Annotated in this window: 53 protein-coding genes, 7 tRNA genes and 6 pseudogenes (1 of these 66 running past the window's edge); 36 read left to right on the top strand and 30 right to left on the bottom strand. The window is 34.6% G+C overall.

Annotation, left to right across the window (positions count from 1 at the left end; genetic code table 11):
- Together ACLHDF_RS28055 and ACLHDF_RS28050 are read right to left on the bottom strand one after the other, a co-directional pair.
- A protein-coding gene (locus tag ACLHDF_RS28055; RefSeq protein ID WP_413921716.1) for a GntR family transcriptional regulator crosses the window boundary here: on the bottom strand, positions 1-492 show its 5' portion. Its footprint begins 237 nt before the window's first position; only the first 492 of its 729 coding nucleotides appear in the window; the start codon lies at positions 490-492; its stop codon lies off the left edge, out of view.
- Positions 493-661: 169 nt separating this feature from the next.
- Positions 662-2,248 carry a bifunctional metallophosphatase/5'-nucleotidase gene (locus ACLHDF_RS28050; RefSeq protein ID WP_413921715.1) on the bottom strand — a complete coding sequence of 529 codons (1,587 nt, stop codon included), beginning with the start codon at positions 2,246-2,248 and terminating at the stop codon, positions 662-664.
- A 309-nt stretch (positions 2,249-2,557) separates the two neighbouring features.
- Between ACLHDF_RS28050 and ACLHDF_RS28045 the strand changes: the two are divergent.
- The 4 genes and pseudogenes from ACLHDF_RS28045 to ACLHDF_RS28030 all read left to right on the top strand — a co-directional run bounded on the left by ACLHDF_RS28045 (position 2,558) and on the right by ACLHDF_RS28030 (position 5,944).
- Positions 2,558-3,822, top strand: a pseudogene (locus tag ACLHDF_RS28045) (DNA polymerase thumb domain-containing protein).
- Positions 3,823-3,836: 14 nt separating this feature from the next.
- On the top strand, positions 3,837-3,959 hold the full coding sequence (locus ACLHDF_RS28040) for a hypothetical protein (protein ID WP_413921714.1): 123 nt from the start codon (positions 3,837-3,839) through the stop codon (positions 3,957-3,959).
- Positions 3,960-4,169: a YolD-like family protein gene (locus ACLHDF_RS28035; RefSeq protein WP_413921713.1), complete on the top strand. Its 210-nt coding sequence runs from the start codon at positions 3,960-3,962 to the stop codon at positions 4,167-4,169. It begins immediately after the preceding gene.
- Between the two features lie 713 nt (positions 4,170-4,882).
- Positions 4,883-5,944 (top strand): bifunctional transcriptional activator/DNA repair enzyme AdaA, encoded by a 1,062-nt coding sequence (locus ACLHDF_RS28030; RefSeq protein ID WP_413921712.1) that lies wholly within the window; start codon positions 4,883-4,885, stop codon positions 5,942-5,944.
- 320 nt (positions 5,945-6,264) lie between these two features.
- On the opposite strand, the gene ACLHDF_RS28025 is transcribed toward ACLHDF_RS28030, so the two are convergent.
- Together ACLHDF_RS28025 and ACLHDF_RS28020 are read right to left on the bottom strand one after the other, a co-directional pair.
- On the bottom strand, positions 6,265-6,435 hold the full coding sequence (locus ACLHDF_RS28025) for a hypothetical protein (protein ID WP_413921711.1): 171 nt from the start codon (positions 6,433-6,435) through the stop codon (positions 6,265-6,267).
- A gap of 152 nt (positions 6,436-6,587) precedes the next feature.
- Entirely contained in the window at positions 6,588-6,809 is a 222-nt protein-coding gene (locus tag ACLHDF_RS28020) for a hypothetical protein (protein WP_251394324.1), read from the bottom strand.
- A 612-nt stretch (positions 6,810-7,421) separates the two neighbouring features.
- On the opposite strand from ACLHDF_RS28020, the gene ACLHDF_RS28015 reads away from it, so the two are divergent.
- From ACLHDF_RS28015 to ACLHDF_RS27950, 14 genes and pseudogenes are all read left to right on the top strand, one after another.
- Positions 7,422-7,604 carry a hypothetical protein gene (locus ACLHDF_RS28015; protein ID WP_129710658.1) on the top strand — a complete coding sequence of 61 codons (183 nt, stop codon included), beginning with the start codon at positions 7,422-7,424 and terminating at the stop codon, positions 7,602-7,604.
- A gap of 340 nt (positions 7,605-7,944) precedes the next feature.
- Positions 7,945-8,029: transfer RNA gene (locus tag ACLHDF_RS28010), tRNA-Leu, on the top strand.
- Positions 8,030-8,045: 16 nt separating this feature from the next.
- Positions 8,046-8,120, top strand: a tRNA-Gly gene (locus ACLHDF_RS28005).
- Positions 8,121-8,128: 8 nt separating this feature from the next.
- A tRNA-Cys gene (locus ACLHDF_RS28000) sits at positions 8,129-8,202 on the top strand.
- Between the two features lie 23 nt (positions 8,203-8,225).
- Positions 8,226-8,302, top strand: a tRNA-Ile gene (locus tag ACLHDF_RS27995).
- A 15-nt stretch (positions 8,303-8,317) separates the two neighbouring features.
- Positions 8,318-8,410: transfer RNA gene (locus ACLHDF_RS27990), tRNA-Ser, on the top strand.
- A gap of 18 nt (positions 8,411-8,428) precedes the next feature.
- Positions 8,429-8,505, top strand: a tRNA-Met gene (locus tag ACLHDF_RS27985).
- Positions 8,506-8,512: 7 nt separating this feature from the next.
- Positions 8,513-8,584, top strand: a tRNA-Gln gene (locus ACLHDF_RS27980).
- A 530-nt stretch (positions 8,585-9,114) separates the two neighbouring features.
- Positions 9,115-9,414: a hypothetical protein gene (locus ACLHDF_RS27975; RefSeq protein WP_413921710.1), complete on the top strand. Its 300-nt coding sequence runs from the start codon at positions 9,115-9,117 to the stop codon at positions 9,412-9,414.
- Positions 9,415-9,426: 12 nt separating this feature from the next.
- A complete protein-coding gene (locus ACLHDF_RS27970; protein WP_413921709.1) occupies positions 9,427-9,801 on the top strand; it encodes a hypothetical protein in 375 nt (124 codons plus the stop codon).
- Between the two features lie 12 nt (positions 9,802-9,813).
- Positions 9,814-10,818: pseudogene (locus tag ACLHDF_RS27965) on the top strand (FtsK/SpoIIIE domain-containing protein); the annotation flags it as partial.
- 36 nt (positions 10,819-10,854) lie between these two features.
- Positions 10,855-11,127 (top strand): hypothetical protein, encoded by a 273-nt coding sequence (locus ACLHDF_RS27960; protein ID WP_413921708.1) that lies wholly within the window; start codon positions 10,855-10,857, stop codon positions 11,125-11,127.
- Between the two features lie 240 nt (positions 11,128-11,367).
- Positions 11,368-11,688 carry a hypothetical protein gene (locus tag ACLHDF_RS27955; protein WP_413921707.1) on the top strand — a complete coding sequence of 107 codons (321 nt, stop codon included), beginning with the start codon at positions 11,368-11,370 and terminating at the stop codon, positions 11,686-11,688.
- Between the two features lie 80 nt (positions 11,689-11,768).
- Positions 11,769-11,957: a hypothetical protein gene (locus ACLHDF_RS27950; protein WP_413921706.1), complete on the top strand. Its 189-nt coding sequence runs from the start codon at positions 11,769-11,771 to the stop codon at positions 11,955-11,957.
- 79 nt (positions 11,958-12,036) lie between these two features.
- On the opposite strand, the gene ACLHDF_RS27945 is transcribed toward ACLHDF_RS27950, so the two are convergent.
- The 7 genes from ACLHDF_RS27945 to ACLHDF_RS27915 all read right to left on the bottom strand — a co-directional run bounded on the left by ACLHDF_RS27945 (position 12,037) and on the right by ACLHDF_RS27915 (position 18,850).
- Positions 12,037-12,261, bottom strand: coding sequence for a helix-turn-helix domain-containing protein (locus tag ACLHDF_RS27945; protein ID WP_095380539.1), 225 nt, complete (start codon positions 12,259-12,261; stop codon positions 12,037-12,039).
- An 818-nt stretch (positions 12,262-13,079) separates the two neighbouring features.
- Positions 13,080-13,385: a hypothetical protein gene (locus tag ACLHDF_RS27940; protein ID WP_413921705.1), complete on the bottom strand. Its 306-nt coding sequence runs from the start codon at positions 13,383-13,385 to the stop codon at positions 13,080-13,082.
- 26 nt (positions 13,386-13,411) lie between these two features.
- On the bottom strand, positions 13,412-13,693 hold the full coding sequence (locus ACLHDF_RS27935; protein WP_413921704.1) for a hypothetical protein: 282 nt from the start codon (positions 13,691-13,693) through the stop codon (positions 13,412-13,414).
- A 158-nt stretch (positions 13,694-13,851) separates the two neighbouring features.
- Positions 13,852-14,706 carry a hypothetical protein gene (locus tag ACLHDF_RS27930; protein ID WP_413921703.1) on the bottom strand — a complete coding sequence of 285 codons (855 nt, stop codon included), beginning with the start codon at positions 14,704-14,706 and terminating at the stop codon, positions 13,852-13,854.
- Positions 14,707-16,666: 1,960 nt separating this feature from the next.
- Complete coding sequence (locus ACLHDF_RS27925; RefSeq protein ID WP_413921702.1) at positions 16,667-16,891, bottom strand: hypothetical protein; 225 nt, start codon at positions 16,889-16,891, stop codon at positions 16,667-16,669.
- Positions 16,888-17,190 (bottom strand): hypothetical protein, encoded by a 303-nt coding sequence (locus ACLHDF_RS27920; protein WP_413921701.1) that lies wholly within the window; start codon positions 17,188-17,190, stop codon positions 16,888-16,890. The genes ACLHDF_RS27925 and ACLHDF_RS27920 overlap by 4 nt, the downstream gene beginning before the upstream one ends.
- Positions 17,191-17,563: 373 nt before the next feature.
- The gene (locus ACLHDF_RS27915; protein WP_413921700.1) at positions 17,564-18,850 is read right to left on the bottom strand and encodes a replication protein; all 1,287 of its coding nucleotides are present in this window, start codon (positions 18,848-18,850) and stop codon (positions 17,564-17,566) included.
- Positions 18,851-21,110: 2,260 nt separating this feature from the next.
- Between ACLHDF_RS27915 and ACLHDF_RS27910 the strand changes: the two genes are divergently transcribed.
- The 6 genes from ACLHDF_RS27910 to ACLHDF_RS27885 all read left to right on the top strand — a co-directional run bounded on the left by ACLHDF_RS27910 (position 21,111) and on the right by ACLHDF_RS27885 (position 28,639).
- Complete coding sequence (locus ACLHDF_RS27910) at positions 21,111-22,325, top strand: MFS transporter (protein ID WP_413921740.1); 1,215 nt, start codon at positions 21,111-21,113, stop codon at positions 22,323-22,325.
- Between the two features lie 600 nt (positions 22,326-22,925).
- On the top strand, positions 22,926-24,110 hold the full coding sequence (locus ACLHDF_RS27905; RefSeq protein WP_413921699.1) for a hypothetical protein: 1,185 nt from the start codon (positions 22,926-22,928) through the stop codon (positions 24,108-24,110).
- Between the two features lie 17 nt (positions 24,111-24,127).
- Entirely contained in the window at positions 24,128-24,505 is a 378-nt protein-coding gene (locus tag ACLHDF_RS27900; protein ID WP_413921698.1) for a hypothetical protein, read from the top strand.
- Between the two features lie 926 nt (positions 24,506-25,431).
- Positions 25,432-25,872 carry a YaiI/YqxD family protein gene (locus tag ACLHDF_RS27895; protein WP_413921697.1) on the top strand — a complete coding sequence of 147 codons (441 nt, stop codon included), beginning with the start codon at positions 25,432-25,434 and terminating at the stop codon, positions 25,870-25,872.
- Between the two features lie 885 nt (positions 25,873-26,757).
- Positions 26,758-27,024: a hypothetical protein gene (locus ACLHDF_RS27890; RefSeq protein ID WP_413921696.1), complete on the top strand. Its 267-nt coding sequence runs from the start codon at positions 26,758-26,760 to the stop codon at positions 27,022-27,024.
- Positions 27,025-27,409: 385 nt separating this feature from the next.
- On the top strand, positions 27,410-28,639 hold the full coding sequence (locus ACLHDF_RS27885; protein WP_413921695.1) for an NAD(P)/FAD-dependent oxidoreductase: 1,230 nt from the start codon (positions 27,410-27,412) through the stop codon (positions 28,637-28,639).
- 155 nt (positions 28,640-28,794) lie between these two features.
- Here ACLHDF_RS27885 and ACLHDF_RS27880 read toward each other — a convergent pair whose 3' ends face one another.
- The 5 genes and pseudogenes from ACLHDF_RS27880 to ACLHDF_RS27860 all read right to left on the bottom strand — a co-directional run bounded on the left by ACLHDF_RS27880 (position 28,795) and on the right by ACLHDF_RS27860 (position 32,048).
- Positions 28,795-29,610 (bottom strand): class I SAM-dependent methyltransferase, encoded by an 816-nt coding sequence (locus tag ACLHDF_RS27880; RefSeq protein WP_413921694.1) that lies wholly within the window; start codon positions 29,608-29,610, stop codon positions 28,795-28,797.
- A 194-nt stretch (positions 29,611-29,804) separates the two neighbouring features.
- Positions 29,805-30,341 carry a sugar O-acetyltransferase gene (locus ACLHDF_RS27875; protein ID WP_413921693.1) on the bottom strand — a complete coding sequence of 179 codons (537 nt, stop codon included), beginning with the start codon at positions 30,339-30,341 and terminating at the stop codon, positions 29,805-29,807.
- A 216-nt stretch (positions 30,342-30,557) separates the two neighbouring features.
- Positions 30,558-31,289 (bottom strand): annotated as a pseudogene (locus ACLHDF_RS27870) (SDR family NAD(P)-dependent oxidoreductase).
- A 37-nt stretch (positions 31,290-31,326) separates the two neighbouring features.
- On the bottom strand, positions 31,327-31,635 hold the full coding sequence (locus ACLHDF_RS27865) for a carboxymuconolactone decarboxylase family protein (protein ID WP_413921692.1): 309 nt from the start codon (positions 31,633-31,635) through the stop codon (positions 31,327-31,329).
- Positions 31,636-31,637: 2 nt separating this feature from the next.
- Positions 31,638-32,048 (bottom strand): tautomerase family protein, encoded by a 411-nt coding sequence (locus tag ACLHDF_RS27860; protein WP_413921739.1) that lies wholly within the window; start codon positions 32,046-32,048, stop codon positions 31,638-31,640.
- Positions 32,049-32,157: 109 nt separating this feature from the next.
- Between ACLHDF_RS27860 and ACLHDF_RS27855 the strand changes: the two are divergent.
- Positions 32,158-33,033: pseudogene (locus ACLHDF_RS27855) on the top strand (LysR substrate-binding domain-containing protein).
- Between the two features lie 876 nt (positions 33,034-33,909).
- Here the strand turns inward: ACLHDF_RS27855 and ACLHDF_RS27850 are convergent.
- Together ACLHDF_RS27850 and ACLHDF_RS27845 are read right to left on the bottom strand one after the other, a co-directional pair.
- Complete coding sequence (locus tag ACLHDF_RS27850; RefSeq protein ID WP_413921691.1) at positions 33,910-34,689, bottom strand: SDR family oxidoreductase; 780 nt, start codon at positions 34,687-34,689, stop codon at positions 33,910-33,912.
- Between the two features lie 179 nt (positions 34,690-34,868).
- Positions 34,869-35,438: a GNAT family N-acetyltransferase gene (locus ACLHDF_RS27845; protein WP_413921690.1), complete on the bottom strand. Its 570-nt coding sequence runs from the start codon at positions 35,436-35,438 to the stop codon at positions 34,869-34,871.
- 152 nt (positions 35,439-35,590) lie between these two features.
- Between ACLHDF_RS27845 and ACLHDF_RS27840 the strand changes: the two genes are divergently transcribed.
- Positions 35,591-35,863, top strand: a complete 273-nt coding sequence (locus ACLHDF_RS27840) for an HIT family protein (protein WP_413921689.1) — start codon at positions 35,591-35,593, stop codon at positions 35,861-35,863.
- 119 nt (positions 35,864-35,982) lie between these two features.
- Here the strand turns inward: ACLHDF_RS27840 and ACLHDF_RS27835 are convergent, their stop codons facing one another.
- The 4 genes from ACLHDF_RS27835 to ACLHDF_RS27820 all read right to left on the bottom strand — a co-directional run bounded on the left by ACLHDF_RS27835 (position 35,983) and on the right by ACLHDF_RS27820 (position 40,972).
- Positions 35,983-37,101, bottom strand: coding sequence for a Ger(x)C family spore germination protein (locus ACLHDF_RS27835; RefSeq protein WP_413921688.1), 1,119 nt, complete (start codon positions 37,099-37,101; stop codon positions 35,983-35,985).
- Positions 37,102-37,104: 3 nt separating this feature from the next.
- Positions 37,105-38,562: a spore germination protein gene (locus ACLHDF_RS27830; RefSeq protein WP_413921687.1), complete on the bottom strand. Its 1,458-nt coding sequence runs from the start codon at positions 38,560-38,562 to the stop codon at positions 37,105-37,107.
- Positions 38,543-39,634, bottom strand: coding sequence for a GerAB/ArcD/ProY family transporter (locus ACLHDF_RS27825; protein WP_413921686.1), 1,092 nt, complete (start codon positions 39,632-39,634; stop codon positions 38,543-38,545). Before ACLHDF_RS27825 ends, ACLHDF_RS27830 begins: the two co-directional genes overlap by 20 nt.
- A 576-nt stretch (positions 39,635-40,210) precedes the next feature.
- Positions 40,211-40,972 (bottom strand): IclR family transcriptional regulator, encoded by a 762-nt coding sequence (locus ACLHDF_RS27820; protein ID WP_413921685.1) that lies wholly within the window; start codon positions 40,970-40,972, stop codon positions 40,211-40,213.
- A gap of 212 nt (positions 40,973-41,184) precedes the next feature.
- Here ACLHDF_RS27820 and ACLHDF_RS27815 point away from each other — a divergent pair, with 212 nt between their 5' ends.
- The 9 genes from ACLHDF_RS27815 to ACLHDF_RS27775 all read left to right on the top strand — a co-directional run bounded on the left by ACLHDF_RS27815 (position 41,185) and on the right by ACLHDF_RS27775 (position 50,843).
- A complete protein-coding gene (locus ACLHDF_RS27815; protein WP_413921684.1) occupies positions 41,185-41,439 on the top strand; it encodes a YciI family protein in 255 nt (84 codons plus the stop codon).
- Between the two features lie 53 nt (positions 41,440-41,492).
- Positions 41,493-42,437 (top strand): fumarylacetoacetate hydrolase family protein, encoded by a 945-nt coding sequence (locus tag ACLHDF_RS27810; RefSeq protein WP_413921683.1) that lies wholly within the window; start codon positions 41,493-41,495, stop codon positions 42,435-42,437.
- A 2-nt stretch (positions 42,438-42,439) separates the two neighbouring features.
- The gene (locus ACLHDF_RS27805; RefSeq protein WP_413921682.1) at positions 42,440-42,943 is read left to right on the top strand and encodes a DinB family protein; all 504 of its coding nucleotides are present in this window, start codon (positions 42,440-42,442) and stop codon (positions 42,941-42,943) included.
- A gap of 29 nt (positions 42,944-42,972) precedes the next feature.
- Entirely contained in the window at positions 42,973-44,085 is a 1,113-nt protein-coding gene (locus ACLHDF_RS27800; RefSeq protein ID WP_413921681.1) for a cupin domain-containing protein, read from the top strand.
- 140 nt (positions 44,086-44,225) lie between these two features.
- On the top strand, positions 44,226-45,437 hold the full coding sequence (locus ACLHDF_RS27795) for an FAD-dependent monooxygenase (RefSeq protein WP_413921680.1): 1,212 nt from the start codon (positions 44,226-44,228) through the stop codon (positions 45,435-45,437).
- Positions 45,438-45,613: 176 nt separating this feature from the next.
- Positions 45,614-46,966 (top strand): MFS transporter, encoded by a 1,353-nt coding sequence (locus tag ACLHDF_RS27790; RefSeq protein WP_413921679.1) that lies wholly within the window; start codon positions 45,614-45,616, stop codon positions 46,964-46,966.
- Between the two features lie 996 nt (positions 46,967-47,962).
- Positions 47,963-48,472 (top strand): DinB family protein, encoded by a 510-nt coding sequence (locus ACLHDF_RS27785; protein ID WP_413921678.1) that lies wholly within the window; start codon positions 47,963-47,965, stop codon positions 48,470-48,472.
- A 643-nt stretch (positions 48,473-49,115) separates the two neighbouring features.
- Positions 49,116-50,266 (top strand): IS3 family transposase gene (locus ACLHDF_RS27780; RefSeq protein WP_413921677.1). Its coding sequence is split into 2 segments (ribosomal slippage): positions 49,116-49,356 and positions 49,356-50,266, totalling 1,152 coding nucleotides; the frame shifts between segments, so codons are not numbered across the junction.
- Between the two features lie 154 nt (positions 50,267-50,420).
- The gene (locus tag ACLHDF_RS27775; protein WP_413921676.1) at positions 50,421-50,843 is read left to right on the top strand and encodes a hypothetical protein; all 423 of its coding nucleotides are present in this window, start codon (positions 50,421-50,423) and stop codon (positions 50,841-50,843) included.
- Positions 50,844-50,966: 123 nt separating this feature from the next.
- Here the strand turns inward: ACLHDF_RS27775 and ACLHDF_RS27770 are convergent, their stop codons facing one another.
- The 5 genes from ACLHDF_RS27770 to ACLHDF_RS27750 all read right to left on the bottom strand — a co-directional run bounded on the left by ACLHDF_RS27770 (position 50,967) and on the right by ACLHDF_RS27750 (position 54,952).
- Positions 50,967-51,194, bottom strand: a complete 228-nt coding sequence (locus ACLHDF_RS27770) for a hypothetical protein (protein ID WP_413921675.1) — start codon at positions 51,192-51,194, stop codon at positions 50,967-50,969.
- A gap of 205 nt (positions 51,195-51,399) precedes the next feature.
- Positions 51,400-52,116, bottom strand: coding sequence for an AraC family transcriptional regulator (locus ACLHDF_RS27765; RefSeq protein WP_413921674.1), 717 nt, complete (start codon positions 52,114-52,116; stop codon positions 51,400-51,402).
- A 202-nt stretch (positions 52,117-52,318) separates the two neighbouring features.
- Positions 52,319-52,612, bottom strand: a complete 294-nt coding sequence (locus tag ACLHDF_RS27760; RefSeq protein WP_215055051.1) for a hypothetical protein — start codon at positions 52,610-52,612, stop codon at positions 52,319-52,321.
- 862 nt (positions 52,613-53,474) lie between these two features.
- Complete coding sequence (locus tag ACLHDF_RS27755) at positions 53,475-54,281, bottom strand: carbon-nitrogen family hydrolase (RefSeq protein WP_413921673.1); 807 nt, start codon at positions 54,279-54,281, stop codon at positions 53,475-53,477.
- 11 nt (positions 54,282-54,292) lie between these two features.
- A complete protein-coding gene (locus ACLHDF_RS27750; RefSeq protein WP_413921672.1) occupies positions 54,293-54,952 on the bottom strand; it encodes an MBL fold metallo-hydrolase in 660 nt (219 codons plus the stop codon).
- A 102-nt stretch (positions 54,953-55,054) separates the two neighbouring features.
- On the opposite strand from ACLHDF_RS27750, the gene ACLHDF_RS27745 reads away from it, so the two are divergent.
- A complete protein-coding gene (locus tag ACLHDF_RS27745) occupies positions 55,055-55,432 on the top strand; it encodes a winged helix-turn-helix transcriptional regulator (RefSeq protein WP_413921671.1) in 378 nt (125 codons plus the stop codon).
- 670 nt (positions 55,433-56,102) lie between these two features.
- On the opposite strand, the pseudogene ACLHDF_RS27740 reads toward ACLHDF_RS27745, so the two are convergent.
- The 3 genes and pseudogenes from ACLHDF_RS27740 to ACLHDF_RS27730 form a co-directional block, all read right to left on the bottom strand.
- A pseudogene (locus tag ACLHDF_RS27740) lies at positions 56,103-56,320 on the bottom strand (helix-turn-helix domain-containing protein).
- Positions 56,321-56,384: 64 nt separating this feature from the next.
- Positions 56,385-56,777 (bottom strand): DUF2975 domain-containing protein, encoded by a 393-nt coding sequence (locus ACLHDF_RS27735; protein ID WP_413921670.1) that lies wholly within the window; start codon positions 56,775-56,777, stop codon positions 56,385-56,387.
- Between the two features lie 23 nt (positions 56,778-56,800).
- Positions 56,801-57,172: pseudogene (locus ACLHDF_RS27730) on the bottom strand (DUF2975 domain-containing protein); the annotation flags it as partial.
- Between the last annotated feature and the right edge of the window lie 499 nt (positions 57,173-57,671).

Below are 57,671 nucleotides of genomic sequence, written 5' to 3'. Positions count from 1 at the left end.
TGACTCTCTATCTAATTTACATTCGTTAGGTAACAAATTTTGGGGGATTTTATCTATACAATATACCAAAGGGTCTCCATTTGACGTTCTTATTCTCTTGACTAATAACATTTTCTCATTATCTTTAAGATTTAACTTTTGTTTTTCATGTTTATTTGGCATTATATAGTCTGAAAATATTAACTTTGTGCCAGGTGTATAGCCTTTTCTTTGAATCAGATCTGTCACACTAAACAGTTCTTCTATCCCATTTGAATATAGAGGCTTTTGATTTATAAAAGTACCTATACCGTGTTTTTTAGTAACTATATTTTCTTGTTCTAGTGCTCTTAAAGCTTCCCTTACTGTAGAGCGACTTACCTTAAAATTTTTAGCTAGCTCAGTTTCTGAAGGTAATTTCTCACCGGGAGTCAAGCTGCCTTTTTCTATTTCTTTCTTAAGTTTATCCATAATAATCAAATATCTTGATTTTTGATAACTTTCTATATACATTAAACGCTGCCTCCATAAAAAAACATTTCCTACATTATGTTATCAAATTCTAAGTAACGTTGCTATAACTATTCCAGGGGAAGATTGGAAACATTAGAAAAAGCCAAGGCTTTCTTAAAAAGCGCTTGGCTGATTGTTTATCTAATTCAGGCTCATACTGATGAACTCATCAATTCACTTTTTGAATTCGTCCTTCAATGTGAGTATTCATTGGTTTATTGGCTTTTTTTACATAGTTTACAAGAGCATCTAGATCGTTAACCCCTGGTTCTTTATTTTTCATTTCTAAAAATTTAGTAAAACCGTCTCCACCTTCGGAAAGAAATGAATTTGTTGTAACTGTGTACACCTGGGTATCAACTATTGGTTCACCGCTTGCAAGTGTCATGTTTTGAACCTTCTGCCCGTTTACGTTGTTTTGATCCCATGTATACTTCATACCGGAAATTTGAAGCATATACGTTTGTCCTTGTTGCCATTGTTGGTTAAGAACATCCCTAATATCTTTTCCTGTCATTCTCATATTTACAAGTTGGTTACCAAATGGTTGAATACTGTATAGTTCACCCCAGGTAATTTCACCGCTGTTTAAGTCGTTTCGAATTCCCCCTGAATTTGTTAAAGCGATTTGTGTATTCATTTCTGTACGCTGAGCATCTGCAATTAAGTTGCCAAGAGAAGATTCTCCTGATTCATTTTGTGTACGAGTCATTTCATTTGCTGCTTGGCCGACTATTTCATTTATAAGTGGAGCTACTTTCTTTTCATTTTGTTCTATTAATTTTTTTATCTGTGGATCTGGCTTAATTCCATGATGATACGTTTTGACGACTTCTGCTTTCTTTTCTGCAATATCTTTTGTTTTACGGTCAATTTTAATATCCACATCTGCAAATGCTTTACCATATGAATAAGCTTCGACAAGAAGTTTACCGTCAACAACGCCATTCATATACTCATGATTATGAGCACCAAACATTACATCTACCTCATCATCTACATTTTCTGCAATTTGAGCAAGTTTTCCCTCTGTTACACCATCTTTATTTGTTGTACCATCCACGTGATTAAGAACAACAATAGCTTTTACGCCTTTTTTCTTTAATTCTTTTACATATTTGTTAATTGAAGCTGCTTCATCTAAGAAACGAACAGATGAAACTCCTGAGGGCAAAACAGCTCTTGGAGTTTCTGTTGTTACTACTCCAATAAATCCGATTGGCACTCCTTTGACCTTTTTAATGACATAAGGAGGCAAGATAGGCTGATTGTTTTCTTTATTAACAACGTTAGCACAAATGTAGGGGAAGTTTGCGCCCTCAAAATCTCCTGTTTTAGGGTGATATCCACCGTAAATCATTCGTTTTAATTCATCTACACCTTCGTCAAATTCATGATTTCCTAATGTACCTACGTCAAATCCAAGCTTATTAAACATTGTAATTACTGGTTCGTCCTGTAAAAGAGCAGATATAGGAGGACTACCTCCGACTGAGTCACCGACATTAACAATAAGAGTATTGGAATTTTGCTTTTCGCGTTGATGTAAATAGGCAGCTAAGTAATCAGCTCTTCCAACTTCTTTTCCATCCATCACAGATGTTGTTGTTAATTGACCATGGAAATCATTAATACCTAGCAGTTGTACATCAAGATAGTGATTACCTGGATTATACTTATTAGCAGGTGCAGCAGTGACAGTTGAAACCGTTAATGTACTTATAAGGACAAATAGTGGAATTACCTTTTTCAACATTTCTTTTGTTCTCCTCCTCAATTAGTGATTGAATATTCAGACATAAAACGGCGTACTAAAATAGATATAATGACTTTATATCGTAGATGGTAAATTTTTAGAATAAATTATGTAATCGCTTCCTATTTTAGACGTCTGACGTCTGATATCTAAAATATTAATCTAAAAAGAATGAAAAGTCTACAATAAAATGAATCTATTTTTTTAGTCAATTGTGATTTAATTTAGCGAAGATGCAATATAAGTGAGAGCAATAATCAGAAAAAGGAATGATAATCCATTGAATAAAGAACAAACGTTCTTTATTCAATGGATTATGGGCAGCTACCAAACAGAGTCATTATTTGCATCGACATGAAGAGTTTTTTTGCTTCGGTTTCATCTGTCATACGGGGGTTAGATCCGTTGAAAACAAAGCTTGCGGTCGTAGGAGATATCAAACGGTCGGGGTCAGCTGTGTTAGCTGCCACACCCTTATTAAAGAAAGAAGGGATTAAAACAGGAAGTCGTCTTTTCGACATTCCTAAAAGGAAAGATATCCATGTCGTGAATCCATCCATGGAGAGATATATCAAGGCTTCGAACTATATTTCTAGTTTGGTATTACAGTACGTGGCTCCTGAGGATTTTCATACGTATAGCATTGATGAGTTGTTTATTGATGCGACAGCTTCTTTGCATTTATTCGCTAAAACACCAGAAGAATTAGCTCATAAAATCATCAACGAGATTTATTGCAAGACACGGCTGACAGCTACCGCAGGCATCGGTCCGAATCTCTTACTGGCGAAGGTGAGCTTAGATCATGAGACCAAGAATAGCCAAACAGGGGTTGCGTATTGGCGATATGAGGATATTCTCTTTAAGTTGTGGGCCATTCATCCAATGAAAGATTTCTGGGGATCTCGTCTGCTACGGAAAGACGCTTACATCGGTTAGACATTCACACCATCAAAGAACTTGCTCTTTCTTCAAAGGAGATGTTACAAAAAGAATTTGGCATCATGGGACAGGAACTTCACCAACATGCGAATGGGATTGATTTTAGTCGTATTTCCGATGTGTACATCCCTAGTTCCCGTTCCTTTGGGAAAAGTCAGGTTCTCCTTCGGGATTATACAAGCCGAAAAGAAGTGGAGTTATTGCTGTTGGAACTCTTGGACGATGTGTGCTTTCGCTTACAGGTGCATCAAGTGGTGGCGCAAACTGTTCATTTATCCATTGGCTACAGCAAACAAACAGGTGAAGGCTTCATAAGACAAAAGAAAATGGGGAGGGCTTCGAACTTAAGCCAAAATATTTTTCCTTATTGTTTAACTATTTTACACACCTATGATAGTGGAATGCCGATTCGATCCATTGGGATTTCATTATCAAATACCAGCATTCAAGAAGAGGAGCAAATGAGCTTATTTGAGGATATGGATCAGCGTGAAAGAGCCTATGCTCTTGCCAAAACAATTGATGAAATTCGTATGCGTTATGGGGAAAATAGTGTACTACGGGCTTCAAGCTATCTAGATCACTCAACAGCTCGTTATCGAAACGGCCTTATTGGTGGCCACAAAGCATAAAGGAGGAATAGTATATGCCAAACAGGGGAATGAAAAAATGGCGCCCATTTGCCAGTATGCCAGAGCAATACATAGAATTACAGGAAGTCATAAACAAGCAACTAGAAGTACCTCAACCTCTTTTAACAGACGAGTAAATGGAACAAATCAATTTCACATTTATTAAAGCCTTACATACAAATAAACAAATATACCTTACATATTATAAGAACGGGCAACGTATAACCCAAACAGGATTCCTACAATTTGTTGATTCCCTGGGGAATTTGTTTGTTTTTATCGATAAAGTATTTGAATTAAAGAACAAAATGAAGTTAAGTGAACTAATTGATGTTCGTTTTGTTTAACTGTTCAAGTAAGCCTGTAAAAAAACCTAAGCAGTATAGATAAAAAAGAAGTTACCAAAAGGTGACTTCTTTTTTAATTTATCATTATTTTCATCCTTTTTATAACTTTGGGCATATGGTTTACAATGTTGCTGTCACTGATCCGCATCACTTTATATGCTTGTTTTCTCAAATAAACATCTTTCTTCCGATCGCTTCTTTTCTTAAACTACTTCATGCTTCCGTAACGCATCTAACTGCAAGGAAAGCCATTGATCTTGCGTCCTGACTCTTGCATAACCAAAATTCATAAAAGTTATCCTATTTTTCAAAGAGAATTATTTACTTTTGATGCATTAACTAAAAACAAACGTTTTTTTTGGTAAAGTAATTAAAAAATTGATGTTAATTTTTCTCGTTTCTAAAATGTAAAGGTTTGTTATTATAACGGTATCAAGAAGATATGTTGTACCTCTTTAATTGTTAAAATGTAATGTCTGCCAAAATTATTGAGGATAAAGAAAGCACTAAATAGAGCTGAAGCCTATGTTGGTGCTGACGGTTTATTTATCCCAAGCCAACCAATATAGGCATTATGTTGAATTCGTCTAATATCGAGAGTGTTGACTGAGAAAATGCTGGTGGAAGCCAGATAAGCAATGGATCACATTCTTATTTCCAAGTACAAAATATCTTAGCAAATCATTTCACATTTAGGAGGAAGAGTAAAGGTTATGATTAATGCTCAAAAGACAATAGATACATTTTATAAAATGCTCATAGAGAAAAACTCAAACTATGAAGGTACTTTTTATGTAGGGGTTAAAACGACAGGCGTTTTTTGTAGACCAACTTGCCCTGCAAAAAAACCTAAAAAAGAAAACTGTGAGTTTTTTAAAACAGCAAAAGAAGCTACATTGGCTTCATACAGACCTTGTAAAAGATGTCAGCCATTAAACACACCCAGTTCTTTATCCCCTGAAGTAAAAAAATTAGTTGTGGCTATAGAGGAAAACCCTCAAAAAAAATGGACCGATAAAGATTTTAACGACTTATCTATTAGTGCGAACACAGCAAGAAGACAATTTAAAAAACAATTTGGGATGACTTTCATTGAATATGCCCGATCCCGCCGTCTTGGTATGGCTTTTAATCATATTCGCAATGGTAAACCTTTAATTTACACTCAACTTGATAGTGGTTTTGAATCCAGTAATGGATTTCGTGACGCCTTTACACGCATAATGGGGGCCGTTCCAAAGAGAAATAAAGAAATAAAACTTTTAACGGCAAAATGGTTTGAAACAAAATTAGGTTCGATGATTGCGATAGCAGATGACACTGCTCTATATCTTTTAGAATTCGTTGATAGAAAGGGATTGGAAAGAGAAATTGAGAATATGCGGACAAAACTTTCTGTAGCCATCATTCCTGGAACAAATCAAATTCTCGAGCATCTTGAAAATGAACTCCAAGAATATTTTGAAGGTAAACGCTTTTCTTTTCAAACACCCATTACAGATGGAATAGGATCAAGCTTCCAAAAAGAAGTTTGGCGGATACTGAGAGGAATACGTCCGGGAAGTACAATCAGTTACAAAGATTTAGCAATACAAATAGGAAATCCTAAAGCTTATCGTGCTGTCGCTCGAGCAAATGGAGCAAATCAAATTTCTCTTCTTATTCCTTGTCATAGAGTTATCAATTCAAATGGAAATCTTGGCGGATATGGTGGGGGCATTCAAAGAAAGTCTTGGCTGCTTGAGTTAGAGGGAAAATATAACAATAGTTTTTAAAGGGAGACAGAAAGTACATGGGAGCTAAATACTTACTGTCAGAAGTACAGCGAACAGAGCTGATGGATTTATCTATACATTTAGCCTAGTTATCTAAAAAGGAGCCACTATTGGCTCCTTTTCCTTTTTAATGAAATTCTACATCAATTTTTTTCGTGTTATCTTTTGCTAGTTTAGGCATTCTAACTTCTAGAACACCATTTTTGTAGGATGATGCATATGTTCTTGTTTTACCTCATTTGTTCGAGTAGTGGATCCACTAATACTTAGTATAGCTTTCACCTGCTATTTATAAAGGGTAGAAGATTTTTCTATGTGAATCATTCATCATTATTAAGATTAAACATTGCGCTATTATCTATATTGTTTAGAATGGTTTTATTATCTAATTCATTAGGTGTAGTTTCGGATATTTCGTAACCTCTTTCTCCAATTCGAGAATTACCATTCTTACTTGGTATTTTCTCTTTTTCATGAGCTTGATCTGACATAACAGTCACCTCCTACATATATTATTTGAATTGAGATATAAGAAGAAGTATGAGGAAAGGTAAAGAAGTGAAAACCAGTGCTAAAATGAATGTTCAGTTAGTTCTATTTACTAAAAGGGACCACCCCTTATGAATGTTCCTAATTGTTGGATTTAACAATTCCCTACATGTTGAGTTACCGATGCCCCAACACTTCCACCATGGTTTGCATAATTATGTGCATCTGCTAATGATTGGGCTTCTGTTCTAGTTGCATAACATCTAGACCTCCAATGTGGTGCACAAGAAGTACAATATGCTACAAATGAAGTTAATACTCTAGGTTCAACTACAGTTGATTGTTCAATTTGTTCATTTGAATTATTTATTTCCATGCTAATACACCTCCCAATTATATTGTGTGACTTTATGCAAATAAAATAACAGGTAGTATGTGTGAATCACTAACATTCTGTAAAGTTGATATAAAGCTTTCTCTATTATCGCAACCCATTAGTTCAGAACCATCTTAACAATTTTTAGCCCTAGTACCACCATTACAAGTCATAGTAAGACTCTTACATGTTCCAGATAGTATTTCTCGTCAAGCAAGTCATGTTGTTCTATTGTATACGTAACGACTAATTATTTATTCGTTTCTACACATCTGCATAACTCCAAGATAAACTTCTGATTATCTTTTAAATTTTTTTCTCATATTTTTAAATATTAATCCTTCTTAAAAGGTCCCTTTATTAAGAAGGTAACTTTTTTAGATTTCTACCGATGAGAGACATGATTTTAATTAAGGTTGAACAGATAAATACGGAGAAATACGGATTAAACTTACCTATATCATGTTGTGTTATTATTTACTCTAACAAGAAGAACGGATATTCTTTACAAGCTGTATAAATAAGGAGGTTTTAGTGAGTACTGCCTCTCATAAAATGTTTTTTTTATCCTATACTAAATAGGCACGAACTTTTAAAAGGGGCGTTAGGTAAATGGCAAAACGTACAAAAAAGAACGATGCTGATCAAAAAAATAAAAAAGGTTTTGATTCAGCAGTAATTAATTCTGAGTTCAGCCATGAATTCGGAAGTGCTGCAGCAAATAAAATCCATAAGGATAAAGCCAAGAAAGAAAGAGCTTCTAAAAATAGTGGACAGTGTAGAGGCGGTCTATAAAATAAAATTCCAATCAAGAGGAGGCATTAGCCTTCTCTTTCTTAGTTTAATCTTGCTCTAATACGTGAGATATCAACTTACAATACTGTTACCACTCACTCTTAATACTTTATATCCCTGTTTTCTCAAATAGGCATTTGGATTAACAGCATAAAGTAGCAATCCTTTAGGAATTCCGTTAGTTTTTAATTTAAATTTTATTTGCATTAGAAAACAATATTCAGATACCAAAAATATTCAATTTCATAGATGTTGACTTCTGCGAAATTATGAAGTAAGATAGTTTTTGTAGCTAGCAAAACCAAAATGAATCACTTAATTGCTAGCAACATTTTCACACGCGGGTGTGGCGGAATTGGCAGACGCGCTAGACTTAGGATCTAGTGTCTTATGACGTGGGGGTTCAAGTCCCTTCACCCGCACCATTTCATTAAGTAATACGCGGAAGTAGTTCAGTGGTAGAACACCACCTTGCCAAGGTGGGGGTCGCGAGTTCGAACCTCGTCTTCCGTTCCATAATTATTGGCGGCATAGCCAAGTGGTAAGGCCAAGGTCTGCAAAACCTTTATCACCGGTTCAAATCCGGTTGCCGCCTCCACATTCTAATAGAGAACTTAGAAAGGACCTTTAGCTCAGCTGGTTAGAGCAGATGGCTCATAACCGTCCGGTCGTAGGTTCGAGTCCTACAAGGTCCACCATTGAACCTGAAATACGGAGGAATACCCAAGTCTGGCTGAAGGGATCGGTCTTGAAAACCGACAGGGGTGTCAAAGCCCGCGGGGGTTCGAATCCCTCTTCCTCTTCCATTATATCTTTATTATTATCGCGGAGTGGAGCAGTCTGGTAGCTCGTCGGGCTCATAACCCGAAGCTCGCAGGTTCAAATCCTGTCCCCGCAACCATTTTTATTGGGCTATAGCCAAGTGGTAAGGCAACGGACTTTGACTCCGTCATTCGTTGGTTCGAATCCAGCTAGCCCAGTCATTCATGCTAACTAAGAAAGAAGCTCTACCATTTTTAAGTGGTAGAGCTTTTTTGTATAGATTTCATTTTACTCTTTATACAATTTGCAACATACGATTCATTATGATATTGCCCCTGATCCTTATTAACTTCTACTTTGTTAATCGAGCATATTTTTATCTCTTGTTCATTTCATGAAAAAGATAAGCCATTAGACCAACCCCTAACATATAAAAACTCAGCTCCTCTTACATCCCCATCTACTGATCCTCTACTGCAGTAAGGGGTCTTTTTTATTTTTTGAGTGGACAGGCAAGCTTACTTCAGTAGCTACATAGTATCTAAAGAATGCCGCCTCCGTTACCTAATCCGTATCTAGTTCAGTATCGCTACCGCGTTAATACAAGCTGTATACGCTTAGTGAAGCCCTTCATAGAACCTGTAAGGGAGCTGAGCCGAAGAGGCGAAGGGGGCGACCGGATGCGTTGAGCTGAAATAATAGGTGCATAAAAGGCAAAAAAATAAAAAGAATGAAGGCAGGTATCAGCATGAGAAAAGCACAAAAGTTTCATTTTCGAAAAATCTTTTCTCCACCTCTCAAACCATGTCTCACGAGACGTCGTCCCTTCAGGGCTTATTCCTTTGTTCCGTTTAGTCCACTAGCTATGCTTGACCCCACTATTCTGACCATAGGAAGCATCGTCTTAGGAATTGCCATCATCGAACGGGTATTAGAGCGATGGGGTGTAATCGATCTTGTTGATCAGTTCGCAAAGGTAATGCGCTTTATCTTGCCTGTTACCTTCTATAGCACCTTGATTTACTTTTTTGCGACCTTTATGTTTTGAGGAGGAATGTTGATGTTTGAAAAACTAAAGCTGCGTGGCCAATTGATTAAAGCGTTTCGTACGGCAGAGATTTACCGAGTGGTGAAACGTGGAGACCGCACCTCCTATCTGTTTCCAAAAATTCATCAAATCGATAACCATCATACGTACACTCGGTACGCCTTTTCCTTACTAAATGGGATCGATCCTGAGCTTTTAACGAAAAAAAGGTGGGCCTTACGACAAGTATTAGGCAGCAACATCGAAATAAACGGCAGTTTGAAAAATTTTAGTATCACCGTTCATCATAAAAGCTTACCTAAGATGCTTGAATACAAGTATGAAGCGATTCATCCTTATATCGAGAAAATGGAGCTTCCCGTATGCATTGGTCAAGATATCTATTGAAACCCCGTTTCATGGGATTTTGCGGATTTGGAAACCTTACTGATATCGGGTGAAATTGGAGCCGGAAAAAGCAGTTTAATGCGTGTAATTCTGACTACATGGGTGAAGTATGCCTCTCCTGAAGACTTGCGTTTAATCTTAGTCGATCTGAAACGAGCTGATTTAGGCCTGTTTCATGGAATTAAGCATGTGGATGCGCTTTGTTTTGAAGCCAAAGATATGAAAAAACCTTTTGCGTTGTTACGAGCTGAAATGTATCGAAGAGGCGATTTACTGTTAGAGCATGGTGTGACTCATATCAGCAGGCTTCCCTTTAAATTACCTCGTATTGTCGTGGTGGTTGATGAAATGAGCATCATCAAGCGAGAAACGGATCTCGTAGAGATGATTCAACAGTTCGCAAGTCAAGGTCGTGCGCTAGGCGTTCATACGGTTATTGCGATGCAACGTCCGGATGCGGATTTATTAAACTCTGCGTTAAAAGCGAACCTACGGATAAGGATATCTGGGAGGCAAGCAGATGCGACAAATGCAAAAGTTGCCGGAGTCATTGGAGCAGAAGAAATTGATGTAGCAGCTAGAGGTTGTGCTCCAGTTAATCTTTGGTTTATTAGAGAAGGAGGAACAGTGATGAGCTTTCGGTTATCTCAGCGTGATAAAGACATCATTGGGTTTATCAATCGGTTTCGGGCTGTGGATCGCGACTCATTAGTGGAACTGTTCTTTAAACAGCTCAAATCTCCTGTTAATACGTGTAATAGTGTGATGGTACGTTTATATCGTTTAGGGCTCATTGAGCGCACACAGCAGTATTCTCCGACAGTATACTTACCTGTGGATGCGAAGATCAAAAAGAGCTCTCAAAAAATATTACATTTCCTTTCGATCTTGGATGTCTATAAGCAGATGTGTTCGTATAGTATGCCTAAGAGTATCATTGTGGAGGATAAGCCCACTGGACGAAAAGGAGGCATTGAACCAGATCTCTTTTGTATCTTTAAAGGATCTCCCTTTTAGATTGAAATTCAACGAACTCAGTATTCAGAACAGAAAATGCAGGACAAGATTCATTTATATGAGGAGTTTTTCTTTGCAGATGAATGGAGGTCTTTACACTGGCAACCAGAAGGTCGACCGCCTATCTTCCCTTCGGTTATTCTGATTACGCCTGTTCGTTATGCGGTGTCTTCAGAGCATATTCGTCTTATACAGGTAGCAAGCATTCATGAGCTTATGGAGAAATATAAGAGTTCTGGTAAACATCAAAGAGATGGAAAACCAAGAACATCAGCTTCTTCTGGTGGAATTAAAATTAACTTAACATAGAGTGCTAGAACAGTGTTTGTAATCACACCAAAATGGTCTACCTCAGAAGAATGAAAGGAAGCCCATTTAGATAAAATCGCTAGGCTTAGATAAAGTCGAATAAATCCAAGCGTCTGCAGGAGATAAAACTGTCATACGCGAAGAAGGCGATGTATTTGCGGACTGGTATTGAGAAGGATTAATTCGTATAATAAAAGGGAATCAGTAGCAATATCATGGCGACCGAGGAGGTGAGCGAATATGAGTCTACGAGAAGAACTACTGGCACAGGAATATGACGAAAGAACAAAGCCGAGAGGATTCGTATACTTCACGGACGCTGATGGCCAAGTTGTCGCTAAGACTTGCCGTAAATGCTGCGAATTAAAACACTCAAAGAACTATCATTATAAAAGCGAGGGATTCGGTCAACTTGGACCATACTGCAGAGTTTGCGTTTCTGTTCGCGACCGGGATTATTACGTTAAAAATAGAGAGCGAGTAAAACAAGTTAAAAACGCTTATTACCATAGGAAAAGGTCTGAGCAACTTTCTTTTAATTTATTCGGCGATAACAAGTAATATCACGGCGGCTAGTGAGGTCGCTTTTTTGTTTACATACTGATAAATCGAAAAAAATATCCATAAAAAGTGTTTATGACATGCCTCAAGGGTGCCAGGATGTAACAGGTAGGGATTCGGAGGAAGCTACGCAGGAGGCCTCCGTAAAAGCAGACGTTTTGAAGCATTACGAAGATAAGATTAATTCATTGATTAAATACATAAAAAAGCAAGATGAGCGATTTGATAAGCAGGAACATTTTAACCGAGAATTAAAAACAGGCTTTTAAGCTATTACTAAAGCCTGTTTTTATATACTTGGAGAAACAAAGCCTCTAAAGGAATAAAAAAGAATTGTAATAAGCATATTTAAATATCCCAGAAATCTTCGCTCTTAATATTAGGATCGATCCGTCTTAATGCTTGTAATATCTTTTTCATTGTTCTTTGTGTAGGCAACCTTTCGGAGTTGTTTACTAAATCACCAATCGTACTTCTACCTAATCCTGACTTTCTTACAAGCCATTCTTGATTAATGTTTCTTTTATCAATCCATTTACCAAGTCTAGTTCGCCTTTTTCCTAACCCGAACATGATAGATACCCCTTTACTTGTTATTACTCTAGTTATGTCCAAATTTCACTAAAAATAAAACGTTAAAAATGAGTCATAGTGGACAAGTCGGTACCATATCCTTTATTAAGACATCAAAATAAAACATAATAAGGAAAATAAGCAGAGACCATTAAAGTTTTTTAGAATAATGTCGATATTTTTGTCATAATCATATAGCATGAATACAGTTAAGACCGCCTTATACACTAATACATAATGGGCGGTCTTTGTTGTGAATATTCATAGATATATATAATTATCATAAAAAAAGGCACGCATTATAAAAATGCGTACACACTAACAAAGAATCTGGAATATTAGATAATAGGGATATTACCTATGAAGAAAAAACCTATGAAAAAGGATTGCACCATTATTTTATCAAAGGAATACTTGCCATTGAATATGGCGATAACATCAATTTATTGGATGCAAATGGTACATATTGAGGAAATTAGTTACAATTAATATTATTTATTGAATAGTAAACCAGAATTTTAAAATGAATGTCCATATAATCAATAAGCCTATTCTTATAGAAACCAAGTTTTTTTAGAATAAAAGATTATACACTTTGGGTGTAACGTTTTATTATTTGGAGAAAATTTTTGCAGGATTCTTTTTTTATTGGTTGTTACTTGCTATCTTGTAATGTTTAACAAACAACTCATCCATTAAGAGTCCCGTAGGCCTCACAAAATTAATGACCTTTTATGTTTTTCCAGGGGTTGGTCGTGTCTTTGTAACGCAACCTTTGGACGTAGCTACACCAATTAACCTTCCAATTTAAATCCTTCTTAAAATAATCTAATTTTATCTGCATTCCCTGCTTGATTAAAAGATTTAATCGTTTTGATATCCCCATTTTTAAATACAATAATCTTTTCATTTTCATGAATGGACACTTCTTTGATTTCTTTTTCATTGTCATCTTCAGGTTCTTCGATTGAATGAACGAGACAATGGACGGCTTGATCTAACTTTCTATCAGCCGTATTTAAAAAGGATACATTCAGGCCTAAATTTGCAAGAAACCCTCGATGCTTTTCCAATTCATCAGACGCCTTTTGAATATATTCAATCGCTTTTTGTTTATTGTTCATTTAGTAGTACTCCTACACCCTTATTTTTAATATTCATAGACAACCGGAAGCTGGTCCATTTTAATAATCTTAGCCACAACATAACGACGATAGCCGTCTTTTAAGACCTTAGATTCTTTATCAATCGTTAAGGGTTCATCTAGATAACCAGTACGCTTCACAAATCCAATAACTTTTTGTGTTTTTTCGGGGTTTGATCGTGTTTTTAGGAACTCTTCAGGCACCACAATTTTTCGAAACCCAATACATCCTGTGTCCCTTTTGGCTGAGTGGATAGCTGTTTCTTTTGTGGCACAACCTTTTTCCATGGAACAGGCGCTTCTTTCGCTTCTGACATTAACTTGAAGCTTTCTTAGATAATTTTGATTTTTTAACGTGGGATAAAATAAGGTGTAAATCTTTTATAATCTAAAGAAACTAAGCTTTTAGCAGCTGAGTCTCTTTAAATAAATACTAGCTTCTCTATTTACTTACCGAACAATCTAGAAATAAAGCCCTTCTTTTCATTTGTAATAGCTATTTGCTCTTTAATTGTCTTAAGTTCTGTAAGTACTTCCTTCAATTGTTCCTCCCTTTCATTTAATTCCTTTTGAAGCTCTTTTTCACGATCTTCATTTTTCTTCTGTTGTTCTACATAAGAATTTTTTATTTCAGAAAGTGTTTTTTCGTTATTCTCTTTTGAAGACTTATCTTGTAGTTGTAAAGTCTGTATCTGGCCAAGTGTGTTTTTCATGGTTATTTCCTGGCGTTCCAAGTACTGAGACATTATAGTTCTTATTCGTTCTTCTATCCGTTCCTCTTGTAGGAGTAAGTGTCTTGCAAGAAAATCCTCTATCCGTTCCTCTATTTTTTTACTTAGTCGTTCCTCTATTCGTTCCCCTAGACTGACAATTATTCGATTCTCTACGTTACCAAGTTCATGCCTCAATTCATGGATTACATCTTTTAAGATAAGATCGTGAACTTCTTGTTGGGCTTTATCACGATCATTGTCTCGTAAATAAGAAGATATTTCTTTAGTGTCTCTATCTATGGGAGCATAGTCATTTGCAATTATTTCTGCTACTTGAGACTTTGTAATATTTGGTTGACTTAAAAGGGATTGAAATTTACGTAATGCAATTACATCGTGTTCCGTGAACGCCCGATTATCGCGATTTTTTCCATCCTTGACCTTTAGAAATTTGTATCCATTTTTTTCTAGTTCTAAGCACCATTTTCTTAGATAACTATCACTAATCCCTAATGATTCAGCAACTTCCCTTGTCCAATATGCTTTTGGTATTTTGTCACTAATCCCGTTCCACTGTTCTTCATTCATAATTAGTTTCCTCTCCTTTTTTGCTAAAATAATATAGCCTTTATGAAAACACTTATTATGTTCTTTAAACGTTATGCACTGAATATTATTTTGACCATCGATGAATATTCAAATATGTAAAAACCTTTGTTAAAAGAAAGAACGATTCCTGTTCTTCCGTTCCATTGTATAGATATGAAATAAAACACAAGAGAAAAAGGCGTTCCAATTCCATGGATCCTATCTATATGTCCAAATTTAGAAAAGTTGGAACTCCAATATGGAACTATTCCCGTTCCACTGTTCTGTTGACAGCTTTCTAATACAACGGATCAAAAACGTAGCTAACTCTACTATATCTTTTATATTATAAATTAAATTTTATATTAAAAATACATTTTGATAAATCATTTTATGTAATTCGACTAACTCTTTTGGCTCTATTAACTTATATAATTTCCCTGTATTTCTTATAATCTAGAAAGCATTTTATATTTTAAGTAAAAGGAGCATACTTAAAAAGTTAAATTTTTATCGTGAAATTATTTTCCTAGCTTGAATACACTACGATAGAAAGAAATTGTAGAGAGATTTAAAATTAAAGTAATATTAAAGCGTTCCAAATTAAACACTTACTATTTGTATATCTTTTTATTATTAAATTTACAACATTATTATAAAGGAACAACATCCGTTCCATTGATCCACTTTAAAAATTAAATGCAGTATATAAAGGAAAAAAGTGTTCTTATTTAGTAAAAACCAACTCTATATATCAAGGTTTAGAGATTTTTTAATTTTTATTATGGAACGGTTCCCGTTCTGTCGTTCTTATAAAGTTATAACTCATTAGAACACGAGAATACTGCGTTCTAATGAGTTTGCCTAATATGCATAGTTTATCTAATTGATTTAGTAATTTATTTACCATATATATTTATTTATATAGTAGATACTTTTTATTTTCCTAAGAGGATTCATCGTTAGCCAAAGGAATAACGAGCTCTAAAGTACTATCCTTTCTTTCTTCGATAAAAGAGAACCTATTGTATAAAAATATTTTTCATGTTCTCTTAACGTTCTAAGCTGGTAATCATTTTTATAAGTGATGAGTTATCTAAATATACCCAACCATTGATTTATAGGCAAGAACGGTTCCCATTCTAGTAATCCATTTATCAGATCAAGTGCGATATTCAAAAGAGAGAAGCGTTCCTTTTTAACTGAAATCTATTCCTATATATTAAAGCTAAGATAAGTTGTAATTTAAATATGGAACGATCCCCGTTCTACCACTCTTATAAATTTTGAACAAATAAGGACGCGATAATATTGCGTTCCAATGAACTTATATAAACAATTATAAAGTTAACAAGTTCTCCTTTAGTTGAACTTGTTAACTTTATAATAATAAACATATAAGAAAAGAATTATTCTAGTTTAACTTAAGGTTAACTAAGTAATTGAATTCAACTGATATAAGAATTTACTTGGATTTCTTAGTATTAAATAAAGAAAAAATTTAAAGCTTCATATTAGACAGCCTCTAAATAAGTAAAAAAACAGATTTTTTGATCTGTTTTTTAAAATTCGCTTATCAAAGAGTTTAGGCGTGTATTATAATAGGAACTCCGTGTTTCTATTCTGTGTATTTTATCCCTTTAAGTCTCATAAACAATGTTAAGGGGAGGGACCATATAAGCTCCACCTAAAGTTCCAATATAATTAAGTATTTTCTTAAAAAAAGTGTTTATATAATAATTACCTATATTCTATAAGATCTACCTATCTATTTAATAGTAGCTTAAGAATTTTAGTTTGTAACTTAACTAACCCCAAAAGAATACTTGGGTCCTATTAAGACTAAGACAAATACTGACGCATCAATTAAGAAAGTAGAAATAGCTTTTTTCTTATTTTTCAAGTCAAGGTATGCTATTACTTTTTCTGAATTAATTGTTTATCTTTTCCTATTAAGACGTTATTTTTGATAATTATATACAACAGGAACTTTCTCCATTTTAACGGTTTTGGCCACAACGTAGCGACGATAGCCGTCTTTTAAGACCTTAGAGCCTTTCTCGATGGTTAATGGCTTATCTAAGTGTCCAGTACGCTTTACAAAATAAACGACCTTTTGCGTTTTTTCGGGGTTTGGTCGCGTCCTTAAAAATGCTTCGGGAACGATAATTTCATCACAGCTCACAACATCCTGTGTCCATTTTGGCTAAGTAGGTAGCTGCTTCTTTTGTGGCGCAGCCTTTTGCTCTTGTACAGGTGTTTTTTTGCTTCAAACTCTGCCGTTTCAGCCTCCTTTTTCTCTTCTTTTGCTATGGGTTGAGAGACAGGACCTTGAGTTTCTGCTCGTTTGGCAGATTCACTGCTCTTTTGTGCCTCAGAAAGCTCAGAAGCTTCTTGTTTTGCTTCTTTTTTATCTTTTGACTCATTCACTTCTTTATCGTTTTTATTTGGAAGAACGGTAATCTGAAAGCAGGTGTCACCCATTTCCCCCGGGCACTCGTCAATTGGAATATCTAATGTCGGTTCCCCTTAAATTAAGATTTTTTCATGCATAATACTCTTTTTTGTTAGACCGGTTTTATTAAAGGCTTTGTTCGCAACAAACACGGTATAGGAAATAAAGGTACTCTTCTTCAGGCCTTTAGGCGCAGAAGGTGACCCTTTTTCACGCATATCGAAGGCAACGTAGCGATCGTATTCTCGTAATGGTCCTGTCGCAGATCCTGTTAGGGTCATTTTATGGGGAATAGTAATCTCCTCCTACGTAGATGTATGGTTATTGTTTATTTAGAACATATATCTAAATAAACATAATCTATTAAAATATCAGCTTCTAAGGGATTTCTACATTTTTTGATTAAGAAACTGATCCTTTTATCTGGTCATGTTGGTGCAACAAAGCTTGTTCTTCTGGTGTTAAGGCTTGTCCTAGATCCTGTTTCAGCTGCGCCATTTCTAACGAACTATATGTAGTACTGTGCTCTTGGAGTAAGGTTTCTTCTTCTGGCGTTAGTTCTTGTCCTAAATCTTGCTTTAATTGGATCATTTCAAGCTGTTGATCCAGAGAAATAGCTGTTTCTTGTGTACACGCTTTTTGCTCCTGTTCAGCTTGTAACCAAGCAGGAACCAATTCCTTACGGATGATATGTTTAGGCGTAAATCGTGCCGCTGTTTCAGCTTTAGTATGTATGTCTGACTCAGATGATTGTTCTTCTTTATTCTCTTTTGATAGATTTGTAAATTGATTGTAGGCAATTTGATAAACAAGACGGCACATGTCATCCAGTGATAGGGTAGTACCCTTATGATTCGCCTCATGGACATATTTATCTAAGCCTACAATCGCTGTATAAGCAACTTCATGAACTTGTTCTTTCATAATCTCAATCTTTGTATCTCGTTTTACTGCTTTTGCCGCATTTTGAATACGCGCATAAAAGTCTTTTAGTTGATGACCATATTTACCTGCGTACACATGATTTACTTTTTTAGGCACACCTTTGATATACGCAAATGACTGTGAAGCAGATATTAAATGATTATTTAAATGATTTTTAGGTAAATCAAGGTTAATAAAGGGGGACGATGCTTTTTCGTCCTCCAAGCTTGGTGTATCAACGTTTTCAGCACGTTCTGGACTTGTCACAGGAGTTGTCACAGGAGTTGTCATTTCTTCTTGTTGAAGTGTTTGTACACCTGTTGTATCGTGTGCAAAAAAGATTTCATCACAAATTTGATCAAAGTTCTTATGGCTTTTAAGGATAAATACATAGCTATCAGGATGAGCACCTGTTGTATCTTCTTTGATATATCGTGCCACGATCATAAACGGTGTTTCCTTTAATGATTTTACAAAGCGAGAAACGGTACTTTGGGATACATCAAATTTTTGCATGAGTGTTTTTGAGTGAATCGCTTGAATGCCTGTGGCCACAAGGTTATAAATCACGTAATCTAACATTTCCATACGTTTTTTAGGGAATACTTTATGTAGGGCTACTTGTTGTTGTTTAAAGTATGTACGAAGTGTTTCTAAAAACGCTTCTTTCTTTTTACGAAGGGTTAGTTTTTCTTTCCATAACCATGTGAATCGTCCATTGAAGGTATTTACATCTTGTAAATAGCAGGTAAAAAGCTTTGTCATTTGTTCATCTTCTCCTTTAAGGAACAAAAAAAGACACTGTCTCCCTGGTAAAAGGAAAACAATGTCTTGAATTTGATGAACTAAGCCCTTGAAATAGATGTCAATTTCATATAAAATAAAATCATAAGTTTTATTTTGTACAAAACTAACTCTATTAACAAGAGACTTCGACAAGTGTTTTCCCTAGTCGTGATAGGGGGAACGGTTTAAGAGTGTTGAGAGCACTTCTTAAACGGTTGAAGTCTTTTTTCTATTCCGCACGTTTTTGTTAATTCAATTATAGCGTTAAGTAGTCTTATAATTCAATAAAAAATTAGCAAAATATATCAAAAGAAGTATTTTTAGCTACGAGTGATCCTATATTGTTGTAGGAATCACCTTTATCATATATGAGTTTTTTAGAGTAGGGGAGGGGAAAATGGTCCTATTGGAAAAGTAGGAGCCCCAAGTGGTGAGCTTACTTATGAGAAAATTAGTGCAGTTCCATTCTTTTTTTGTTTATATTTGAATCTATTACAAATGTCAGATATAGCGTCGCCAGGATATCTAATTTTGTTTTTAAGCATGTAATCTTGAATGTATTAATATGTGACTATCTCGAGTGAAATCATCCGGCCTTTCTATTCATCATCCCCATACTTCCTCATTACTTCTTTTAACATATCATTTAAGTTTTTATAGAAATTACACAACGTTCCATCATCTTACTGTTAACCTCAATTAAGTTTTTAAGACGTTCCTTCCAGCCAGATTGTTGACTGAAAATAGCTCATGTGTGAATCTGATTTCTTGGAAAATTGCTGTCATGAGTGATGAGGTTTCTTTGCTAACTTATCAATCTTTTTAACATCAATAGGATCAGCATCTCTTATTTGAAGTTCCATATTTGTTTGAAATTCTTAAAATACTGGTGCCCCTTAAAAAATAGAGAGAAGAGCATAAGGGGTTTTTGCCCCCACAGGCTGTGTGGGGTTAGGCAGAGCCTAACAAAATCTTGGGTACAAGGAAATGTTTGCAAGAACCCCCTCAGCGCACCCTCAAATTAAAGGACAGTCCCTTCACCGCACCTTCAGTGATCACAACATTTGTGCCAGCAACCCCTTCACCGACCCTTCATAATTGATAAATGCTCCCTCAAGGGTCACTTCATTTTGAAGTGTCTTTTGAAAAAAAACAAGACAGAAGCAAACGATCTTTTTTATTTCTTGCGCATGTTCATGCTCAGAACGGCCATTTCTTTTTACTTAAAATACAAGTGATTTACGCGTGCTTTTTTATCATTTATGCATCAATTTTTATTCTATAAATGATTACCGTTTTTAAAAAATACACGTTCACAAGATGTCGATATTTATTTTTTATATGTTCACATGAGTTAGAAAAAGATTTTATAAAAAAGAAAATGAAAAGCTATGGAAAAGCCGAGATAGAATCAAAAATTGTGATAAAAAAGATGCGATTCAATCTAATGATGAAAGCATTCAGTTCTATGAGGGTGACCAAAAAAGTCTACAAGAAAAGATCCAAAAGTTAAGTGAAAAGCAACAGGATTTTGCCATAAAGTAAAAAAACACATGTTAACAGTAGGTCAACATGTGTTTTTTTGAGGTTCACAGCAGGTTCACATGCTCAATTTTTATGTTCACAGTAGGTTCACGTGAAGGAGTTTACGTCAACAGTAGGTTCACACTTTAGAGGTTTTCGTGATATCACGGTTTTGCTAGGCTTTGCCTAGCCTATCACCCTATGTGATAGCAAAAACCCCTTATGCTCTTCTCTCTTTTGTAGTGGGAACCACAATTTATAGGAAGGGAACGAATATCATGAATCCGTTTTTACGAAATATAGATCTAATTGTTGTTAAAAAATAGTGAAATAGAAGAAACCTGCCCCAAAAATAATTATTGATTTTTAATAGATTGATTATGAGTGAGACTAATATTTTGTAGAAATTTCGGGTTCGAAAAGCGTTGATTTATTACAAATAATAAATTATCCTATTACTAGTAAAAAAAGGAAGGGTGGACGTGAAACAATGATTAATTAATCCTATTTTCTAAGAAAAAATTCGTTAAATAATACGATTGTTTTTTCTGAATAGGATTAGACTGTACTTTTACATACAAATCAAATTGATCATTGTATTCCTTTCTTTGGAAATGTCATGTCAATGTTGTTGTACTGTACTTCCTCCTGTTCAGAAAATACGCAGGAGGTTTTTTGTTTGGGAAAGAAATCACCCGTAAATCATTCAACCAACTTGTTTAGAAACCGTGTTTTTCAAGCTATTATTATTTCTGGGTTATTCCTGCAAATAGGGATATGGGTTAGAAATTTTGCTGTACTTCTTTTCATAATGGAAAAGACAAACGGCGACCCATTTGCGGTATCTTTAATTTCTGTAGCAGAATTCGCACCAATCTTTATTTTCTCTTTTATTGGCGGAACATTTGCAGATCGCTGGCGTCCGAAACGTACCATGGTATGGTGTGATATTTTAAGTGCAATATCTGTATTTGCTGTGCTTATCACACTTATGATTGGATCCTGGCACGTTGTTTTTTTCGCAACTTTAATTTCTGCAATCCTTTCCCAATTCTCTCAGCCTTCAGGGATGAAACTGTTTAAAATGCATTTACCGGAGGAGCAAATGCAGGTAGGGATGTCAGTCTATCAAACGGTCTTTGCGATATTCATGGTTCTAGGACCAATATTAGGGACATTTGCCTTTCAAACCTTTGGTATAAATCTCTCCATTGCCATCACAGGTACAGCCTTTTTACTATCAGCAGCAGCACTCACTTTTCTACCTTCCGATCGAAAGATGGAAGAAGAGAATGGAACTACTTCACTGCTAAGTGAAATGAAAAGTGGCATTAAGTATGTTTTAGGGAAGAAAGAGTTGAGTCTGTTAGGTCTATGCTTTTTAGCAGCTGGACTAGGAATAGGGTTTATTCAGCCTCTCTCCATTTTCCTTGTAACAGAGCAGTTGGGCTTAGCAAAAGAAAATCTCCAGTGGTTACTTACAGCTAATGGAATTGGCATGATCTTAGGCGGGGCAGTAGTGATGATTTTTGCCAAAACAGTAGCTCCGCAAAGGCTGCTGGCATTTGGAATGGTTGGTAATGCAATGGGGTTTGCCATAATGGGATTATCAGTAAACTTATGGCTGACGCTGGGAGCTCAGTTTCTAAATGGTCTCATGTTACCGTGTATTCAGATTGGCATCAATACGATGATCTTACAGAGAACGGAGGCTGCCTTTATTGGCAGGGTCAATGGAATTCTAAGTCCTCTTTTTACAGGAGCTATGGTATTGACGATGAGTGTAGCTGGTATTCTAAAAGAGCAGTTTTCATTGGTTGCTATATTTGAGGCAGCAGCAGTCTTGTTTATTATAGGTTTGCTTTTTATATTACCTCTATATAATTTAAAAGAGGAGACAAAGCAGGAAGGTATAAAATTAGGAGAGTAAAAAACTCATTATGAATCCTTATCTAAATACCCATAATGAAAAACAAAACGGTTTCGTTCTAAAAGTACAACTAAAGGAAATTAGAATGAAATACGGTATGTTTTAATTATCAAAGACGTGGTACACATATAGTACAGTATCAATATCACTTAGAATTGAATGCTGTGAAAGGTTAAATACTTAGCTTAATGAAGGGACTGGTTCGGTTTTGAAAGACGTAACAGCGACTTCAGCAAATGTATTATCCCAATTGACAAGTAGGTATTGTGATTTAACGAATGGTACTCTCGTTATGAACCGCTATACGTAACGAAAGGGCCTCACAAGGGCGAATGAACATGAGAATTATTTTGTTGTAAGAGAGGGGAGCCTGCATCATTTTTGATGCAGGCTCTTATTATGTTAATAATATAAAGTAAGGTACATAAGGGATGGAATCCCAATATTGTTTGTAGATACAAGTTCTACTTAATTTGCATAATTGTTGATATATGTAATGTTTTGTAGATAACTAAGTTGCTCCCACATATTGAATATTTATCCTAAATCAAGTACAATAAGTTGAATATAAGTTCAACTTAAAAGATGAGGTGTTTATAAATGAAAATTTCACGTTTTAATAAAGACTGCGGTAACTCTGTTGATATGAACATTATGGATGGATATCTATTTGATTTCCCAACGAATGTAGTTGAACTTCAAAAGGAAGCTGCAGACTCCTTTTTCACAGATGCTGTTACAGCTCCAGAAGAATTCAAAAAGCGTATTTTACTTTCTACAACCATTGAGGGAGAAGAGAAGGAGCGTTATTTCTTAGTAGGCGACATTGCAGCTAGTCAATTGCTGGCTAATAATCACATTAATAAATTACATAATAAAATTACAAGTCATATTCCATACATCACCTTTTTAGCTGCGATTGCGTATTACCATGCGTTACATGCAAAAAATAAAAAAGACAATACAATTGAAATTGACTATTTTTCTACTATGTTACCAATCTGGCTTCTTAAGAAAGAGAGCACATTTGGGGCGGCTCAAAAAGCCATGGCTAATCGCTTCTCAGGCGACCATACATTTACTGTTCATACGCCTGGTTTTGAAAATACTTTAAAGGTAGTAGTAGAAGAAAGTGCATGCTTAAAAGAGGGAGAAAGTGCACGTTTTGCGTTAAAAAAAGACTTAACACTTCAAGATCGCGAAGATGCAAATGAGTATGTAGAATGTGAAACGGTGATGGTGGATATAGGCGGTGGTTCCATTGATGTGGTTATTCTACCCGAAGGGTTGAAAGCAGCTAATAGTCGTGAATCGTTCCAAAGTATTGAGGGGATTCCTTATTTAGCGCATATTGATAAATTGCGTAAAGAGAAATTTTTAGAGTTATTCACAGACTTACGTGCCTTCGATCAATTTATTCTTGATAACTACAGCAAGCAAAAGTTTGTACTAAAAAATGAGAATACAGGTGAATCTATTGATTTAACAAGTACAATCAAATCTTCACTACGAGAATACGTGGAAATCTTATTGGCTAAATTAAATGATGTCGCACCACCACCGGCGAATAAACTACGTAAGTATGTATACTGCGGCGGGGTAGCTCCTACTTTGGAAGTAGCTATCATGAACAGTATGCGTGAAAAAATTGGAGAAGAACGTACCGAGAAGTATCATAAGGTTCCCCAAGATAGCCGCCATTTAAATTTATTTGGCTTAGAGATTCGTAGTATTGGTTACGTTCAAAAGAAGCAAGAAGCAGAGAAAAAAGCCGTTAAATCCTAACAACGTAGGTGATAGGGATGTCAGAGCGTCAAAATGCGTTTACCATTAAGACGAATCGATTGAGTGATGAAGTGTATAATAAACTAGCTACATATGCTAAATCGCGTAAGTTGGGGGATTATATTTCATCTTTAATTCTACGTGATCTAGATGGTTCATTTACTGAAAGAAAAGCAATTGAAGACAAAAAAACCTACGAAATGTTTGAACATATAAAGAATGAACTAGCTGATTTAAAAACATTGGCAAAAACAACAGATTTTGTAGGAAATGATTCCTTCAAGGAAGAAGAACCTTCAAAGGTTCCCCAATTGAAAGAAGGAAAGATTGCAGATTTAGAAAATATATCTGGCTCATTAGACGATGACGACTTAGAAGAATATAACGATTTTTAAACAGTAAAACCACTAGAACTCATCCTAGTGGTTTTTTCTGTTTTACATATCACTACACTTATAAGGTGGTGATTCATTCATCTTAGGTAGTTTGCTCAATTAAGATATAAACCATTCATATAAATATTTCTCTAGCTATTCAACATTTATGTAGCAACAGGCTTAAACCTGCTACTATTTTGGCGAGCTCCTTTTCAATTGGAAAATAGATTACTTTACTTATCATAGGATGTAGTACTTTCTTGTGTTGAAGAGAATAAATCCTTTAAGTCAATGTTTTCTATGTCAGTTACATAAGCTACAATCAAAAAAAATAAAAATAATCCAGTATATGATTTTTTTCAATCCTCCCAACTCCTTTACTAAAAACAGTATTATGAGAAACGCTCAGAATTGCAATAAATGGACATTTAACTGCAAAATAAAGGATATTTTTTTGGTAGCCTCTCAGTAACAACTTTTCAACACTTTTAAACCACAATCCCCTTAACTGTGTATAGTTAATTTATGATTGAGATTGTCCAATATAGATAATCCCAAAAGGTACATCTTTTTATACTATAGGAAAACTAATGACAAAACGTCTATTTACTCTACTAAATAAACCTTTTATACGTTAGAAGGTTACGTAAGATCAAATTAGCTTCTCATTTTCTCTTATAAATCACAATTAGAACAATCTTGATTATTCAGGAATAGACGCAAAAGCTTATCAAGACCAAAGCGTAAAAAGTCATAAAAAAATAGATAGTGATACATATTAGTCATGTATAATATGTATCACCATTTTACTTCTTGTTCAACAAATGCGCTCTTTAATAGAACAACTGTTTTTTAATGATTTTAGGTAAACCATCTATTATCGTTTGACAAAGGCTAAATTTGCCATTATCATCAACTCAAACTTATTTACAGGAGAGGTTAAGATGAAAATTTATGTTGATGCCGATGCTTGTCCGGTAAAAGATATCATTATCTCTGAAGGTATGAATGCTGAAATTCCTGTTATCCTTGTTACTAGCTTTTCTCATTTTTCTAATGCGGAACAACCATCAGGAGTAGAAACCATTTATGTTGATTCTGGGGCAGATGCTGCGGATTATCGTATTATGAGGTTAGCAGAAAAAGGAGATATAATCGTTACGCAAGATTATGGTCTTGCTTCGCTAGGTTTAGCAAAAGGGTGTGCGGTACTACACCATAATGGGTCTAGCTATACAAATGAAAACATTGACCAACTATTACAAACACGTTATTTGAGTGCAATGGCTCGAAAGAGCGGAAAGCGTACAAAGGGGCCAAAACCATTTACATCAGAAGATAAGGAGAAATTTAAGGGGCTTTTTAAAAGAGCGATTTCACGTTAAAAAAGAATCATCCATTGTTAAGAAAAACCTAGAAAAATAAATTGTCCAAATATTAAACTAACCTGCTCCGTTAGCTTAAATACATTTCTTAACAATCTTCTCTATTTACTTTAACAAAATTTAACTAATTCGTTCATTAAGTATTATTCCACAAAAGGGCCCTTAACAAAAAGAAAGAGCACAATTCTTGTTAACATAATGTCTCTTTACGGAGATAAGAAAGCAAAAGAACCCTTAGGGCGGTAGGCTTCCACCAAGGATTCTTTACCCGAATCATGCAACTTTTTATGCATCGTTGATATGACTACGTTCCTTGGATAGTTGAAAGAAACAAGAACGTATAAAAAGTACACCTTTTATACATATGCTTATATGGAAAAATATAGTATCTCCAGCAAAAATGTGCTATTGTTTATTTGCAGTTACTTCTTTCGTATTCACCTACGTATGAACCCTATTAAAAGCAACCTAGCTTGCCAATGTCGAGGTTGCTTTTTATTTTGTTAACGATAATAATGACTTTCACATCGTATAATAGATTTAAATATTTTGTCCGTAAAATTATATTTTTCATTTAAATAGACGTTTTTTGAATCATTTTTTTCACTGTCTAAAAAGATATACCTTTTGGGACTGTCTATGTGGGACAAAACTGAACATTAACAAAATAAAAGGCTCCACCATTCTAAAATGATGGAGCCTTTTATTTTAAGTATTAGATGAAATTCGTAAAAAATAATCAGTTTCTCTACAAATATATCATATTTATATGATGAATAAATAAATTTTTTAGTATGGCTGGGTATGTACAAACGTACTGCTTTTTATGTAGTACATTTGATTCAGCAAGCTCATTTTTTAGTTGGGCTCTAGAAGGAGTCATTATTGAAACTTACTTATAATGAATTGCACTTAATAAAAAAAGAATCCTTTGCTATAAACATCAAAGTATTTTCAAATTTATCGGAACAGGGGGAATTTGCGGTTTTTTATTATGAAGTAATTTGTATATGTTGTAGAAAAAAATTTAGAGTATACGAAGGCACATTGAGATATAAGCAAGTTAAAGAAAATATGAAAGGGAAATATACTTGTGAAGAATGTGGCCATAACATACGTTTAGAAGCTATAAAAAACTTTTTTAATAAGTAAATAGATTTTTTAAAGAATTTCCGATAATGCGAGTTATCGGTATCTAAGGAATCTTTGTAAAAAAGAATCCTTAGATTATTTGTATCCTCATCCTTTAGTCGTAAAAATTAATTAAAAACTTACTCTTACAGTTGGATAATAATCATATGGACTTTAAATATAATAAAGGTAGCAGAGGTAAAAGTAACTAAAGGAATGAGGCAATACTAATGATTGTCAAAAGAATTATTTGCAAAGTAAAGGAAGATCAGCAAGATTCATTACTTTATTATGTAGTATATTCTTATGAATTTTCCCCATTACTTTAGCTCGTAGGCACATTAACTTTAGAGCGCTGCTAATGGATAAGCAAGTTAATAATTGTACTTAAAAATGGAGTGATACGATGAATAAGACGTATGATGTCATCATTACTGGTGCTGGATGTGCTGGCTCTACCCTGGCAATTTATCTTGCTAAGGCAGGTTTTCATGTGTTGTTGGTGGACCGAGCGACTTTTCCAAGGGACACATTATCAACCCATACCTTTTTTAATAATACTGTCGCTCTTCTTCGAGAAATCGGCGTCATGGATAAGTTATTGGAAACAAAAGCACCACCGGTACAGGATATTAAATTTCAATTTGAGGATACCGTGATAGAAGGTCTTATACCAGAGGTTCATGGAGAGGACAGTTGTTATTGCATTAGAAGAACTTATCTCGATCGCATCCTACTTGAAAAAGCCAAATCTCAAATGAATGTAACTGTTTTAGAGGGATTTCGTGTGACGGATGTTATCCGTGATGACGAAACAGTAATAGGCGTGAAAGGTTTAGACGGTAACAACGAGAAGCAAGAATTTCTAGCTCGCCTCGTAGTTGGGGCAGACGGCCGATCCTCTATTATTCGCAAGTTGGTAAAAAGTGAACTCAAAATAAGCATTCCAGCAAAAGTCGGCATCTATTTCGGATATTTCTCTGGATTTCGCCACGATAATGTCCCTAAATTTGAAGTATACAAGATAAAAGATAACACAGCCATTCTCTTTCCGACGAATGATGATCTATATGCTATTGTCGGCATTTTTCCATTAGAAAATAGGGAGTTGAAAGAACGGTTGAAATCAAATCCGGAAAGCTGTCTACGCAATCTCTTAACAGATAACTTTCCAAATACAACAATTGGAATGCGCTTAAAAAATGCAGAATTAGTAGAACCGATTAAAGGTATTCTTGGATATAATAATTATTGGTATGAAGGAATGGGAAAAGGCTGGGCATTGGTTGGAGATGCAGTTTGTTTTAAAGACCCTGGCATGGCGCAGGGTATTCATGATGCTATATGTGGAGCCCGTATATTATCCAATATTCTATCAAAATATAAGGGACAATCCGGTCAATTAAATCGAATATCTGAAGAATATCAAAAGGCAATAGAAGATGAGTTTATGGTTCGGTTTCACATGGGATGCAAAATTTCGAGGAATGAACGCATATCTGAACAACAGGATGCTGTTAATAAGTTAATCGGTTCCTATCCTGAGGCTATAAAGAAGTTTTTAGGGATTTACAATTATGCAAACGAGCCTGCTGATTTAGAAAAAGAACTCGCACGAATCATGCAGTCGATCTAACAACTACTTTCTCTTATGGGAGCTGTAACTCTTCAAGCAAGTTAAGGGCTAAAGAGAAAAAGAGGTTATGGAAGTGATTTATTCTAATTTTCGACTTAGTTACCATAATCAATGTTATCGGAAAACGAGTTATTACAAAAAGGATAACTAAATAGTTATCCTTTTTTTCTACCAATATAAAGTAGATGTGATGAAACCCCTAGGATATAGGGATCGGCTGCTGTTTTCTTTAATACTTCAATTAATCGGTCAAACTCAGTTTTTCCCTTATCTGTCCAATAATCCCATTGCTCTTTAGATAAAAGAGACCCAATACTAGATGATCCGATTAGGTTTAAGGTTTCAAATCCATTAGACTCCATAAAAGGATTAATTTCTTGTACATCAAAATAATAAGCTCCTGTAAATCTTCCCTCATCCTGATGATTAAAGTTGCCAGTAGCAAGAAACTCTTCGATGCTATCCATTGTATTATTGGGTTTCCACGCCTCTGGATGCAACAATGAAGAGAGAGTATGTCTAACTCTAGACATAAAGGCAACGAATACAACTCCCTCATTTTTTGTTACGCGGTACAGTTCTTTAACAGCTGCATCACGATCCTGTTCATTCTGTAGATGATACATAGGCCCCATCATCAAGGAAGCATCGAACTCTTTGTCTTTTAATAAATTTAAATCCTTTGCATCCATAATATGAAATCCATTAAATTGATTAAAAAGCCGAAGTTCTTTTGCTTTATCTTCAGCTATATTTACTAATTTAGGCGTAAGATCAGTTAGCGTTACCTGAAATCCTTCTTCGGCTAGTTTCATTGCATATTTACCTGGGCCAGCTCCATTATCTAATACGCTTCCGTTTTCCGGTAGATACTTTTGTATATAATGCCAGTTAATTTGAAACTCTAACGGTTCCCTATCTAGACGCCCCCACTCATCAAATGTTGAGTAATAATTCATAACTTTATTCATAAACAAATTCCCCTTCTATGTCTCATACAACTTCCAATATAAGTATTATTCGTTTTGAAGAATTTGTAAACTATTGATGTATATAATAGACAAAATTAGTTACCATAATGTTGCTTCCCGGAACCTATAAAAGAAGAACCGGCCTAATATAAACGGTTCTTCTTTTGTTAACATTATGTACCTCAAAAGAAAGATTAAATATCTCTTAGTATCTTTGCTGGGTTTCCTGCCATGATAACATTACTTGGAACATCCTTTATCACAACTGAACCAGCAGCAATAATCGAATTATCACCAATTGTAACACCTGGTAAAATTACACAACTCCCACCAATCCATACATCATTACCAATATTTATTGGCATTGCATAGCCACTCTTATTCCTATCTTTAGGTTCTATAGAATGGCCAGCCGTATAAATACCAACATTAGGACCAAGCATGCAATTGTCACCAATTATAACTTCAGCTATGTCTAAAATCGTACAGTTATATCCGGCATAAAAGTCTTTCCCTACATGAATGTTATAACCTAAATCACAATGAAAATTATGTTCAATACTAGCATTCCTTCCTACACTTCCAAAGAGCTTCCGAATAACGGCTTCCTTTTTTTCAACCTCTTCCATATCTGTACTGTTAAATTCTTGAGTTAGTTTATGAGCACGAATATTATCTTTTTTTAGCTCTTCTGTTCCTCTTTTATAATAGGTTTTCAATTTATCTTTCACAGTAGAGCACACCTCCTCTTATTTACACTCCAATACCATCAAACCCTCGGCTTCAACTACTCATTTTTATGACCTTTATTCAATGTAGTGTAGTGACTTAATAATGAACTGGAATTATTAAGGTATGAAAAAAACTCTTACTTGCGATGAACTGTAACTAGAATAATGGGGATCTTCTTTAATTCTCCTCAATTCTAACTAAAAACTAATAGATTCTCACATAGTTTGCCCATTGTCTACTGTTATGATTTGTCCTGTTAGTGACTTATGAAGAAGTGTATAACAAATGGTTTCAGCAATGTCATCAGGTGTGGAAATCCTTTTCAATAGAATATTTCCGGCTAAGGCTCTCATTTTTTCTTCATTTCCCTTCCACCATCTTGTCTCAACAGCACCGGGAGCAATGCTATTAATTCTTATGTCTGGTGCTAGTGAAAACGCGAGTGATTTTGTTAATTCATGAACAGCCGACTTTGTCACTGCATATGGAACGGAGGGACCTAACCCAGTTATACCTGCTACACTACCAACATTAACAATTGCTGCATCTTCTTCTTTTTTTAAATAAGGTGCGGCTTCTTTAATACAATAAAATGTTCCTTTGACATTTACATCCCAAAGTTGGTCCCAAATTTCATCAGTAGCTCCATTCAAGTCATTCATGGCTAGTTGATGCATAATCCCCACATTGTTAACAAGATAATCTAACTTTCCAAACTTCTCAATACAAGCAAGAATCATATTTTTCACTTGGCTCTTATCACTGATATCTGCCTGATATAATAGCCCATCATTTGATAACTGATTATATGTATCCTGTGCTTCTTACAAAGACTTTGAATAGTTTATAACTACATTAGCCCCTAGAGAAGATAGCTTTATACAAGTAGCACTTCCAATTCCTGTACCGCCACCAGTTACCAATACTACTTTATTCTTAAACATGATCTCTACATCTCTTTTTATTATCCTAATGGTTTAAAAATTACTGCAGTATTATATTTAGTGCTCCAGATGCTTTAGGCCATCCAACATAAAAAGCCATATGTGTTATTAAAGCGATAATTTCCTTTTCAGTAATTCCATTCTTTTTAGCTAATTGGAGATGAAAGGGAAATTGTTCGGTGTTGCCAATACTGATCAAAGCAGAAAGTGTAATCAAACTCCTTTCTTTTGATGTTAAAGTGGGATCTCTCCAAACTTCTTTAAATAATATGTTTTCTCCATAATTCACAAAATCAGGAGCAATCTCTCTCATTTTCTGTGGTACCTTAGATTCAATAAGATTGTTCATTGTTATTTCTCCTCCCTAGAGTTAACCATTTGTGCTATTCCTTGTCCAAATGACCAGTTTTCAGCAGGTGTTTCTTTTAATGTAATAAAAATATCGTTTGTAGAAATGCTTGAATGGGTATCAAAACCTTTTAAAATTGATTGATACAAATTATTTTTCTGATCAATTGTTCTTCCTTGCCCACATGTAATGGAAATGTAAATCATTTTATCCGTTCTTTTTCTCCCACTTTCTAAGAGATACTGTGAATCGTAGAAAAACTGATTAGATGGATAGGGTAAAAACAGTTGGAAGTAATCATCTTCAGGTATTCGAAAATGTTCAATTAGTGAATGATGAATACTATTACTGACTTTTTCTAGCTCTTTGCTGCTTATTCGATATTCTGGATAATAAACGTTAGCAAATGGAATATATTACCTCCTTTTTCTATATATTTATTTTACTTCTAGAATCTTGATTTATATAATTGAAAATATATCTTATAATTATCAAAAAAACCGATAGAGATGAGGTCTAAAAGTGGAAATCAAAGAGTTAAATACATTTAAAACAATTGTTGAGGAAGGGACCTTTTCACTCGCAGCAAAAAAATTGAACTATGCTCAGTCCACAGTAATAACACATATAAAAAAGCTTGAAAATGAACGTGGATTTCTTTTATTCGAACGAGGCTAGGATGCCAGATTAACAAATGAGGATACTTTATTTGTAGAGGAAGTAGATGCCTTGTTAAGGCATTGGGATTATTCAATATCTCAAGCACAGCGTATAAGCAATGAAGAAAAAGGAACAGTAAAAATAGGGTTGTTAGAATCTATTGCTTAAAAACTAATCCCATCTATATTAAATTATTTAAATAACGAGAAACCTTACATACATTGTAATTTTATCATCGGAAACACAGCACTTTTATCCGAATTGTTAGATCAAAATAAAATCGATTTTGCTGTTTGTGGAAACAATGAAAATCATTCCGATGTGAGTTTTACTCCACTTGGTGAAGAGCAAATTGAATTTATCGTCAATACTCCTAATCATCCACTATTACAGCAAGACTCAGTTGAAATAGCTGATATCATTAATTATCCCATTTTGATTGGAGAAAATAGTTGTTATTATTATCAATCTGTGAACAATTTCTTATTGGAAAACAATTTAGCTTTCAACAGGGTTTACAATTGCAGTGCACTACATCTTATTCCAGAAATGGTTTTTGGAGATACAATAGGCATTATTCCTAAAGGAACTAACTTAAAACAAGATAATATATCATTTAAAGTCAATGGATTTAATCCAAAAATGCCCATAGGATTATTAATTTCTTCTAAAAAAAGAAACTACTTAAGTCAGACAAAACAACAGATTATGAAAGTGATTGAATCTTCGCTGATATAGATAAAAACTCAGATTAATGTATAGGTTTTTATTCGGAGGAAAATCTAATTAGCATCTCATTATTTCTAAAAAAAATCCTTTGCTTTAACAGCAAAGGATTCTTTTTTATTTCATACTCCTTACTATTCTTCCACCTTCGTTTTCCCATTCGTCCAGACTTATAGTGTCATTTGGATCAGGGGATTTCTCGCTATTCTCTGATATGAGTAACCATTTCTTTTCCATACTATGACCCCCAGTATATAAGTTAACTTAAACAGTGTTTTCCTAATTTTTATCATAATCCTTCCATTATACATACACAGATATCCAAAAAAATTTATTCATTACTCATATAAATATGATATATTCGTAGAGGAATTGATTATTTTTTTACAAATTTCATCTAATACTTAAAAATAAAAGGCTACATCATTTCAGAATGGTGTAGCCTTTTATTTTGTTAACTAGATCAGTTACCTTTAGGATGGTTTTTTAGCCTTCAGGCTTATATATTTTTCCAACGAAAAAATATATAAAAAGGCCCCCGTAATTCGATTAGTGAAGGGTTATTTAATATAAATATGTATAGATAGTCTATGGTGAGGTCTGCCTAACATAGATAGCCTAAAAAGGTACACCTTTTTAGACTATCTAGAATCAAATGAAAAAATGTCTATTTAGTCAATAAAATTAATCTTTATGAACGTGCAAAAAGTAATTTACCTTTATAGACGATATATTATTTTCAATTTTAGTTAACATAGTGGATTTTCTGGGCACCTATCCTGATTCTTTAGTCGTAGAAAAACTTATAAAAAAGTTACTCATCCAGTTCGTGTCGTTTAGATATAGAAAAAAAGATCTTCGATTGAAGATCTTTTTTGGATTACTTGATTAATCAAAAAAACCGCCATCTGAATGGATGATTTGTCCTGTAATCCATTCAGATTCATCACTTGCTAAAAAGATAATTAACTTGGCAGCGTCTTTAGGTTCACCGATTCTACCCATTGGGAATTTAGGAAGTAAGTGTTCTTTTAAATCACTATTCATCCAACCTGTGTCCGTTGGGCCTGGATCTACGGCATTCACGGTAATATGTAATGGAGCTAATTCAAGAGCGACTGATTTCGTAAAAGTCGAAACCGCGCCTTTTGTTGTCACATAGGCTAAGTTCCCTGGTTCAGGTGATTTGTCTTGTCCTGAAACCATATTAATGATTCTACCTCCATGTTTACCTTCAATTTGACGAGCAAATTCAACCGTTAAAAGGCATGTTCCTCTCACATTTACGTTGTAATGAGCATCAAGATTTTCAGCATTGATCGATCGAAAATCAACATCCACAGAATGTGTAGCATTATTTACAAGAATGGAGGGAGACCCCAGTTTATTTTGAACTTCAGCTAGTAGTTTCTGTGGGGCGTCTTTTTGAGACAAATCCAATTGCATGGATTCGCAACGTACACCAAACCCGCGAATTTCTTTCATCAGGTGCTGTGACCATTCTGAATCATCATCTATAAAATAATTCATTGAACGATCATATTTTGACCAATGAGTGAAAAAGACATCTGCACCTTCTTTGGCTAATGCACGACATATCTCTGTTCCGATACCTTTTACTCGACTGGACCCAGTCACAATGGCGATTTTATTTATCAATCGGTTCATAGTAAGTAACCCCTCTCAAATATACTCAATAGCTTTGTTTTTATATGTATGTACATCTATATCGTATCTTGTTTTCTAGTTTTGGTAAACGGTTCCAAAAAAGTATTTACTATTTCTAGGAATAAAAATAATGGCTTTGCTTATAAATTTTAAGAATCTATAAGCAAAGCCATTATTTTTTAGTTAAGCAAAAAATCTTCTTTTAAAATGGCAAAAACTTTTGTATCACGAAATTCACCTTTAATAAACTCGTTTTTTCTTAAAGTGCCTTCAAATTTCATTCCTACCTTTAACATAACATTCTCTGAACCAATATTTTCAGTATCACACCCACCTTCAATTCTGTTCAGACCAGTACATTCAAAGCCAAATTTAATTAATTCCCTAAGAGCTTCAGTTGTAAATCCATATCCCCAGTAATTCTTGTTTAAGACATAACCAACTTCTGCCTTACTATGTTGATTCGACCAATATACAAAAGCACATGTGCCAATAACCTTGTTACTTTCTTTATGGACGATTGCCCAATCTGCAGATTGTCCCCTCTTATATCCCTCAATAACTACATTTACAAAGTTATTCAAAGTTTCTTCTTTGTTTCTATTAGCTTCCCAGGTCATATGATGAGCTACTTCTATATCAGAAGAGAATTCAAATATATCGTCAACATCATCTAATGTTATTTTTCTTAATAAAAGGCGTTCAGTTTCCAGTAATGGAATTTCACTCAAAAACTTTTCTATAGCCATAATTAATCCCCTTTAACAATAAAAATCTCTTATCAACTATTTCTTTTTTCCTTCGAGATTTCCCTGTTTGTTCTACGTTTTATAAAGGATTTTATAGTTAAAAAAAGAACTGTAAATAGGATCTTAATTTTTACATATATGGAGATAAGTAAATGACGAAAAAGAATGAATGCTTAGGCTGTAAGATTGCACAAGGATTAGACCCTCCTGGGCACATTATCTATGAGAACGAATATATTTGTTGTACTTTAGATATCGCTCCTTTTAATGAAGGGCACTTATTAATATTGCCAAAACAACACTTTCACGATTTTGATGAGATAGATATAGATACACAAATCGAGATAAATAAAGCTACAGTAAATATGATGAAGCTAATAAAAAAAGTGTTTAAGCCAGATGGAGTAACCACCCTTTTTATATAGGGACAGCATAACAGTTACTACCTGCAATAGAAAGTGAATAAAAGGTAATTAATCTTTATCCTGTTAAGAGTTCAAAGAAAGATTAAGATTGCGTTATCAATTTTTAAATTACAAACAACTTAACGTTTATAATTTATATTTTGTTCGATGTGTATCTTTACTTCAAGTTGTTCTATAGATCCCTTATTAATTGAGTTGATTGCGCTTACATCCCATTTCTTTAGATGATATCGATATGTTTTTTCGCTTATATTTAACAGATCTGCTTTTATTTCCTCACTTTTCTCCATAGTTCTTAATAATTCACTTTTAATTTTTTTTTCTAATTCTTTATTAATTTTATCTATACTAATATCTTTCTCGTTTTGGATTACTACTGCATTGGCTTTTACAATTAAGTAATAGACAGGTCTATAGCCATTTACTACTTTAATCGTTCTTTTAGGTTTCTGTATGATCGCACTCACTTTTTCATCAAAGAGGGAGAGAGGTATGTTAGTAGCTTCCTTAGAAAACCATTTTAGACCAACCAGGTCTTCTTTATTTACCCACCCTTTGTATTGCTGCTGTGAAATAACAAAACCTCCCGTAACAACAGCAACATTTTTCTTTTTTTCATCCTCAGAGAAATATGCTTTATTCATTTCTAATGAAGGAATGATTTGGGTACCAACTGGCTGGTAATAAGTCGAGATAAATTTGTTATACTTTTCGATAGGAATAAAAAAGTTGCGTCTAGTTAAGGTTTTGGGATCATGGATGATTGTATATAAAGACGGGTAGTTAAAAAAGCTCTCACCTGTTAAAATTTCTTTAATATCACGTTCTGTACCAAAAAACCAACAATTGTATCTCAGTAAAGAATTTTGTCCGATAAATTCAATGACTGAATTCATTTGCTTCTTTATGACATTCTTACTTAATACAATGGTTTTAACATGTCCGTAGTAAAGAGGTAGTGCCACCTTTTGTTCTAATTTGCTAAAAGCTGCCTGTATGGTTTTTCCTTTAGATTCCCCAATCAAAATGGGGGAGGGTTGCTGTAAAGAGGAAGCCCCCTCTTGCTTGGCGATATTGGCAAAATTCAAAGCTTGAACATAGACAGTAAATTCTCCTTCAGCGTAATCCAGTCCCACACCCGTAATATAAGTTTGACTTTGTATTTCGTTTGCACCCCAACACCCAGACAGAAAAAAGCTCTGACTGCTTATCATAATAATCAATAAAATCTTTTTCATAAATTACTCCTTTTGACTATCGCTATCAATAGGTTGATAGGCTTGATTTCGCTTCTTCATAAATCGATAAGGTATCTTCAAAATATTTTTTATGATATCTGCTGTATTGGGTCTGGATAAATACGACATATATGGCTGACCAAAGCTTTCTAATGAAACCACGGTTGTTAGGATTAAAAAAAAGGCAATAAAGAAACCATACAAGCCAAATAGTGATGAAAATACTAAAACAAGAAATCGAAGAATCACAATATTTCCTGACATGGTTTGATTAGTAAGTATATAACCTGATATCACTGTTATTGCAACAATGACTAAACAGGCAGGAGATGTTAAGCCTGCCCGAATAGCCGCATCACCTATAAATAATCCACCTAAAACGGCAACAGTCTGCCCAACAGCTTTTGGGAGACGTACCCCGGCTTCTTTAAATAATTCAAATAAACCAAGCATAATAAAGGCTTCCGTAGGAGCAGAGAATGGTAAGCCAATTCTAGAAGCAGATATTGTTGCGACAAGTGAATAAGGAATTTGATCAATTTGAAAAGTTATTAAAGAAACATAAAATCCAGGTAAAAAGATCGTCGTAAATATGGCCATTAACCGCAGAATCCGAATCATACTAACGTAAAAAAAACTATCCTGCGCGTCTTCAGGTGAATATAATATTTGGTTTAAATTTACGGGTCCTATCAAACAGGTTGGATTTCCATCCACTAAAATCACAAATCTACCTTGTGTTAAGGATTGAACAGCGAAGTCAGGTCTCCCTGAATTCTCCATTAGAGGAAATAAGGTGAAGGTACTATCATATAGAAACTCCTCAATTTCGTAACTGCTAGCGACAAAGTCAATCTTTATAGAATCCAGTCGCTTTTTGACATCTTCTAGAATAGAGGGGTTCATAATATCATCTATATAAAGTAATAAGATTTTTGTACGACTTCTTTCGCCGATTGTATATTCAATACTTTTTAATGTAGACGTTTTTAGCCTTTGACGGATTAATGCCAGATTATCCGATATATTTTCTACTAATCCATCTCTTGGTCCCCTAACGGAGGTTTCTATATTAGATTCTTCCGGACCTCTTTTTGGAAGGTTAGATACGGGTATAAAGAAAAGATCATTTAAATCATGACTAAAAATGATTAATTCACCTGAAAATAGTTTTTCCTCTACCTCTTTTTTAACGTTATTTAAATCTTTCAGCTTACTGATCTCCAAGGTATTATTTAATAAATCAAACTTTACATGGCCGTTCTTTTCTATTACGGCATTAATGGCGGGAAAAATAACCTCATTTATAAATTTCATATCCACTAAATTAGAACAATACAGAAAATCCAGCTTATTATCATAATAGGCTCTTGTTCGTATAACAATATCTGAAGAACCTTCAAACCAAATTTTTAATTGGTCTATATTAACGATTTTTTTGTTAGTTTGAACTTTCTTCATGGTGACCACCTTTTAAATGAATGATTAGTAATAAAAACAGCATAATGCAAATTTGAAAAATAAGGCTAATAGGGAAATAAAACTTTTGCAAAAAGTAATAAAATGAGATAGCATCCCAAGGAATACATGCACCAATGATTAATAGTAAATAAAGGATAGGAAGAACCCATTTTGTTTTTTTCTTAATCAAAAATATTTTGTCAGCAATAAATAATGATAAGCTTATCCGAACAAACGCTCCAGAAAGCCATTGAAAGATAGAGAGAAAATCGAGACGAGTAATATGGCTGCTTATTTCTAATAACTTCCATTGCTCGAAAGCTGGATTTCTCAATTTTACTGCTTCTTCCAGACCGAATTCTGAGATAGTCCCTATTAGGGGACCTAAGATTAAAAACACAAGAATAATCCCAGACAATATAAGCCATTTAACCTTTAATCTGTCTTTAATAAAGGGCGTTAAAAATAAAAGAAAAATCATTTCAAACAAACCGGCACAGGTATAAATCAATCCTTGAATAAAATCTTTATATCCATTCTCAAATATTGGAAATAAGAGTTCGTAATTCTTATTTGGCGAATTTCCGATCCCTACTAAAAATCCAAAAAATACAACAAAAGGAAGCACAAGAAGAGCGATCGTACTTATCGTCCGTATTCCTTTCGCAGACGCATACAAGCACAACAGAGCGAATAACAAAACAATAACAAAATTAGGGACCTCAAAAGTATAGTTAGCATTTGCCCAAAAAAAAGTATACTTAAGAGTAATGAAGGAAGAAATTAGAAAATAGGATCCGAATACAATTGAAAATATAATAAAAACCCAGGATTTAGATAGTCTTTGTTTAAATAAAGAGAGAATATCATTATGATTATTTAGTTTTTTATAAATGTAAAAAATAAGCATAATCCAAAGGATAAATGGTATTGTACTGAAAATAACACTTAACCAGGCATCCCTGTTAGAGGTTGATAATATAGTTGGGATAATTAGAACATGTACCATAAATCCTGTAGACATAATAAGTAAGATATAAATATGAACTGATTGAATCACTTTTTGATTCATTAAAACCACCTTAAATTCAGCTTAGTATCCATGTAGTTTATCCTTTAAAATGTAAATAATTCAATAAGGTGAAAAAAATGATTAAAGCATCCAATCTTTCACGGAACAGATAAAGAAGAACTGGAAAAAGGAGTAGGACATTTCGAGGGAAGTGAATGGTTGATAAATTTAGGACAGAATACACTTATACAAGACTTGGAATGGAAATTTCTTTCTGATATCACATAGTTGTGAATCTATATAAAGAAGACAATTCCTTACTCTTCAGAAAGCAGCTTTACAACTGATAATTTAGTTTATGTTAACTAAATATCTGTAGATTATCTAGGGTTCTCTATGTTTCTAGGAATAGAATTTTGCACCAGGACCGCATTTCCTATAGGCTTGTTTATGTCAATTCAATTATAATAAAGTGCCCTTAATTAAGAAGAGAATCCTTTGCTAAAAAAGGTAGCTATTAATAAATCTATAATAAAAAATAGTTTTAGATTATACGATTGAATTAGAAATCTAATATTTAACTAAAAAGGAGGCAACACCCTAGGTTTTCTAGGATGTTGCCTCTTTTTTAACTGTTTATTCTTTATAACCAAAAATGCTAGAAATTTCTTTTGATATTTCTAACAATTGCTGACTTGCTTTGTGTTCTAGAGTGTGAGGGGTAATCTGTGAAAACCCTACAAGAGTTATAGCTCCAAGTAGATCACCGTTGTAATTTACTAAAGGAACTGATACTGAGGATACATAGGACACAAGAGGTTCATTAGCAAAAGTAATACGATTTTTTACGGTGTTTTCTTCTTCTTTTACTAGTAATGCTCTTTCTTCAGTAGTTAACCCACTGAGTTCTTTCTCCTTCCACTCTCTAATAAGAAAAGGTGGGCTAAAAGATGAAAATATCTTTCCTGTTGACGACAAAATTGGGAGACGTGTTCCTATTTGAGCTCCAATATTTAGCCCATTATTTGAACTCCATATGTTAGCTACTACTGGACCCTCGGGGGTCCAAACAGCTAATAAGGCAGTTAAGGAAGTATGATGACTGAGCTCCTGCAAATATGGAGTAACCGTAGAAATAATGTCTTGGTGACCTATTGCAGCCATTCCATACTCAATTACTTTACTTCCCAGCATATATGTACCACTCTTCTTATCTCGATACAATAATTCAAGATGTGTTAGTGTATTTAAATATTTATAAAGATTACTTTTGGTGATTTGGGTTAATTCCTGAATCTCTGAAAATTTTAGAGGTTGCTCCTGTGAAGAAATTAGATCGATAATACTCATTCCTACTTGTAACGACTGAATCATGGTAGTGCTTTTAATGGTATCCATTTTGTTATATTCTCCCTGCTATTCGTAACTTTTTTTCAGTATAACAGACAACAAAGTTTTTCTCCAAAAGATAAAAACTTACTTTCCAGACATTTAATAATTCATAAAAAAATAAATAAATGTATTGACAATTTTCTGAAATTAACCTAATTTTATAAATAGAGAACAAAGTTAACTAAAAATATAAAAACTCTATTTGGATGGGTGATTAAATGAAAAAATTTCTAGTAGTAATTGAAAGAAAACCAACTTTTACAGGAAAGACCCTGCAAGGACATCGTGAATTTTTACAAGAATTGAGAAATTGCGAATTACTAGTAAAGGCCGGAGGATTTGAAGATCAAAGTGGAGGGGCTTATATTCTTCAGACATCTTCTTTAGAAGAAGCAAGAAATATTGTAGACAAAGATCCAATGAATCAAGAAAATGAATCCGTTTACAAAGTTAAAGAATGGAATGTTATGTAAAGATTAAAGATTAAAATTCTAAAACTATATTAATAGAAAAAAGGGGAATATATATGAAATTAGTTACATTTAGCTATAAAGGATTTACACGTATTGGAGCTGTTACCTCAAATAATGAAGTAATTGACTTAAACTATGCTTACCAAGCTTTCCTTGAAAGTGAAGATAAACTACGAGCAGATTTAATTGCTGAAGCTTATATCCCTGCAAACATGAAAGGATTCCTTCAAGGAGGTAATGAAAGCATTTCCATAGCAAAAGAGGTGACAGATTTTGCTTTAAATAATCGTAATAGTTTCAAACAACCACTTGTACATACCTTTGAAGATGTAAAAATTGAGGCCCCTGTGCAGGATCCAGGAAAAATCATTTGTGTTGGTCACAATTATCGTGAGCACATTTTAGAGATGAGAAGAGAGATCCCTCCATATCCAGTTGTATTTGCTAAATTTGCTAACACAGTCATTGGACCACAAGATGATATTCCATTTTTTCCAATTTCAGAGCAGTTGGATTATGAGGCGGAATTTGCCTTTGTCGTCGGTAAAAGGGCACGTAATGTATCTCAGGCAGATGCGCTTAATTATGTAGCTGGATACACCATTGCTAATGATGTTACATATCGTGATATACAGCGTCGTACACTTGAATGGCTTCAAGGAAAAACAGTAGAAGGTAGCGCTCCAATGGGCCCTTGGATAGTTACGGCCGATGAATTGACAGATCCAGCTGGACTGGATGTTCGTTTAACGGTAAATGGAGAAGAGCGTCAAAAAACAAATACAGCAAACTTTGTATTCGATGTTCAATATTTAGTTGAATTCTTGTCAAACTTAATGACTCTAGAGCCAGGCGACATCATTCTTACAGGTACGCCGGGTGGAGTAGGCGTGGCGCGTGACCCCCAAGTCTTTCTGAAAGACGGAGATGTCGTAAAAATCGAAATTGATAAAATAGGCTATCTTGAAAATAAAGTTTCTCGTGTGGGGGTGGAATAAGTATGGAAACTAAGACTATTAATAAATCAATTCAATCAATTCAATCAATTCAGGCATCATTGAACGAAATTCTTGCTATTACAGAAGATCTTTCAGAAGAAACAGTTCGTTGGAATCCAACCGACGAAGAATGGTCAATTCTTCAAATCCTTTCTCATCTTGGAGAGGCCATTCCGTATTGGTTAAATGAAGTAAAGAGAGTAGTGGATGCACCAGGATCGGCATGGGGACGTGGTTTACAAGATGCTGCAAGACTTGCAGCTGTTACTAATATAGAAGAACTATCAGTAGAAAGTGCAATTGCAGAAGTAGCTAAGTTAAAGCAACAAGTGGCAAGTGAACTTCAAGAACTAGATGAGGTACAACTACAAAAAGAATCACCGCATCGTAATTTTGATAAATTTGGTAATAAACCTGTATCTTTTATAATTTATCACTTTATTGAAGAACATATTGCTGGTCACTGTGAACAAATTAAACGAAATCTATCTAAATTAAAGAAATAAAAAACAATTTTAATAAGGTGGGGTTTCTGATGGCAGAAAAACATAGTTACATGCAAGATCAAGATGTGAAGGATTTTACAAAAGACATTCAACAGTATAATCTTGGCCCTCTCTGGGAGGCGATTCCAGCATTAATGCATAAGAATCCTGAACCTCATGCTGAAGCCTATTTATGGTCAGACGAACTGTTAAAGAAAAAGTTGATGGAGGCAGCTCAGATTTTTACTCCTGACCGTGGCGGGGAACGCAGGGCGATTTATTTTCAAAATCCAGGTTTAACATATCGTCAGCCTTGGGGATGGGCCTCTACAACACAAACTCTTTATGCGGCAGTTCAATTATTGCTACCGGGTGAGGTTGCTCCTTCTCATCGTCACTCCCAAAGCGCACTTCGATTCATTACAGACGGCGAAGGTGCTTATACAATTGTTGAAGGTGAACGTATTTTTATGGAAGAAGGAGATTTTTTAATCACACCAAAGAATCTTTGGCATGGACATGGTCACGTTGGAGAAGAGCCAATGATTTGGATGGATGCCCTTGATATTCCAACTATCTATTCACTAGGTGGCACATTCTTTGAACCTTATCCTGATAAGATTGAAACTCCTAAACGTCCGGATAATTTCTCGGAACTTCGATATAGTGGAGGGATTGTTCGCCCTATTAGTGACCGATACTCTGCAGTAGCGCCACTTGCAAACTATAAATGGAAACGGACAGCAGAGGCAATTGAGGGCTTAATGAAATTCGAACCTGATCCATATGATGGCTATGCAGTTGAATATATCAACCCCTCAAACGGACAAACAGCAAACCCAACGATGGGAGCATGGATGCAAAAGCTTCCAAAAGGATTCCATACAAAAGCTCACCGTCACACACATTCATCGATTTATCAAGTTCATCGAGGGTCGGGTTATACGATCATTAATGGAGTTCGTTTTGATTGGAAAAAAGGCGATTATTTTGTTGTTCCGAACTGGGCATGGCATGAGCATGTAGCCACCGAAGATTCCTATTTATTCTCTGTGAATGATTTACCAATTATGGAGAGATTTGATTTAGAACAAGGACAAGTATTAGATACAAACAATGGTAATCAAGAGGTGAAAAGTGAATTCAAAGCAGTGCCTGTTTAACTATGCATCAACCAGGGTGCTGTGTAGCGTCCTGGTTGTTATTAAAATAAACCCAATGATTTTAAAAAGACAAATAAGGTTATAGATTTCTGAATATTCAATTATTATGAGAGCCTAATTAATTGTGAGGGGGAAATATGATGGGTGCTAGAATAGAAAATCCTATTATTGTAATTGGTGGAGGAATTGGCGGATTAGCAACAGCACTTGGAGTTGCAGAAACTAAACAAAAGGTAAAGGTATTGGAACAAGCACCCGAATTTGGTGAGGTTGGTGCAGGAATCCAACTCGCTGCGAATGCTACGAATGTGTTACATCGTTTAGGTGTTATGGATAAGATTAATGAAATTGCTGTTTTTCCAAAAAGATTGGTGTTAATGGACGCATTCAGTGGGGAAGAGATATCTGCCTTAGACCTTGGTGATGTTTACAAGGAGAGATATGGCGCGCCTTATATCGTATTACATCGTTCTGATCTTCACCATGTTCTCTTAGAAGCTTGTGAAGAAAATCCATATATTGAACTAGTTACAAATCAGATGATAGAGAAAACAGTACAAGATGAAGATAGTATCACCGTAACTGCTGCTAATGGGGATCGGCACATAGGAAAAGCTGTAATTGGTGCAGATGGAATTTGGTCTAATACTCGTAAACTGTTTGTTGAAGATGAAGCTATCTGTTCTCAGTATGTAGCATACCGAGGGGCAATTCCGATAGAAGATATTACAACCCATGGTAACCTTGATGACGTTTATATGTGGATTGGTCCTAACTTGCACCTTGTTCAATACCCAGTTCGAAGAGGGGAACTTTACAATCAAGTCGTTGTATTTAAAAGCACCCAGTATAGAAAAGAGATTGAATATACAGATGAATGGGGAACACCGGAAGAGATGGATCAAGTCTTTGCTGGAACCTGTGATCCTGTGCAAAAAGCTATTACTTTTATCCAGCGCCAACGTCGTTGGCCAATGTATGACCGAAATCCAATTAGTAATTGGACCAAAGGTCGTGTAACTCTTACCGGGGATGCTGCTCATCCTATGCTCCAATATTTAGCTCAAGGAGCCTGTCAGGCTTTAGAAGATGCATCTTATTTAACAGATATGATTCATCAGCACGGCGATAACTTAGAACAAGCATTTTTAAAGTATCAAGAAGAGCGTATTCCACGTACAGCATATGTTCAAAAAAGTGCAAGAACTTGGGGAGAAATCATTCATAGTACGAATCCAGAGGGGATTCTTCTTCGGGATATCATTATGAAAAATCGTACAGATCAAGATTTCCAATTTGTTGATCAGTTCCATGGTTACAATAACACTGTAAAGAACGTTGTAAAAGCTTAAATGTAAAATTGAAGGAGGAGTCGTAGTTATACGACTTCTTTTTTAACTCATTATCAACATAAACACATAAAAGCAGTAATTAATTAGGATAGAAAAAGAGTTGATAGTATAGCTTGTATAAAATTTTAAGTAAGCGCTTACCAATTGGTTATAGTGGAGTTGAAAGGGGAAAGTTTATGGCAAAGATTAATCCGGCCGAGGTCATAGCTAACAGCAAATTTAATCGATTTCATTTTAGTTTACTAGTATGGTGTTTCATGATTATTCTTTTTGATGGATATGATTTAGTTGTTTACGGTACTGTTGTGCCCGTATTAATTGAGAAATGGAATCTTAATGCAGTCGAAGCAGGAGCAATGGGGAGTTATGGATTATTTGGAATGATGTTTGGTGCAATTTTCTTTGGAATACTGGCTGATCGAATTGGCAGAAAAAATGTAATTGCTATTTCCTTATTTTTATTTAGCTTTTTTACTTTATTATGTGGTTTTGCTACTAATCCAACTATTTTCTCTACTTATCGATTTCTAGCTGGCTTAGGTCTAGGTGGAATTATGCCAAATGTGATTGCTTTATTGACCGATTATGCACCAAAAGCGATGCGAAACAGAGTTGTATCTATTGTATTGTGTGGCTATTCTGTAGGCGGGATGATTGCGCCCACATTGGGGATTCTTCTTATGCCTAAATACGGCTTGGAGTCTATCTTTTGGTTTGCAGGGATCCCATTACTATTTATCCCTTGGATGCTAAAGGCGCTTCCTGAAGTTTCTAATCGACTAATCGAAAAAGGAAAAAAAGCAGAATTACTTTCTATTCTTTCTAAAATCAATAAAGAGTCAAAATTTAACATCAATGACGAGATAGAAATAGGAACACAAGCTGCTTCCAAAATACCGGTTATTGGATTATTTAAAGAATCTCGAGCTCTTAGTACTCTCATGTTTTGGATCGCTTTCTTCATGTGTTTATTGATGGTCTATGGCTTAAATACATGGCTTCCTAAGCTGATGATTAATGCAGGCTATGGACTAAATTCAAGTTTAGCCTTTCTGATTACCCTTCAAGGTGGAGCAATTGTAGGGACACTCATTATTGCTTGGCTTTGTGATAAATATGGTTCTAAAAGAATGCTTGTTCCACTTTATACCTTAGGTGCAGTTAGCTTAACACTCCTTGGAATTGGGGGAAATCAGCTATTTATATACGTATTAGTAGCAATTGCTGGCGCTTGCACAATCGGAGCTCAAAATATCGTTCAAGCTTACGTTTCACAATATTATCCACCAAATATGAGATCTACAGCTTTAGGCATGGCATCTGGTATAGGTAGATTAGGAGGAATGCTAGGCCCCCTTTTAGGAGGCTTCCTATTATCTATTTCTTTACCAATTCAATTGAACTTCATTGCCTTTGCAATTCCAGGTCTAATTGCGGCAGTTGCTTTAGCGTTCGTCCCTGCAAAAAAAGCATATTATAAAAAACAAGAAGCTAAAATAAACGAACTGAAAGAGGTTAAGAATGCATAGGGGAAATTAAGGGTAACCTGCTGTTAATTTGGATAATAAGTGATTGGCTCTAAAATTCCCACCTGTATGATATAACAGTATGTATATGAAATTTTTATTTGACCGAAACTAATAAAATATTCCCCAATCCCCTGAGTTAAAAAAAGCCTTTGCTCCTGTTGAGTGAAGGCTACTTTTTTAACAAGTTTTTTCTATATTATATAAATAGAGTCAAAATATAAAAAATAAATATTAATTATCTATCTATATAAGAAAAGTGGTTATTTATCTATATTACAATCAAAAGTTCTAATTTAAACTTATATACTAAATAAAAATCATATTTATTTTACAAATATAGGTAATGATAAAAATACTTTAGTTATAAATATATTAACTATCGCTTATTTTGTAGAAAAACAATATATTTGTCGTCACTGAGAGTAAATAGTAAAACTTCAATAATATACGAAGTACTTTAATATTTACTCAGTGAATCGTGAAACATAGGTAAAAGAAAAAGATTGATTTTTTTAATTAGCGTCGATCATAATATTCATTTTTAAAGTTATATGTATATGAATCTACAAATCTGGCCAGACTAATAACGTATTCCCCCTATTCCAATAAATCTGAAAATCCTTTGCCTACATGGGCAAAGGGTTCTTTTTGTATATGTGTATTTGTATATCCAAAAACGGTAATTAATGGTGATTTTATCCATGAACTAATGAATTAAATGGCTTTTTTAATTTTGTTCAATAATCGGGCCATTATATTGAATAACTTATTGTGGAAATTATGAAAAATTGAGATGATTACTATTAAGTTAAAGGGCAGTTTAGCGTGGCCACCGACCAACTAAGTGGTTGCTTACACTCAATTATTGGAAGGAAAGTTTTATCCTTTCGCGAATTCATTATACATGCCGAAATTACGAAATTCGCAAAAAAATCGCGGTAGAGCATTGGAAAGAGCATTTTAATTTTCTATAACTCCATAGAGAGGTGATTACGCATGAATCAAAGACCGTCAGAAGAAGAATATGCCGGGGACGTCGGAGAGTATATCCGGTTGGTGCCGGATGGCAACATTATCGACATTCTGCTCGCCCAGGAAAAGCAAATGACCGAGTTGCTGGCATCGTTGACCGAAAGCCATGGCGCGTATCGGTATGCGGAAGGAAAATGGACGTTGAAAGAAGTCGTGGGCCACATCGCAGACGGAGAACGCGTCATGACCTACCGCCTGCTCCGGTTCGCAAGAGGGGATCAGACGCCTCTGTCCGGTTTCGACCAGGAATTGTTCATGCCTCCTTTCGGAAGCTGGACAACCGCGCAATTGACCAAAGACTATCGGGCCGTACGGCAATCGACGATCACACTGCTACGCGGGTTACCGGCGGAGGCGTGGTCCCGCAAAGGCACAGCCAACAACGCAAGCATTACGGTGCGTGCCCTCGCGTACGGCATCGCAGGACACGAGATTCATCACATGGGGGTCATCCGAAATCGGTATTTGAGTTAGTTGTCCAGAAGATCGGGACGGAAGCTGCGCGGAAAACGTGACTTCCGTCCTTTCTTTATGGCAGCCTTCCCGCCCCGTTCATAGACTGATATGAAGAGAGGACAAGACGGGTTGAAAAAAGCAGCAGCGATTGGTTGTAGACTGGATTTTTTGTCTAAAAATGAAAAGCAAATAATAATCTCAAACAAGAAAAAATCAAGGCCTCTTCGTTAAGCTAACGAAGAATGAGAGCTTAATACATCATACGAATGACAAATAAGGATTGGTGGTTATTCCGCAAAAGGGCGCTTTAATGAAGTAACTAAAGCCTAGTTTCTCTTAGCGTATGTTTTCCGCGTTTTGTTGGTAGGACCCTTAATAGTAGGTATCATTATTATTTTGTCGGTCGTTGCAGACTATTTTATTTTCGATTACGACGATAAAAGATGGGGCTGGCTAAAAGGATATTCTAAACCTGTAAGAATAGAGATTATCAGTTGCTACTTACTCATTTCATTTACTATTTACTATTTACTTTGCTTTAAGCCTTAAATATATCTCTTAAGGCTTAAAGTCTTTTTTATTTATATTCTGGAGTTAGTATAGTTTCATGGACACCATTTAATTAAGTCCTTACAATGACTTTTGAGAGGATGTGTCCGAAATGGAACGTAAACGTGCAGGCAAAACATACAATGATGAGTTTAAGAAAACGATTGTGGATTTATATCATGCAGGAAACTCGGTTAAAGATTTAAGCAGCGAATATGGCGTATCAGAAGTAACAATCTATAAATGGGTGAAGGCCTTTACACCTATCAACTCAGAGGAAGGCTCTCTAACACCCAAAGAATTAGCTGAAATTCAGAAGGAAAACCTTCGGTTAAAACAAGAACTAGATATTCTAAAAAAGGCTATGGCCATATTCGCGAAAAAGTGACAGAAGCAGAGCTCAACCATTTTATCGAGAAATATAAAGGGCAATACAGCGTTCAGAAAATGTGCGAAGTGTTAACGATTCCAAGAAGTAGCTACTACCACTCGTTCAAGAAGACGGTATCAAACCGCGAACAGGAAAATCAGAAGCTGACGAAAGAAATCCAACGAATTCATGTGAAAAGTAGAGCACGTTATGGTGCCCCAAAAATTCATCAGACCTTAGTAAATAATGGGTGTTACCTAAGCCTAAAACGCGTTCAACGCTTAATGAAAAAGGCAGGAATTCGTTGGATCACAAAGAAAAAATACCGTCCTTATCCGTCAAAAGAAAAGGTTATACAGCTAGATAATCTGTTAAAACGAGATTTCTCTACACAGACCATTAACGAGAAATGGGTGGCAGATATTACGTATATCCCTACAGTAAGAGACGGTTGGTGCTATTTGGCATCTGTATTAGATTTGCATTCTAAAAAAATCGTTGGCTATTCTTTTTCCCGTTCCATGACATCCGAACTGGTTATAGAAGCACTTAGGAACGCTTACACTGCTCAAAAGCCCGAAAAGGGCTTACTTCTTCATACGGATCTTGGCTCACAATACACCAGTAGTGAGTTTACTCAGCATGTCCACGAATACGAGATGAAGCAGTCTTTCAGCCAGAAAGGCTGCCCTTATGATAATGCCTGCATAGAGTCATTTCATGCCATATTAAAGAAAGAAGAAGTGTATCATACGCAATACACAGACTATTCAGCTGCAAAATTAGCCATATTTCAGTTTATAGAAGGATGGTATAACCGAAACAGAATCCATAGTAGCCTCGGCTATCAAACCCCTCAAGCAATTGAGGATCAAATGAGAAAAATAGCTTAAGACTTAACTTTTTTGTGTCCAAATTATTGACTCAAATCCATTCCGTACGTTTCTAGTTAACATAAAACGGCTTATCGGTAGTAAATAAAAATAGAGTGTTTATTTACTTAAAATGCTAATATAAATTAATAAACTTACCAGGAGATTAATTTATATGATTAAAAAATTTATATCAACGTTTGTTGCAACCTTATGTGGTAGCTTAATGTTTGGAGCAAGTTCCTTCGACCCTCAATATGAACAAATAACCTTTAATAGTGTTATAGGGAGTTTAGTATTCGGAATGATATATATCTTACCAATTGTTATAGTATTTGGAATTCCCTTCTCAATCATGATTGATACCATATTAAGAAACCTAAAAACTAAGTATAGACATGTGATTGAAATATCACTGTACGTTGTTTTTGGAGCAGTAGGTACAGCAATCATTTTATTAATACTTGCTTTAGGTGATGGCATAAGTGTCTTTCTAGAATTTGGCTCGTTCTTTATTCTTGCCTTAAGTTGCTCAGTACCCTTTGGAATTAGTTCAATTATATTGAAATATGTATTTAAAACGGTTCCTTCTCCCTAAAGAACAGTTTGTATAAGCTATACATCTTTAGTTACCATAATGGATTTTATAGGTACCAGTTAGTCTATATAAAAAGTAAGAAAACCCTTTGAAATGATTATATTTTAAAGGGTTTTCTTACTTTTATAATAATCCTCTATATTTGGCTGCTCTTTTTAAATCTTCAATATCTGCATCTGAAAGTGTCTTTCTTCCAGAAAGATGATCAATGATTTCTTTATCAGTAAATTCTTTTGTTTTATCTGCTTTTTCTTCTCTCATATCTGGATCAAAAACACTACCAAAAGTAACCCCTTTAACAAAGGACTTAGCTGCATCCTTTAATACATTTGTTTCCTTTTTCTCCTCCATATTATCCCCTCCTATAATCTATACGAATTAACTGTGTGAAAGTTCCATATATACTGTCTCTATAAGTATGGCCTTAAAAAAAATGCTGAATATCATATACAAGTCTCCCTCTATAAATTGAGTAATATCGAGGTTTTATAGAGAGAAGCTTATAACATGTAGAAAAGTTATCAACTTCTTTATAAAAAAGACTATCAGCAAAGTGCTAAACTTTGCTGATAGTCTCAATAATTTTTAAATATTGTACATCTCCTAGACCATACTGAGGAAATGACTGGAATAAATTTTCTAACAATTCATTTTGTGATTGACCTTGATTTTTTCTTATATACGTTATGATTTCATTATCGGCCTTTATATATTCCATGTATAACCTAATTCCTTGAAACATGCTAGGTATTACTTTTATATTAGGAAATTGATGATCTATCAATACTTGTTGATAAACCTTTTTATAACTGCTTAAAAATATTTCAGTTGTTTCAATCTCATAAGTAATTTCATTAACCATATTGAAAAATACTTTCCCCTTATACGCCACTTGTTCTAAATATGCTAGTGCCGTTAGCATATTTATTTGACAAAACATATCATCACCAAACCACAAGACGATACATTTATACTCTTTTTCAAACAGTGATTTCAAGGGTGTCGTAGTGAGATTTCTGTATTCTTGTATAGATACCTTATGTCCTAAAGCCCTTAAATTTATAAATTCGTCACTGAATATTGCAACACTTGTTTCATGTGAGCACATGGCTTCGTTAAAAGGAATATACTCACCTTTTTCTAAAAGTTTATTTGTTTGAAACACCTCGTACATTACCTGTCCATTTAAAATATTTAATATTTCGGAACCAAATTGATGATCCATTTTACTATGAAAATCCTTAATCTTCTCCCTGTAGGAAAGATCTATCATAACACTCCTCCTCATAATACTTACATTTCATTCTACATCACTCATCCAAAATAATGGGTTTTAAACGAGGATTAATTATAAAAATGAAATTATGCAATAAAAAGGGCTAAAACACTACAACTTTATTTTAAATCCATATAGGATACACAAATATAGTTACCATAATGTGAATTATCGGCAAAAATAAAAAGCAGACCTTTAATTAAAGATCTGCTTCTTTTCTTTGTTCTTTTTTCTTGAAAATACCAATCAATAACACTATAAGCCCTATTACGAAAATTACGGGAAAGATATACCACATTATTAAGGCTGCCCATCCGTTTTCTGCAATAACTGCGTATGTTAAACCAATCGCGAAAGATAAAAATGGTGCAATAGCCAACATTAACGCTATTCCCCAAACAATGTATTTTCGTTTTTTCGTTTTTCCCTTGCTTAGTTGATAAGCTATCATCGCTCCTATAATTGCAATTCCATAACCTACTACAAATGGCATTCTACCATTCCTCTCTTCTTGATTCCTATAATTTTATAATATTGGTAATTAGAGTAACAATAAAGGTTATTACTGGATGTGACTTTTTTGCACCAAAAAGAGCATCTCATATCTTAATGAGATGCTCTTTTTACAAGTCATTGTTCTATCTTTTCCTTTTGTCCAACGATCCAAGCTAATGATAAAATTGAAACCGTTACTACAATTGCAGTTGACATACCTATATACACCTCTTTTTCCTTATAATTACATTGTAACATACAATTAAAATAGAATTTAAGGGTGTATATCATATACAAAATTAGTTAACATAATACCTCTTTCCGGAACACATGCAAAAAAAGAACCCTTGTGGGAGTTGAGTTCTAAGGAGGTTACGATTTCTGCAATATGCAGCTTTTTATACATATGTAAGGGTGGGAAAATATAGCTTTTATAGCAAAATTGTGCTATAATTGGTTTGAATCAATTTTAACACGTTTATACGTGTGAACCCTGATAAAAAGCTACCTCGCTTGCCATACCGAGGTAGCTTTTTATTTTTCTGAACTTTTGACTGGACAAATTATAACCTAATACTATATTTTAGATATGTACATGTATATATTTCACTTTTATCAACTATTAAAAGCAGCTATGATCAACCACACATGTAAGAAAAGCCCTCAATTAATTTTGAGGGCTTTTCTTACATGTGTCTTCACTAAAAGTAAATAGTTGAACTAATTATTTTTATGAAATACTTTACGTTTTTCTTAACATAATGCTTTTTTTCCGGAACACATTCCAAAAAGAACCCTTGAGGTGCAGTTCAGACACAGTGGTTTTTTCTGTTTTTAGGCTGTATATCATATACGAATCCCTATTCCGCATGCTTATAAACATCGGGTCTCAGGTTTTCAAATATTGGGATGTTTTTTTGTTGTTCTGTAACTTTCTGTACATAGATTTCTGCTGTTATGATCTCTTCTTGGTGTCTCCCCTCTTCTACAATGTTTCCATTTGGATCAATGACCATTGAATGCCCCGCGTATGTGTTGCCGACATGATTTTTATTATTTACATTCCCCACACTGTTACATGCAATGACATAGACACAATTTTCTATAGCTCTTGCCCTCAATAGTGTTCTCCAATGGTTTATATTTTTGGTAGTCCATTGTGCAACGTAGAATATGACTTTTGCACCTTGAGACGCTGGATAACGTGTGATTTCTGGAAAACGTAAATCGTAACATATAATCTGACTAGCTTTGATATCGTTAATCTCAAATACTTCTGGAACTTCATTTCCACCTGTTAAATAATGATGTTCATCTAACATCGGCACGAGATGTATCTTATCTTTTTGATAGAGCAGCTCACCCGTTTTTGATACCGCAAAAGCTGTATTATAAATGTTATCATTCCTTCTATTCGAAACTGAACCTGCAATGATATTCACTTGATGTTTGGTTGCTAAACTTTGAATAAAAGAAAAAGTTCTCTTTAAATCAATATCTGCCTTTTCTGCTACATTTTTTAAATCATAACCAGTATTCCACATTTCAGGTATCACAACAATCTCAGTATCTACATCCAACTTTTCTTCAAATAAGGATTTAATACGGCTTTCGTTTTGCTCAACTTCTCCTTCTATAATCACCATTTGAAATAATTGTATTTTCATTTTTCTACCTCTTATTCATATATAAATTTATAAATAGTATATAAATCACCGTTGTATTTGACGTCTTCGCCATGTGATGAAGAAATAATAGAAGGTTTAATTTCATCTATAATTCTTCCACTATTAATATTTTCATCCATATCAACTGTGAACTTTCGAATCGGTGGATGTAAGGATTCAGCATTAGAAAAGAATAAGTCTCCAGTTAGCAACACATTGTCATCTTTATGGTGGTATATTACATGTCCTGGTGTATGACCGGGCGTTAAATATACATCTAGGGGTAACGTTTTAATGATATTGTCACTTAAACCTTCAACTTGATGTTCCACGCCTGTTGTTTCCTTTTCTGTCTTGTTTGGATATGGCTTTTCACCATTGATAAACAGAGTTTCAATTTCGTGCGCGTAAATAGGAATATTTAAATTATTTCTTAAATACTTGGCGCCATTAATGTGATCCAGATGACCATGTGTCAATAAGATACTTTTGGGAATACCTAAAGATTTTGCTGCATTCAACTGCGCATATGCATAGTCCTCCATTCCGGTATCAATGATATAAACATCCTCACCATCCACTACGTACCATGTATTGATCTTAACTCGAATACCAACGACGGTTTCATAAGTGAGTCTATAAACATGTTCAGAGATTTGAACAAATTCCAATTCATACACCTTCTTCTCATTTATTTGATATCATAAGTTTAGTAAGAAAAAATAGGTGTAACAAGAAGGCACAATTTTGTTACTACCCATTGAGGTGAGAAAATGTCAGACTTTAAAAGTGATCAATACGGTCCTTGTACGTTAACTGTAAAGCATGCTTGTCCAATTGAATTAACGATGCATATTATGGGCGGTAAATGGAAAGGTATCATTTTATCCTTATTATCAAAATCACCCATGTATTATAACGCAATGCGTCGTGAAATACCTGGTATTACTCAACGCATCCTTACACTACAGCTTAGAGATATGGAAAAAGACGGCTTAATCGAAAGAGAAGAAACAAACGATAACCCTAAAAGGGTTTTATATTATTTAACAGATCTTGGAGAGAATTTTACCCCAATACTTAAATCTTTAGAGCAATGGGGCAATGCTTATATAAGTAAGCAGGAAGAAGGATTAAAAAAATCTCAATAATTCAAAGAAAATTCCTGACTTTATTCCTTTAATATTTGAAACAGAATCAAATCTACCGTCCGTAAAAGTGTACGTTTACGGACGCGATACTTTAAAAATGAAACTATCAATTTTAACGTTCGTTTACAATTTAAATTACATTATGGACGCCCACTTAATCACACATACTTATACGAACTGTTTTACTCCACTAAAAAATTTTTTAAAAAATGTTTCCTTTGTTTTTTACTTCAGTAGCACTCTAAAGAAAATTTATCTGCAATAAAATATAAAATTTTTTCTGTCACAAGCTCGTCACCTATTTAAGCACGGCCATTATAAAAGTGGGTGTTTAATAATGTCTACTGAATAATCTCAGTGTAGTAAAGGGAGCATCGTTTTATAGTAAGTAGTTCAGTTTTGGAGTACAAAATGGAAAATAACACTCCAAAACGAACTACTTTTTTATATGCTTTCCGTAATATGAATCGTATGTTAATTCGTATAATTTTAAAGAGTAGATTGGAATAAAATTACGGAGGACTTTTTCAAATAACATTTGTCACTAATTTCAATGCAATTCTCAGTGGAATAGTCTGAGTAAATAACATAATAAACGCAAAGAAGGGATAGCTTAATGACTATCCCTTAAATTCTCTATCGACTTCAGATATAAAATGGTTGTCTGTTTTTATTGAGTGTCTTCGTCGCTTTTGTACTCCAAAGTATCACCTGGCTGACAATCCAAAGTCTTACATATTGCTTCTAATGTTGAAAAACGAACCGCTTTTGCTTCCCATTCTTCAGAATAGAAAGATTCGCCATAATAATTCCAACCCTCTCCGAAAGCTCCGTTAAACTCATTTTTCGTTTTGCTAACATCACATCAATATTAATAATAATTGTTATATCCTCCACCTCAAATCGTTAAATCATTTTCTGATTTTATGTTAATCGCTTCTTGTAGAAGCCGTTAGAGGATAGCAGCAAAAACAGCGATAACCAACGAAGCAAAAATGATGATGAGTGGCATTATTCCAATAGGAGGGTCAATTTTCTTCGCTATAAAATGAAAGAGTGGCAAACCTAATGCATACAAACCACTGATTATAATCGCACAGCACTTTATGTTCTTTAACGACTTTACAGATAATTCAGAGAACGCTGTCTTCTCGTCAATGTACCGTAAAAGGTTGAAAGCCTGATAAAGAGCAAAGTAAAAAGGCAAAGCCGAACCATACATCACGATGAAAACGAGATATTTCATATAAGCAATATCTGGATACAAATCTCCAGCAAAATTCCCGAACTTAGACACTAAAAATATGCACAATGCAAGAGTTGCAATTCCCAAATGTAGATGCATTTTTCATTTGTAATACCTCTTTTTTATTTTTTATCTAGGAAACCTTTTAATGGCTTTTGAAGTACGTCAACAACAGCAATGATGATACTTGTTGCTAAAATACTCATCAGACATACGGATATAGGACCTGCTGAATCATCTCCTGAGATACTAGAAATCACCTTCAAGCTTATTATCATTAACATAATGAAGAAAATGGCTGTAAAAGCACATTTTTTTATAACCTTTAAAGATTTAAGAGATGACTCCGAGAAAGCATTGTTCCTTTCGATAAAGGTTAATAGTTTATATACATGAAACAGCGTAAAAGAAAATGTAATACAGATTCCATATACACATACTAAAAGGGGATATAGCGAGTAATCCCCACCTGGATGTGCTTTTACATCTCTAAAACTATACAAATTTTGCTTACCCAGATAAAACGTTTTATGTGCTAAATTACTTATTGTATATATGTAATGACTATCTTACTTCAGTTAAAATACCGTTAATTATTACATAACTTATCGAAAAATCGCCCATTTGTCGTCATCTAGAGTAAAAGGTAAAATTACTATTTTTATAAAATAGTTTGTGGATTTATATCTTTATATATAATACGTTTATTTTGTGTTCATGATTGAATTTATCTTATTAAAAATATAGTAACGTCAAGAGTTTGTAAACTTTCTTTGAAGGTAATATGAATAAAACAATTTCTTAAAAGGAAAGAGAAAATGGTTGTATGGTAAGAAGTAAAATTGTAGGTGCTCTTCTTGGTAGTACTTCTGTATTAATTGCTCATAATTGGTTTTCAAAATGGAGAATTATTTCAACTTTCTTGTATAAAACCCTTTCACTATATAAAGCACTAGAACTACAGTTTTTACCTTTAAATAGAAAACGAGAAAA

The organism is Priestia megaterium (assembly GCF_046599315.1).
GTDB classification, from domain to species: domain Bacteria; phylum Bacillota; class Bacilli; order Bacillales; family Bacillaceae_H; genus Priestia; species Priestia megaterium_F.
This window is presented reverse-complemented; position numbering and strand designations above follow the sequence as displayed.

Coding starts and splice junctions, on each gene's coding strand:
- ACLHDF_RS27945 (WP_095380539.1), bottom strand. CDS start 12,261: ATGTTCGGGTTAGGAAAAAGGCGAACTAGACTTGGTAAATGGATTGAT.
- ACLHDF_RS27960 (WP_413921708.1), top strand. CDS start 10,855: ATGCAGGACAAGATTCATTTATATGAGGAGTTTTTCTTTGCAGATGAA.
- ACLHDF_RS27950 (WP_413921706.1), top strand. CDS start 11,769: ATGCCTCAAGGGTGCCAGGATGTAACAGGTAGGGATTCGGAGGAAGCT.
- ACLHDF_RS27840 (WP_413921689.1), top strand. CDS start 35,591: ATGACGAAAAAGAATGAATGCTTAGGCTGTAAGATTGCACAAGGATTA.
- ACLHDF_RS27795 (WP_413921680.1), top strand. CDS start 44,226: ATGGGTGCTAGAATAGAAAATCCTATTATTGTAATTGGTGGAGGAATT.
- ACLHDF_RS27790 (WP_413921679.1), top strand. CDS start 45,614: ATGGCAAAGATTAATCCGGCCGAGGTCATAGCTAACAGCAAATTTAAT.
- ACLHDF_RS27770 (WP_413921675.1), bottom strand. CDS start 51,194: ATGGAGGAGAAAAAGGAAACAAATGTATTAAAGGATGCAGCTAAGTCC.
- ACLHDF_RS28025 (WP_413921711.1), bottom strand. CDS start 6,435: ATGTCAGATCAAGCTCATGAAAAAGAGAAAATACCAAGTAAGAATGGT.
- ACLHDF_RS27835 (WP_413921688.1), bottom strand. CDS start 37,101: ATGAAAAAGATTTTATTGATTATTATGATAAGCAGTCAGAGCTTTTTT.
- ACLHDF_RS27815 (WP_413921684.1), top strand. CDS start 41,185: ATGAAAAAATTTCTAGTAGTAATTGAAAGAAAACCAACTTTTACAGGA.
- ACLHDF_RS27955 (WP_413921707.1), top strand. CDS start 11,368: ATGAGTCTACGAGAAGAACTACTGGCACAGGAATATGACGAAAGAACA.
- ACLHDF_RS27775 (WP_413921676.1), top strand. CDS start 50,421: ATGATTAAAAAATTTATATCAACGTTTGTTGCAACCTTATGTGGTAGC.
- ACLHDF_RS27850 (WP_413921691.1), bottom strand. CDS start 34,689: ATGAACCGATTGATAAATAAAATCGCCATTGTGACTGGGTCCAGTCGA.
- ACLHDF_RS28030 (WP_413921712.1), top strand. CDS start 4,883: ATGATTAATGCTCAAAAGACAATAGATACATTTTATAAAATGCTCATA.
- ACLHDF_RS27885 (WP_413921695.1), top strand. CDS start 27,410: ATGAATAAGACGTATGATGTCATCATTACTGGTGCTGGATGTGCTGGC.
- ACLHDF_RS27825 (WP_413921686.1), bottom strand. CDS start 39,634: ATGAATCAAAAAGTGATTCAATCAGTTCATATTTATATCTTACTTATT.
- ACLHDF_RS27895 (WP_413921697.1), top strand. CDS start 25,432: ATGAAAATTTATGTTGATGCCGATGCTTGTCCGGTAAAAGATATCATT.
- ACLHDF_RS27920 (WP_413921701.1), bottom strand. CDS start 17,190: ATGGGTGACACCTGCTTTCAGATTACCGTTCTTCCAAATAAAAACGAT.
- ACLHDF_RS27760 (WP_215055051.1), bottom strand. CDS start 52,612: ATGCCATTTGTAGTAGGTTATGGAATTGCAATTATAGGAGCGATGATA.
- ACLHDF_RS27880 (WP_413921694.1), bottom strand. CDS start 29,610: ATGAATAAAGTTATGAATTATTACTCAACATTTGATGAGTGGGGGCGT.
- ACLHDF_RS27940 (WP_413921705.1), bottom strand. CDS start 13,385: ATGAACAATAAACAAAAAGCGATTGAATATATTCAAAAGGCGTCTGAT.
- ACLHDF_RS27735 (WP_413921670.1), bottom strand. CDS start 56,777: ATGCATCTACATTTGGGAATTGCAACTCTTGCATTGTGCATATTTTTA.
- ACLHDF_RS27785 (WP_413921678.1), top strand. CDS start 47,963: ATGAATCAAAGACCGTCAGAAGAAGAATATGCCGGGGACGTCGGAGAG.
- ACLHDF_RS28050 (WP_413921715.1), bottom strand. CDS start 2,248: ATGTTGAAAAAGGTAATTCCACTATTTGTCCTTATAAGTACATTAACG.
- ACLHDF_RS27800 (WP_413921681.1), top strand. CDS start 42,973: ATGGCAGAAAAACATAGTTACATGCAAGATCAAGATGTGAAGGATTTT.
- ACLHDF_RS27970 (WP_413921709.1), top strand. CDS start 9,427: ATGTTTGAAAAACTAAAGCTGCGTGGCCAATTGATTAAAGCGTTTCGT.
- ACLHDF_RS28035 (WP_413921713.1), top strand. CDS start 3,960: ATGGAACAAATCAATTTCACATTTATTAAAGCCTTACATACAAATAAA.
- ACLHDF_RS27845 (WP_413921690.1), bottom strand. CDS start 35,438: ATGGCTATAGAAAAGTTTTTGAGTGAAATTCCATTACTGGAAACTGAA.
- ACLHDF_RS27905 (WP_413921699.1), top strand. CDS start 22,926: ATGAAAATTTCACGTTTTAATAAAGACTGCGGTAACTCTGTTGATATG.
- ACLHDF_RS27900 (WP_413921698.1), top strand. CDS start 24,128: ATGTCAGAGCGTCAAAATGCGTTTACCATTAAGACGAATCGATTGAGT.
- ACLHDF_RS27930 (WP_413921703.1), bottom strand. CDS start 14,706: ATGAATGAAGAACAGTGGAACGGGATTAGTGACAAAATACCAAAAGCA.
- ACLHDF_RS27865 (WP_413921692.1), bottom strand. CDS start 31,635: ATGAACAATCTTATTGAATCTAAGGTACCACAGAAAATGAGAGAGATT.
- ACLHDF_RS27820 (WP_413921685.1), bottom strand. CDS start 40,972: ATGGATACCATTAAAAGCACTACCATGATTCAGTCGTTACAAGTAGGA.
- ACLHDF_RS28040 (WP_413921714.1), top strand. CDS start 3,837: ATGCCAAACAGGGGAATGAAAAAATGGCGCCCATTTGCCAGTATGCCA.
- ACLHDF_RS27975 (WP_413921710.1), top strand. CDS start 9,115: ATGAGAAAAGCACAAAAGTTTCATTTTCGAAAAATCTTTTCTCCACCT.
- ACLHDF_RS27810 (WP_413921683.1), top strand. CDS start 41,493: ATGAAATTAGTTACATTTAGCTATAAAGGATTTACACGTATTGGAGCT.
- ACLHDF_RS27805 (WP_413921682.1), top strand. CDS start 42,440: ATGGAAACTAAGACTATTAATAAATCAATTCAATCAATTCAATCAATT.
- ACLHDF_RS27765 (WP_413921674.1), bottom strand. CDS start 52,116: ATGATAGATCTTTCCTACAGGGAGAAGATTAAGGATTTTCATAGTAAA.
- ACLHDF_RS27830 (WP_413921687.1), bottom strand. CDS start 38,562: ATGAAGAAAGTTCAAACTAACAAAAAAATCGTTAATATAGACCAATTA.
- ACLHDF_RS27915 (WP_413921700.1), bottom strand. CDS start 18,850: ATGACAAAGCTTTTTACCTGCTATTTACAAGATGTAAATACCTTCAAT.
- ACLHDF_RS28020 (WP_251394324.1), bottom strand. CDS start 6,809: ATGGAAATAAATAATTCAAATGAACAAATTGAACAATCAACTGTAGTT.
- ACLHDF_RS27935 (WP_413921704.1), bottom strand. CDS start 13,693: ATGGAAAAAGGTTGTGCCACAAAAGAAACAGCTATCCACTCAGCCAAA.
- ACLHDF_RS27745 (WP_413921671.1), top strand. CDS start 55,055: ATGTCAGACTTTAAAAGTGATCAATACGGTCCTTGTACGTTAACTGTA.
- ACLHDF_RS27755 (WP_413921673.1), bottom strand. CDS start 54,281: ATGAAAATACAATTATTTCAAATGGTGATTATAGAAGGAGAAGTTGAG.
- ACLHDF_RS28015 (WP_129710658.1), top strand. CDS start 7,422: ATGGCAAAACGTACAAAAAAGAACGATGCTGATCAAAAAAATAAAAAA.